Below are 46,738 nucleotides of genomic sequence, written 5' to 3'. Positions count from 1 at the left end.
GAGGTCGACTCCGTCGAGCTCGATCGTGCCGGCGCTCGGGTCGTAGAACCGCGCAAGAAGTTTGGCGAGGGTCGATTTTCCGGCCCCGGTCGAGCCGACGAGCGCGACGGTCTGCCCGGCCGGGATGTGCAGATCGAACTCGGGCAGCACGATCCGGTCGGCCTTGTAGGCGAAGCGGACGTCGTCGAAGTCGACGGCGCCGCGCGCCTCCCACAGGTCGATCGGCTGGGTCGGGTCGGCCACGCTCGGCTGCTCCTCGAGCACGCCCGAGATCTTCTCCAGCGCCGCGGCGGCTCCCTGGTAGGAGTTGTAGAACTGCGCCATCTCCTCCATCGGGTCGAAGAACCGGCGGGTGTAGAGCACGACGGCCAGCAGCGCACCGATCGCCAGGGATCCGTCGACCACGCGGAACGCCCCGACCAGAAGCACCGTGGCGACAGCGACGTTGCCGATCAGGACCAGCCCGGGATCGAAGACACCGAACAGCTGGATGACGCGCGCGTTGACGTCGCGGTAGTCCTCGACCACCCGGCCGAACTCCTTCTCGTTGCGTTTCTCCTTGCGGAACGCCTTCACCGCACGGATGCCGGTCATCGTCTCGACGAACTGCACGATGACCCGGGCGGATGCCACGCGCGACTGCCGGAACAGGGCCTGCGACCGCTTCTGGAACCAGCGGGTCAGGATGAACAGCGGAACGAGCGCGCCGAGCAGAACGAGGCCGCTGACCCCATCCATCAGGAACAACGCGATACCGGTGAACAGCATGTAGAGGAACCCGGAGACGAGCTGGTTGATGCCGGAGTCGAGCAGTTCCTTGATGGCGTCGAGGTCGCTGGTCTGCCGCGAGATGATCCGGCCTGAGGTGTAGCTCTCATGGAACTCGAGGCTCAGCTTCTGCGTGTGCAGGAACACCCGTTTGCGCAGATCGATGAGGATCGCCTGGCTGATCCGCGCGCTGAGCACCATGTACCAGGCGATCAGCAGGGCACCGGCGAGGCCGGTGATGAGGTACACGCCCACGATGAGGAAGGCGGGCATCCAGTCGTTCCGCTCGAGAACGGCGGGCAGGCCGCGGTCGATGCCGAACGCGATGAGCGCGGGCCCGGCCACCTGGGCGGCCGTCGACACGACCACGACGAGCATCGTGAGCACGACACGCAACCGGAGCGGCCGTAGGAGTGACCCGAGCAGGCGCAGCGAGCGTGCCCGGATCTGGGCGCTCTCCTGCTTGGTGAAGTCGTCGCGCTCCTCGCCCTCGACACCATGCACAGAGGTGTTCGTCATGCTCCCGCCTCCACGGTTTCCGCATCAAAGCTGGATTGACCCAGCGTTCTGTCGATCTTCTCGGCCGCTTCGCGCTTCTCTTCGTCCTCAAGGCTCGAGATCACGAACTTGTAGTGCTCGCTCGTTGCGAGGAGTTCGCTGTGCCGGCCAACGGCAGTCACTTTTCCGTCCTCGAGCAACGCCACCCGGTCGGCGAGCATCACCGTCGACGGCCGGTGCGCGACGATGAGCGCGGTCGTCGACGCCAGGATGCGACGCAGCGCGGCTTCGACAAGCGCTTCGGTGTCGACGTCGAGCGCCGACAGCGGGTCGTCGAGAACGAGCACGGCAGGCTTCGCGGCGACGGCACGAGCCAGTGCGAGGCGCTGGCGTTGTCCGCCGGACAAGCTGAGTCCTTCCTCTCCGACTCTGGTCTCGACTCCCTCCGGGAGGTCGCGCACGAAGTTCGCCTGCGCAATGTCGAGCGCCTCGTCGAGGACCGCGTCGGCTTCGGCGCTGTGCGGGTCGAGATCGCCCCGCCCCAGCAGGATGTTGTCGCGAACGGATGCCGAAAACAGTGTGGCGTCCTCGAACGCCATCGCGATGTGGGTGCGCAGATCCTCCCGGCTGAGGTTCCGGACGTCGACGCCGTCCAGTTTCACAGCGCCGCCGGTGACGTCGTACAGGCGTGTGGTGAGGGCCGTCAGGGTGGACTTGCCTGACCCGGTCAGGCCGACGAGCGCCATCGTCTCCCCCGGCTCCAGAGTCAGCGTCACACCATTGAGCAGGTCGGGGACGTCCTCGGGCGAGTCCTGGTACCTGAAGTGGGTTCCTTCGAAGCTCAAGCGGCCTCGAACGTGCTCGATGGTTGCTGGGTGCTCCGGGTCGGTGATCGTGTTGGGGGTGTCGAGCACCTCGAAGAAGCGGTCGGTTGCCGTCCGGGTGTCGAAGGTCATCGCGAGCAGGAAGCCGATCGACTCGATCGGGAACCTCAGCACCGTCGCCGTCGCGAAGAACGCGAACAGTTGCCCGACGGTGATGTCACCGGTCGAGGCGAGCCAGACTCCGGTGAGCAGGCACAGTGCGAAGGCCACATCCGGCAGGAGCAGCAGCCACAGCCAGATGCCGGCGATGGCTTTCGCCTTCTCGATCTCGGTACCGCGCAGGTTTTCCGCCTGGGACTCGAAGTTCCGCAGCGCGTGCTTGCCCCGGCCGAAGGCCTTCAGCACCCGGATGCCGTGCACCGACTCCTCGACGGCGGTCGCGAGATCGCCTGCCTGGTCCTGGCTGCGCCGGGCGATGATCGAGTACTTCTTCTCGAAGACAAAGCCGTAGATCCAGATCGGCACGGCAAGAACGAGGAAGATCGTGCCGAGCAGCCAGTGCCAGTAGAACAGCACGACGGCGCCGATCACAACGGTGATGGTGTTCACAACGAGCAGCACGAGCCCGAACGACAGCCATCGCCGGATCAGGTTGAGGTCGGTGACGGCGCGGGACAACAGCTGTCCGGACTGCCAGCGGTCGTGGAAGGAGACCGGCAGATCCTGCAACCGTGCGTAGAGCGCGTTGCGCATCCGGGCTTCGACATGGGTTCCCGGCTTCAGCACGAACCAGCGGCGAAGCGCGATCATCGCCGCCTCCAGCACGCCAAGCCCGAGCACGGCAAGAACAGCCCACCAGATCTGGGAGGTGTCTCCGGTGGAGAGCGGGCCGTCGACGAGGGCCGCGAGGACGAGAGGGATGCACAGAGCGACGAGCCCGGCACCGAGCGCTGCGCCCATCCCGAGGACGATGCGCGGCATGGCGTTGCGGGCGTACGGCAGGATCCGCGCGAGCGCTGCTGCCGTCGACAACCTGGATTTATGGGAGGGGTGACCGTCGTTGCGACGAGACATTCGAGGACTTCTCTTCTCTGCGCAGCCCACGGGAGCGCAGTACTATTCGCGAAAAAAGGGGTTGCGTCGGCTGGACGCCACAAAAGCGACAGGATCCCGCGGCGGAATCGAGTTCGAGCAGGCGCCGAAGCGCAGGCGACCGGGGTTACGACTCCGGGATGGCCGGTCGGCGACCGGCGGAGGCGTAGCGGACGGTGACGCGGTGAACCAGCGACCCGGATGTCGGCGCGTTGGTGATGTACGTCATGACAGTCCTCCTCAACCTGAATCGTCGTCGACTGCTCCTGTCATGCGACAGGGCCGGGCGGCGACAGCTTCTCAGCCTATGCCCAGCCCGGCGAGCCAGGCAAGAACTTTTTTCGCGTGATCGGTGTCAGCGGACCCGAACAGAGAGGCAGGTTACGCAGCCCTCGAGCTTCTCAAACTCGCTGATGTCGACGGAGACGACGGTGTAGCCGCGATCCTCGAGCAACGCAGCGGTCGCGGGCGCCGATGAAGACATCAGCACCGTGTTCTCCGAGAGGACGACGACAGCGACACCCTCGCGCTCCGGGACGGCGAGGAAGTGCGGGAAGAAGGCCGGATCGTCGACGAGGTCGGGGTGGCCGAGGATCGTACCGTCCGGCAGCGCCGTCATCGTGGTCTTGAGGTGCAGAGCACGCGTCACCGGCACGGCGACGACGTGATATCCGAGAGGCGCAGCGATGGCCCGCAACTGGCGGATGCCTTCGGCGTTGGTCCGGCTGGAGCGGCCGACATAAACCGTCGAGCCGACCTTGAGCACGTCGCCACCTTCGAGAGTGCCCGGGCTCATAATCCGTTCGATGTGCAGGCCGAGGTCGCGCGCGGTCTCCTCGGCACCGTCGGTCTCGGCGCGGCGGCTCTCGGTTCCTGCGCGGGTGACGACCGCGGTGTCGCCGAGCAGCACGAGGGTGTCCTCGACGAAAACCGAGTCGGCCATCGTGTCAGCGAAGCCGACTTCGCGGGTGGTCCAGCCGTTCTTCTCGAGCGCTGAGACGTATCCGTCCCACTGGGTGTCGGCGAGTTCGGTGTCGACCGTCGTGCGCTCCACGTGGGTGAGCTGTCCATCGGCGAGGTTGCCCGCAGGCATCCGCACCAGCGCGATGCGACGCTCGATCGGGTTTTGCGCGGTGCGGAAGGCGATCGCGCGGTTGTAGATTGCCCGGCCGATCGTCGCGGCGAGGATCGCGAGCACGATCACATAGACGCCGTTGAGGCTGAGGAACGTGCCCCAGAGGAACGATATGGTGGCGGCGTCGAGAGCGAAGCCGCCGAGCACCGTCGTGAGCCCGGAGCCGGCGAGGCACGCGATGATGCCTGTGACGACGCCGGCGATAATCGCTGTGTACCAGCGACGGAATGCTCCGACGAGGGCGAAAACGAACAGCAGGACGACGCTGAACAGCGTGGCGAAGAAGTAGAACTCGCTGACCTGCGACAACGTCGCGGCCTGGTACTGCTGCGAGACGAAGAAGAGGAACATGCTCGCCGCGTGAGTGACGACCGCGACGGTCAGGGCGGCCAGGAAAGAGGAAGCGAGCCTGCGGCCCCACGAAACAGTCATGGGCTCGAGCCTATCGGCCCGGGGAAGACGCACAATCCGCCTGCGCCTCCCGCGGGCATCCTGACGGCGGTTTCCCGGCCGGATGATAGGGAATTCAGTGGAAGAAGTGGCGTTCCCCGGTGAAGTACATCGTCACCCCTGCGGCCTGGGCAGCGGCGATGACCTCAGGGTCGCGCACCGATCCGCCGGGCTGCACGACGGCGCGAACGCCCGCGTCGAGCAGCACCTGCAGTCCGTCAGCGAAGGGGAAGAACGCGTCGGACGCCGCGACGGAACCGGCCGCGCGGTCGCCGGCGCGGGTGACGGCCAGGTGGCAGGAGTCGACCCGGTTCACCTGTCCCATTCCGACTCCGACGGATGCCCCGTGGCTGGCGAGCAGAATCGCGTTGGACTTCACCGACCGGCAGGCCTTCCACGCGAAAGCGAGGTCGGCGAGCGTTTCCGGGTCCGCCGGTTCGCCGGAGGCCAGCGTCCAGGTGGAGGTGACGGATTCGCGCGGGAACCGGTCGGCCTGCTGCACGAGAATACCGCCGGAGACCTGCTTCGCTTCAAGCGGTTCAGGGGTGAATCCCTCAGGCAGCTGCAGAATCCGCAGGTTCTTCTTGGTCCTCAGCACGTCAAGCGCATCGTCGTCGAAGCCCGGCGCGACGAGCACTTCGGTGAAAATCTCCTTGACGGTTTCCGCCATCTTCAGGGTGACCATGCGGTTGGCGGCGATGACTCCACCGAATGCTGAGACCGGGTCGCAGGCGTGCGCGCGGCTGTGTGCCGAGGCGATGGCATCCGGCGCCTTCGGGGCGGCAACGGCGATACCGCACGGGTTGGCGTGCTTGATGATCGCAACGGCCGGCTGGGTGAAGTCGTAGGCGGCGCGCACGGCGGCATCGGCGTCGACGAAGTTGTTGTAGCTCATCTCCTTGCCGTTCAGCTGCGTGGCCTGGGCGATGCCCTGTCCTCCTGAACGCAGGTACAAAGCGGCTTCCTGGTGCGAGTTCTCGCCGTACCGGAGCACGTGGGCGAGTTCGGCCTGAATCGTGAGCGATGCCCCGAAACCCTCGGCGGTGTCGGTGAACCAGCCGGCGACGGCGGTGTCGTATGCGGCCGTGTGCGAGAACGCGCGCGCGGCGAACTCACGACGCTGGGCGAGAGTGGTTCCGCCGGACTGAACCGCTTCGATGACCTCGCCGTAACTCTCCGGCGAGACCACGATGGCCACGTTGGGGTGGTTCTTCGCCGCCGCGCGAACCATGGCGGGCCCGCCGATGTCGATCTGCTCGACGACGTCGTCGTTCTCCGCACCGCTCGCGACTGTTTCGACGAACGGGTACAGGTTCACGACGACGAGCTGGAACGGCTCGACACCCAGGTCGTCGAGCTGCTGCTCGTGTGATGCCAACCGCAGATCAGCGAGAAGACCTGCGTGGACGGACGGGTGCAGCGTCTTGACACGGCCGTCGAGCGACTCCGGGAAGCCGGTGACGCTTGCCACATCAACGACATCGAAACCGGCGTCGCGGATGGTCTGGGCGGTCGAACCGGTGGAAACGATCTCGACGCCGGCACCGGCGAGGGCCCGAGCGAGGTCGATCAGCCCGGTCTTGTCGCTGACCGAGATGAGTGCGCGGGTGACGGGAACGATGTCGCGTTCCCGATAGAGGCTCTTGTCGTGGCTGGGGCCTGCCATGGTCTACTCCTTGATTGAGGCGGGGAGGCGTCTCATCGACAGCGCGCCGAGGTCGAGGCCGTTGGCGATGTCGAGGACCGTCTGCACGAGCAGCCGGCGTTCGACGGGTTTGATGCGTTCGTGCAATTCGTGCTCGGTGTCACCGGGCAGCACGGGAACGCGTTCCTGGACGATGATCGGTCCCTGGTCGACCCCGTTGTCGACGACGATGATCGACGCCCCGGTCTGCTCGACCCCGGCGCGGATGGCGTCGCGTACGCCGTGCGCGCCCGGGAATTCGGGCAGGTAGGCGGGGTGGGTGTTGATGATGTTCGGGGTGAGTGCCTCGACCACGATCGGCGGCAGCAGGCGCATCAGGCCGCTGAGCACGACGAGGTCGGGGTTCCAGACCCTGATCTGCTCGAGCAGGGAAACACCCCACGCTTCGCGGGAGTCGTACGAGCTGAACGGGACGGTGAAGGACGGGATGCCGAATTCCTCGGCGTGCGCGAGGCCGGGAGCGTCCCGGTCGGCTCCCACGGCGATGACGCGAGCCGGATACTCCGCGTCGGCGGAGGCTTCGAGGAGCGCACGGAGGTTGGACCCCGTGCCCGAGATCAGCACGACGATTGAGAGCACTCGGTAATTCTACCGGCACGCGAGGGTTCGCCCGATGTCCGAGCGGCTACCGGGCCCGGTCGGCGGCACGGAGCACTGGCGCGTGGGTTGTGGAATCCGCCCGACTGCTGCCGGATGCCATCCCGATCGCGGCGGCGATCCCCACCTCCACGGCAGCGAACACGCCGACCAGCCAGGGGTTCGGGCCGACGACGGCGAGCCGCCCTGGACCGATCGACCCTGCAGAAAACCAGGCCAGCAGGCCGAGGAGTAGGCCGGCGACCAGGCCGATCCCTGCTGCGGTGATGAGCAGTCGACGGACGAGCGACCGGCCGCTGAGCGCGGCGACAAGCCCCGGGCGGACGAGAACCGCGGCGAGATATCCGATCAGCACCGGCACCAGGAGTCCGAGGAAGCCGAAGGCGAAGTTTCCGCTGGGCACCGCGCCGAGGATCGGCAGGCCGGGAATCGGGCCCACCACGGTACCGACCGGCGAGATCGCGCTTCCGGCTCCGAGAGCGAAGCCGGGCCCGATGAGCCAGGAGGCGGCCCAGACGACAAGGTTCGGCACGAAGGCGATCTGCGCAACCGTGGTCGCTCCACCGCCGACGACGCCGAGCTGGGCTCCCTGATACAGGCTCGTGATGAGCCCGAAGTTGACCAGAACGAGGACCGTGAGCAGCACCGCGGACATCCCGAGGATGGCGGTCACCGCGGCGAGACCACCCCGGAGGGCTGCTGCAGCCACGGCTCGGTCGAACCGGTCGAAGCGCTCATCGAGCCTGTCCTGCATCCGGGTCAGGAGTCGGCCGACGACGCCTCCGTGCGAAGCCGGGATGCGGTGCCTGCCCCGAAGAACACCGATGGCCAGCCCGAGCGCGTAGACCAGGGCGGGCAGGATCAGCGCCTGCAACAGGGACGGCCGGAGAGCTTCGCCGAGGCTGCTGAGCGCGGCGAGCGCGTTGAGCACGAACACTGTGCCGAGCGCGGCGAGGACGGCGCTCTGCCAGTACCGTGTCGCCGATGCGCGGACGCCTGCCCGCGCGCCCATGATCACGGTGAACGCGGTGAGGGCCAGAGGCGCGATGGTGACGTGAAACGGCTCAGCTGCGGCCGCGAGGCCGGTCGCTGCAACAACTCCGGGGGGAAGGCTGGCTTCGATGTCCACACCGTTGCCGAGGAGCCAGATGTCGACGGCGCCCTGCCAGAAGAGCGTCCAGTCGACGGAGAATCCGGAATCGACCGCCCAGAGGATTGTGAGCGGAACGAGGGGGATCCCGATGCCGATGGCGACGGTGATGAGCGCCTCGAGCGCGGCGAGCATGGCGACTGTTGTGCGGTTCATTCGACTCGAAGCTTAGCCGGGCTGTGAAGCTGAGACCGGCTGGAAACTCCGAAGGGCGGCAGTTTCCTGCCGCCCTTCGAATTCGTGCTGAACCGGTTAGAGCCCGGCGATGATGTCGCGCATGAGGCGTGCGGCCTCCGACGGGGTCTTGCCGACCTTGACGCCTGCGGCCTCGAGGGCTTCCTGCTTCGCCTGGGCGGTTCCGGCGGAGCCGGAGACGATTGCGCCTGCGTGGCCCATCGTCTTACCTTCGGGAGCGGTGAAGCCGGCGACGTAGCCGACGACCGGCTTGGTGACGTGAGCCTTGATGTAGTCGGCGGCGCGCTCTTCGGCGTCACCACCGATTTCACCGATCATGACGATGGCCTTGGTCTCGGGATCCGCTTCGAACGCGGCGAGGGCGTCGATGTGGGTTGTGCCGATGATGGGGTCCCCACCGATGCCGATCGCCGTCGAGAAGCCGATCTCGCGCAGCTCATACATCATCTGGTAGGTGAGCGTTCCCGACTTGGAGACGAGACCGATCGGGCCCTTGCCGGTGATGTTCGCCGGGGTGATTCCGACGAGGGCTTCTCCTGGCGTGATGATGCCCGGGCAGTTCGGTCCGATGATCCGGGTCGTGTTGCCCTTCTTCTGCGCGTAAGCCCAGAACTCGGCCGAGTCTCCGACCGGGACGCCTTCGGTGATGATGACGAGCAGCGGGATCTCGGCGTCGATGGCCTCGATGACGGCGTCCTTGGTGAATGCCGGCGGCACAAATGCGATCGACACGTCAGCGCCGGTCTTCTCGATGGCCTCGGCGACGGTGCCGAAGACCGGCAGCTCGACGTCACCGTGCAGCACGGTGGAGCCGGCCTTGCGGGCGTTGACGCCGCCGACGACGTTGGTGCCGGCTTTGAGCATCAGGGCGGTGTGCTTGGTGCCTTCGCCGCCGGTGATGCCCTGGACGATGACCTTGGAATCCTTATTGAGGAAAATTGACATTTTTTCGTTCGTCCTTTTACTTCGAAGCCAGCTCGGCGGCCTTGTCGGCGCCTTCGTCCATGGTTGCGGCGAGGGTGACCAGCGGGTGGTTGGCCTCGTTGAGGATGCGTCGGCCCTCTTCGACGTTGTTGCCGTCGAGACGGACGACGAGGGGCTTGTTCGCGGCTGAACCGAGTTCGGCGAGTGCGCCGACGATGCCCTTGGCGACGGCGTCACAGGCGGTGATGCCGCCGAAGACGTTGACGAAGACGCTCTTGACCTGCGGGTCACCGAGGATGACGTCGAGACCGGCGGCCATGACCTCGGCGGATGCTCCGCCTCCGATGTCGAGGAAGTTGGCCGGCTTCACGCCGCCGTGGTTCTCACCGGCGTACGCGACGACGTCCAGTGTCGACATGACGAGGCCTGCACCGTTGCCGATGACACCCACTTCGCCGTCGAGCTTGACGTAGTTGAGGTCGCTGGCCTTGGCCTTCGCCTCCAGGGGGTCCGCGGCGTCCTTGTCTTCGAGCTTGGCGTGGCCGGCGTGGCGGAAGTCCGCGTTCTCGTCGAGCGTGACTTTGCCGTCGAGGGCGATGATGTCGCCTTCCTCGGTGAGGACGAGCGGGTTGACCTCGACGAGGGTGGCGTCCTCGCCCTTGTAGACGTTGTACAGCTTGACGAAGACGTCGGCCACCTTGTCGACGAGCTCGGCCGGGAAGTTCGCGGCAACGGCGATTTCGCGAGCCTTGGCGGCGTCGATTCCTTCCAGCGGGTTGACCTCGATGCGGGCGAGCGCTTCGGGCTTCTCAACGGCGAGAATCTCGATCTCCATTCCGCCCTCGACGCTGGTGAGCGAGAGGTAGGAGCGGTTGGCCCGGTCGAGCAGAACGGAGAAGTAGAACTCCTGGGCGATCCGGGCGCCACCGGCGACCATCACTCGCTTGACGATGTGGCCCTTGATGTCGAGGCCAAGGATCGCCTGCGCCGCCTCGAACGCCTCGTCAGGCGTTTTGGCGACCTTGACGCCGCCGGCCTTGCCGCGGCCTCCGACCTTCACCTGTGCCTTGACGACGACGACTCCACCGATTTTCTCAGCGGCGGCGCGCACCTCCTCGGGCGTTTCTGCGACGATACCCGGCAGCACCGGGACCTCGTATTTTTCGAACAGGTCTCGTGCCTGGTATTCGTAAAGATCCACGTGGGTTTCCGTTCCGCTGAGTGCATTGCTGGTGTTCGCGTTGGATGGCATTCCCGGTGAGAGGTATCTCGACGCCGAGAGAAAAGAGGGCCGCTCCCCACTCTACTTCGTCGAGGGAACGTGATCGGTACGTCAGGGCGGGGGCTCGACTACAGTGGCCGGGGTGAGCATTCTGCGCGATATCGGAGGCGACGCCGTCCTCGTCGCCGGGGGCGCCCGGGCGATCCTCCTGCAGATCGCGAACCCCTCCGTCGGCGCCGGAGTGGCTTCCCACAGCAACTTCACCTCCCGCCCGCTGGACCGGCTGCACGGGACGCTGGCGTTCTGCTACGCGCAGGTCTACGGCACCGAGTCGGATCGGCAAGCGGTGGACCGTCGGGTGAACGCTGCCCACGGCCCGGTGACGAAGGCTCCCGACGCCGACTCAGCCGGATACTCGGCCTTCGATCCGACGCTGCAGCTCTGGGTCGCAGCGACCCTGTATGACACGGCAGTCCAGGTGCACGAACTCGTCTTCGGCCCGCTCTCCGATGAAGCAGCGGACGAGGTGTACCGCGGGTACGCCGTCCTCGGCACCGCCCTGCAGATGCCGGCGGACCTGTGGCCGGAGGACCGGGCGGCGTTCCGCTCGTGGTTCGATGCCGAACTCGAGAAGCTCGAGGTCTCCCCCGAAGCACTCTCGGTCTCCCGGCAACTCCTCACCCTGGACCGTGCACCGTTCTGGTTGCGGGCCGGGTTGCCTGCCGTCCGGCTGGTGACGGCCGCACTGCTTCCGCCGCGACTGCGGGAGGCGTTCGGCTTCCGGTGGACCCTGAGGCAGCAACGTCGATTCGATCGGATGCTGCGCGTGGTCCGCGTCGTCTGGCCGGCGGTTCCCCGCGGCATCCGGCACCTGCCCGTCCGGTATTATCTCCGCCGCATCCGGGGCTGACTCGAGCCAGGAGATCTCCGGCGATGACTGAGATGGTCGGCGACGACCACGGCGGCCAGGACGAGGTTCGCCAGCCAGCTGAGCAGGAGCGGCGGGATGAACGAGAAAGCGAAGAACAACACCACCAGCGCACCGGCGCCGGCCAGATGCGACCGAAGCCAGGGCAGACCGACGGCATGCTTGAACAGCAGGTTGCCCATCAGATAGATCACGCTCGAACCGCAGATGAGCCCGGCGGTCCAGCGTTCGAGGGCGGGACCCTCATCGCCACCGAGCGGGTGGACAAGCACGATCTCGTCGGCGACGGCGGTGAGCAGGATCCCGATGACGAGCAGGATGGGAATGTAGGTGTACGCGATCTGGGCCACCAGCCCGGGCTGGGAGGAGCCGCTGATGAAATCGCTTCCGTGCTCCTGCCCGTGGTTGAAGTACAACAGCCACATGAGCAGAGTGCTCGTGAATGCGGCGAGGAAGGCGAGGAAGGCGAGCGGGCCAAGATTCCCCTCGGCGAAGGACCTGCCGGTGACGAGGATCGATTCGCCGAGCACGATGATCAGAAAGAGACTCACTCGTTCGGCCATGTGTTCACCTGAGACGTTCCACGTGTCCACCTCGGATCGGCCGAAGCCAGGGACCACGAACTTCAATCGGGGTCCTGCCATGTCGACGACGACGGCCGCCAGCCAGATCCACAGCCGGAGCTCCTCAGGCGCGAACGCCCCGCCCAGCCACAGCACTCCAGTGGCGAGGTTCCAGATCGCAATCCGAACGAAGTTGAGGTAGTTGTCGCGCCTCGAGCGTCGGAACGCGATTGCGGTGAAGACGCTGCGGCCCAGCTGGAGGGTGACCATGGTGCCGGCGAAGAGCAGCGCGCGATCGCCGAATGCCTCCGGAATAGCACTCGACATGAGGACACCGAGCAGCATGAGCACGAACAGCATGCCACGCACCCGGTGGTGATCCGGGTCGAGCCAGTTCGTCACCCAGGTCGTGTCGACCCAGACCCGCCACACGGCGCCGATCAGGATGAGGGTTTGCACGAGAGTGAGCAGGTCCTGATGCTCCATCAGCGAATGCGAGATCTGGGTGACCGCGAAGACGAAGACGAGATCGAAAAACAGTTCAACGAAGGTCACGCGGTGGGCCTGATCGTCGTCCGTTGCCCGCAGCAATCCGCCGGGTTGTCGTTCTCCCTCGCTCATCGCGCACCTCCGGGTTGCTGAGAGAAACTCATTCTCTCAGCATCGGTGCCCCGCGAGATCCGTCAGAGCGCGAGGGGCGGTTTTGCCAGCCCCTCAGTGAGCGCCTCGGCCGGGTCGCTGCCGATGGCGGCGATCCTGTTGTGCTCGTCGACGTGAACGATCCGCGGCACATGCTGCCGTGCTTCCTCGGTCGTCATCTGCCCGTAGGCGATGAGGATGACCGTGTCGCCGACGGCAACGAGATGGGCGGCAGCACCGTTGATGCCGATCACACCGCTGCCTCGCTCCCCCGCGATCGTGTACGTCTCCAGCCGGCTCCCGTTGGTCACATCGACGATCGAGACCAGTTCGCCTGGCAGAATGTCTGCCGCGTCGAGCAGGTCGGAGTCGACCGTGATGGAGCCGACATAGTGCAGGTCGGCGTGGGTGACGGTGGCGCGATGGATTTTCGCGGTGAACAGGGTGCGGAGCATCAGATTTTCTCGATCGGGGCGATTTTGATGAGCAGCTTCTTGAAGCCGGCGGAGTCGAACGCGACGTGCGCGATGCGTTTCGCGCCTTCGCCCGTGACACTCTGCACCCGCCCGTCGCCGAAATCGGTGTGGCGGATGCGGTCACCGGAGGCCAGCTCGAGGTCGCCGTTGTTGCGCACCTGGTTCGTGATCCGGTTCGGCCAGTCCCGCTTCTCGGTCAGGGGCTTGTTGGCGAGGGCGTTGTCCGACCCGCCTGACCACTTCGACCGGTTCGCGTTGAGCGCGCGCGGCTGGGTTCCGCCCCGCGAGTTCGCCATGCCCGGCGACTGGCGCCACTCGATCAGTTCCGCCGGGATCTCCTGCAGGTAGCGGCTCGGCATCGCGACCGCTGTCTCGCCGTACTGGGCACGGGTCATCGCAAGTGACAGGTACAGCCGCTTTCGTGCCCGGGTGATTCCCACGTAGAACAGCCGGCGTTCCTCGGCGGGCCCGCCGGGTTCGGACGCGCTCATCCGGTGCGGCAGGAGGTCTTCTTCGATGCCGGTGAGGAACACGGCGTCATACTCGAGGCCCTTGGCGGTGTGCAGGGTCATGAGCGAGACGGTTCCGCTCGAATCGTCGAGGTCATCCGCCGCGGCGACAAGCGACACCTCGGTGAGGAAGTCGACCAGTTCGCCGTCTGGGTTGTTGCGCTCGTACTCCTTCGCGACGGCCACGAGCTCTTCGATGTTCTCCGCGCGGGCTTCATCCTGCGGGTCATGACTGCGCCGCAGCGCTTCGATGAGCCCGCTCTTCGTCACGAGCATCGAGAGCACCTCGGCGACCTTCCCCTCGGCGACGAGCTTCTCACCCTCGTCGAGCAGCGCAGAGAGGGAGAGAATCGCGTTCGTCACCTTCGGGCCGAGACCGAGGCCCGTCGCTTCGCGCATCGCTTCGCGAAAGCTCAGTCCGTTGTCTTCGGCGAAGCTGAACAACGCCGTCTCGGTGGCCGGGCCGATGCCTCGCTTGGGAGTGTTGAGGATGCGGCGGAGCGCGAGCATGTCCGCCGGGTTCGCGACGGAAATGAGGTACGCCATCGCATCCTTGACCTCGGCGCGCTCGTAGAACTTGGTGCCGCCCATGATCCGGTACGGGAGCGCTGAGCGGATGAAGATCTCCTCAAGCGCTCGGGTCTGGGAGTTGGTGCGATAGAACACCGCGACGTCGCTGTACGCGGTCCCGGCGGTGTGGAGCTTCTCGATCTCGTCGGCAACGAATTGCGCCTCGTCGTGACCGGAGTAGCCGGTGTATCCGACGATCTTTTCTCCATCGCCGACGGCGGTCCAGAGCTTCTTGTCCTTACGGTCGAAGTTGTTGGCGATGACGGAGTTCGCGGCGGTGAGGATGTTCTGCGTCGACCGGTAGTTCTGCTCGAGCAGGATCACCTCCGCGCCCGGGAAGTCGTGCTCGAACTCGGTGATGTTCCGGATGTCAGCGCCGCGGAACGCGTAGATGGATTGGTCCGAGTCACCGACCACGGTGAGGGACGCCCCTGGTCCGGCGGCGACGAGGGCTCCGTCCTCAACGGCCGGCGGCCTGCTCAGTTCACGGATGAGCGCGTACTGGGCGTGGTTCGTGTCCTGGTACTCGTCGACGAGCACGTGCTTGAAGCGGGTGCGGTACGCGGCCGCGACGAGCGGGAAGGCCCGGAACAGGTACACCGTCTGGCCGATGAGGTCGTCGAAGTCGAACGCGTTGGCCGCGGTGAGCGCCCGGGTGTACGAGCGGAAGATCTGCAGGAACGCCGCCTCGTTGGGGTCGTCCAGGTTCGCGTTGCGGGCGTAGCTGTCGACGTCGGCGAGTTCGTTCTTGAGCTTCGAAATCTTCGCCGACACGTTCGACGGGGTGAACCCGAGCACGTCGGCGCCCTGTTCCTTGATGATCCGCTTGATGAGCACGCGGGAATCGGAGGAGTCGTAGATGGTGAAGTTCTTCGTGAACCCGAAGTTCTCGGCCTCCCGGCGGAGGATCCGCACACAGGCGGAGTGGAAGGTGGAAATCCACATCCCCTCGGCGGCCTGCCCGACGAGCGCCCGGACACGGTCCCGCATCTCGGCGGCGGCCTTGTTGGTGAACGTGATGGCGAGGATCTGGCTCGGCCAGGCCTCGCGGTTCTCGAGAAGGCTCGCGATCCGACGCGTCAGAACGCTGGTCTTGCCCGACCCGGCGCCGGCCACGATGAGCAGCGCCTGCCCTCGGTACTCCACTGCCTGCCGCTGTTGCGGGTTGAGGCCGTCAAGCAGGCGGCTCCCACCTGGCTGCTGGTCCCCGCTCGCGCCGGGGATGGCAGCCGTCGCCCAACTGCCGTCCATGATGACCGGGGTCGCTGAGGATGTGTCTGGGGTAGGGGTGCTCGCCATATCCCTTCCAGTTTAGGCCGGGCATCCGACATCCCTCACCCGAAGAGGGCTTCCCGTGCTGCGACGCCGAGATCGGGGTGGTCGCAGAAGACACCGTCCACACCGGTTCGGAGGATGGCGTCGAACTCCGATTCCCAGTGCCCGAAATCCTCAGGCTCCCCACCGGAGCGGAAAGCCCGCGCCAGAAACGCGTTTTCCGGCCGCAGGGTCCAGGTGAAGACGGAAAGCCCGCGCTGGTGTGCCCGCGCCACGAGATCGTTGGTCGAGCCGTCCGGATCGCCGGAGAAGAGCAGTGCCTTGTCGACACTGATGCCGTCGATCCGGAAACCATCGGAGTCGGCAAGCGCATCGAGACCGGCATCGGTGAGAGTGTCGGAGTACGGTGGCGCCTTCGAACCGAGCACAGCGATCTGGTCGAACGGTGCGCCCTTCTTTTCGAGAAGGTAGACATACGAGGCGCGCACCCCGCGAGCCGCCAGTTGTCGCAACACGGTGTGCTCGAACGCCTCGACGACAAGTCCCGAGCCGTCGGCGAATCGTGTGCCGGCCAATTCGGCTGCGAGCAGCTCGTCGAGGGGAAACCCCGCCTGTTCGAAATAGGTCGCGTGCTTGATCTCGACAACCAGGCCCGGTTCCCGGCCGCTGGTTCGGGCGGCCGACTCGAGGATGCCGAGCAGGTCCCGCAGTCGCAGGATGCCGGATGAACCGTCGAACGCCGCACTCGACGATCGCAACGCCGGGATCCGTTCCCTCGAGCGGAGCGTCCACAGCTCCGGCCAGGTGAAGTCCTCGGTGAACCAGCCGGTCAGTTCGTCCCCGTCCACGACCTTCGTGGTTCGGCGTGAGGCGAATTCGGGGCGGGAGGCCACGTCGGTCGTGCCGGAGATCTCGTTCTCGTGGCGCAGGACCAGCACTCCGTCTTTCGTCGCGACGATATCAGGCTCGACGGCATCCGCACCGAGGGCGAGGGCGAGCTCGTAGGAGGACCGGGTGTGCTCGGGCCGGTAGCCTGGTGCGCCCCGGTGGCCGATGATCAGCGGCCTGGCCTGACCCGAAAACGTCATGCGTTCGAGCCTAGTTGCCGCGAATCCGTATCACAGAACAGAGCCCGGAAATCCCCCGGAATCCTCGGTATTTCACAGCAAAGACCGCTAGATTGGAGGCAGGTTCCGCACCGCGGTCCGAACACATTCCAGCTGTCACGACTGAGAAGGAACAAACACAGACATGGCAACCAACAACCCGGCGTTCAAGAACCCGGCATTCACCCAGCCGAACGCGCAGGCGTTCGCGGTGCAGACGGCCAGCGCGACCGAGCTGCAGGACATGTACAACCGCCCAGCCGCCGGCCCCGTGCAGGCTGACCGGATGACGGTCGAGGACACCGTCATGAAGAGCGCGATCGCATTCGGTGTGCTCGTCGTCGGCGCTGTCGCCGGCTGGGCCCTCGGTGCGACGATGCCCGCCCTCGTCTTCGGCGCCGCCATCATCGGCTTCATCCTTGCGATGGTCAACATTTTCAAGAAGGAGCCGTCCGCTCCGCTGATTCTCGCCTACGCAGCAGCCCAGGGCGTCTTCGTCGGCGGCATCTCGTACATCTTCGAGGCGATGTGGCCCGGAATCGTCGTCCAGGCGGTTCTCGCGACCCTCACCGTCGTCGGCGTCACCCTCGCCCTGTTCGCGAGCGGCAAGATCCGCGCGTCGAAGAAGGCCACCAAGATCTTCCTCATCGCGATGGTCGGCTACCTCGTGTTCTCGCTCATCAACGTCGGCATGCAGATGTTCGGCCTGACGGACAACGCCTTCGGTCTCCGCAGCGCGGAGATCGCCGGCATTCCGCTCGGCCTGATCCTCGGTGTGCTCTGCGTCATCATGGGTGCGTACTCTCTCGTGCTCGACTTCGACTTCATCCAGCGGGGCGTGCAGAACCGCGCGCCGCGCAAGTTCGGCTGGTCGGGTGCATTCGGCATCATGGTCACGGTCATCTGGCTGTACCTCGAGATCCTGCGCATGCTCGCCATCACCCGCGAGTAACCTCCGCCCTTCATACCCCCGTCGCCCCGCTTGCCGGTGCGGCGGGGGTTTTTCTTCGCCCTCTTTCTGGAACACAGGATCACCATGAAGTCCCGAACCCACCCGCCCCGTATCGACGCCCTCCGCACCGTGCAGCGCGCCGACGGCGACGCGGCATCCGTCGACGCCGACACCGACCTCGAACTCGAGTCGTTCACGGACGCCGACCTCAGCGGCCGCGACCTCACGGGCCTCACCCTGCGGGAGTGCGCCTTCGACGGCGTCGACCTCGACGAGGCGAACCTGCGCGGAGCCCGGTTCCTCGAGACGACGCTCAGCGCCGTGCACGCTCCCGTGCTGCGGATGTCACGCTCGACCTGGCGCGATGTCGTCCTCGAGCGCTCCCGGCTCGGCTCTGCGGAGCTGTTCGACACGACCTGGAACGGCGTCCGGATCCGGCAGTGCAAGCTGGGCTACGTCAACCTGCGCGGGTCAAGTCTCACCGACGTGATCTTCGAGGATTGCACCATCGATGAGCTGGACCTCGGCGGGGTCACCGCCACCCGCGTCGCGTTCCCAGGCACCACCGTGAAGACCCTCGACGTCACCCGCGCCACCCTCAAGCACGTCGACCTGCGCGGCCTGGACTTCCGGGCAGTCCAGGGGCTGGAGGGGCTCGCCGGGGCCACCGTGACCGAGGTTCAGGTCGCCGAGCTCGCGCAGCTTTTCGCGGCTCAGCTCGGCATCCTCGTCGAGGGCTGAGGCGCTGCCTCCCGCGCTATGCGCCGCGCTGCCGCCGTCGATAGGCGGCCACGTTCGCGCGATTGCCGCAATTGCCGACGTCGCAGTACCGGCGTGAGCGGTTTCGCGACAGGTCGACGACCACGGCCTCGCAGTCTTCTGCGGCGCAGTCGTGCAGTCGCGACAGCTCCTTCGCACGAATCAGGTCGACCACGGCCATCGCCGCCTCCACCTGTGCCCGCTGGGCAACCGGGGCCGTCGCGGGCGTAGCGTGCAGGTGCCAGTCCCAGTTGTCGTGCTTGACCAGTTGGGGAAGAGCGTCGGCCTCACTCAGGAGGTCGTTGACCAGCCGGACCACGCCGTCCTCGTCGCGGGTCCACAACTCACGCAACCGGGGGCGCAGGGCGCGCATCTCGGCCAGCTCCGCGGCATCCCCCGTGCGCGAGCCCGTGAACTCGAACCTGTCCAGGAACGTGACGAGCTGCTCGGGTGTGGAGAGCTCGTCGGTGCCGCTGTTCGACGCACCGGGCAGCGTATTGATGAGCGCCGCCGTCGTCGCGAGCGACACCTCGGTGTCATGTGCAAAAAGCATGTTGACTCCTGACGCGATCGGGATTACTGTCATGAGCATAACCCCATTTGCTCCTTACAGGACCGTTTCGAGGCGGAGCACATCATGACCACACAAATCACGACGACGGATGCCGTCCGGCCAGCGTCTCGCGGGCAGGCCACCGGGATCGCGGTCGCCATGCTCTCCGCGCTGATGTTCGCCCTGAGCGGGCCGTTCGCGAAGTCGCTCATGGATTCGGGCTGGTCGCCTGGGGCAGCCGTCCTCGTGCGGGTCGGCGGAGCGGCGCTCATTCTTCTCGTGCCCACGCTCCTCGCGATGCGCGGCCGGTGGGGCACGCTGCGCCGAAGCAGCAAGGTCATCGCGCTCTACGGGGTCGTGGCGATCACAGGAGCCCAGGTCGGATTCTTCAACGCCGTGTCGTACATGTCTGTCGGCGTCGCTCTCCTCATCGAATACCTGGCCCCCGTGCTGCTCGTGCTCCTGGTCTGGGCCCGCACCCGGCGTCGCCCAGGCGTACTCACAATCATCGGTACTGTCGTCGCGATCCTCGGCATGGTGTGCGTGCTCGATCTCACCGGTGCGCAGACGGTGCATCCGCTCGGCGTCGCGTGGGCGCTCCTCGCAGCAGTGTCCCTCGCCACGTACTTCGTGCTGGGGGCCCGGGTCAGCGACGACCTCCCGCCGCTCGTCCTCGCGGGTGGCGGACTTGTCGTGGGAACCGTCACCGTCGCCCTCTGCGGCGCGATCGGCCTGCTTCCGATGACGTTCTCGACATCCGATGTGACGATGCTCGGCGCTCAGCTGTCCTGGCTGGTTCCGATGCTCGCCCTGGCGCTCTTCTCGACCGCGTTGGCGTACGTCACCGGCATCGTTGCGACGGCTCGACTGGGCACGCGACTCGCATCATTCGTCGGGCTCTCGGAAGTCGTGTTCGCTGTGCTTGCCTCGTGGCTGCTGCTGGCGGAGCTTCCGGGGCTCCTTCAACTGCTCGGAGGGGTCGGCATCCTCGCCGGAGTCATCCTGGTCCGTGCGGACAAGTACGCGCTCGATCTCGCCCCACCCCCGCGCAAGGAGTAGCGCGCGCCAGGGAGGCCGCGGCCGCGCGTCCCGCCTCTTCACGCGTTCCGGACCCACTCATCGGGCACACCGGGTGCACCCGTCCGCAACGCGTGAACCCGTGAGCAACGGACGAATCCACGCACGGGCCGCCCGGAGCAACACTCAACCGAAACAGGACCGGCTCAGCGAGCCGGTCCTGAAGTCGTCACTGTGTGAGCGGAGGAGGAAATGGTCGGCTTTTCGCCGCCACCCCTACTCCCACTCGATAGTCCCCGGTGGCTTCGACGTCACGTCGAGAACGACGCGGTTGACGCCTTCCACTTCGTTGGTGATCCGGTTCGAGATCTTCGCCAGCACGTCATACGGCAGCCGGGTCCAGTCAGCGGTCATCGCGTCCTCGGAGCTCACCGGTCTGAGGACGATCGGGTGCCCGTAGGTGCGTCCGTCTCCCTGGACACCGACCGAGCGGACATCGGCGAGCAGCACGACAGGGCACTGCCAGATCTCGTTGTCCAGACCGGCGGCCGACAGTTCGAAGCGGGCGATGGCATCCGCTTTGCGAAGCAGCTCGAGACGTTCGGCGGTGACCTCTCCGACGATACGGATACCGAGTCCCGGGCCGGGGAACGGCTGACGGCCCACGATGACCTCGGGCAAGCCGAGTTCGCGGCCGATGGCGCGCACTTCGTCCTTGAACAGGGTGCGGAGCGGTTCGACGAGCTCAAAGGTGAGGTCGTCGGGGAGCCCACCGACGTTGTGGTGGCTCTTGATGTTCGCGGTGCCCGAACCGCCGCCGGATTCGACGACGTCGGGGTACAGGGTGCCCTGCACGAGGAACGCGATCGGGTCGCCGTCGTCTTCGAGCGACTCGGCAATGAGGTCGGCCTGGGCCTTCTCGAAGGTACGGATGAACTCGCGCCCGATGATCTTACGCTTCGTCTCCGGGTCGCTGACTCCGGCGAGGGCGTTGAGGAACTGTTCCCGGGCGTCGATGGTGATCAGCCGCACGCCGGTGGCGGCGACGTAGTCCTCTTCGACCTGGCGGCGCTCGTCCTGGCGGAGGAGCCCGTGGTCGACGAAGACACAGACGAGCTGGTCGCCGACGGCTTCGTGCACGAGCGCAGCGGCGACGGCGGAGTCGACGCCACCGGAGAGACCGCAGATGACTTTGCCCGTGCCGATCTGGGCGCGGATGCGGTCGACCTGCTCCGCGATGACGTTGCCCGGATTCCAGTCGGACGGGATCCCGGCAGCCTTGTGAAGGAAGTTCTCCAGCACGTTCTGGCCGTACGAGGAGTGCTTCACCTCGGGGTGCCACTGCACGCCGTAGAGCCGGCGTTCGTCGTTCCCGAACGCGGCAACCGGGGTGGAGGCGGTCGAGGCCAGGACGGTGAACCCTTCGGGCGCCCGAGCGACCGAGTCGCCGTGGCTCATCCAGACCGTCTGGTCGGTGGGCTGCCCGCCGAGGAGGACACCGCCGTCCGTGGACAGGGCGGCATCCGTGGATCCGTACTCGCGGAGGCCGGTGTTCGCCACCTCGCCGCCGAGAGCCCGCGCCATGACCTGGAAGCCGTAACAGATGCCGAGCGTCGGAACATCGAGGTCGAAGATCGCGGAGTCGAGCGCTGGTGCCCCGTCTTCGTACACACTCGACGGCCCGCCGGAGAGCACGATGCCGACCGGGTTCTTTTCGGCCACTTCAGCGGCACTGATCGAATGCGGGACGATCTCGGAGTAGACCCCCGCCTCGCGCACGCGGCGTGCGATGAGCTGGGCGTATTGTGCGCCGAAGTCGACGACGAGGACGGGGCGCGCGCTGGTGGCCTGCTCGCTAATGGGATGCCTCCACTGATTCGGGGGTGAGGTCGGCGGATGCCGCGCGAGAGGCGAGATACGCCTTGACCTCACGGACGATGCGCACTTCGAGGAAGAAGGAAAGGAAGGGGATGACGCCGCCGAGGGCGATGAGCAGGAACTTCGGGAACGACCAGCGCATGAGACTCCAGATCCGGAAGTCGGCGAAGAGGTACACGACGTAGCCCCAGCCGTGGATCATGAGGATGCCCAGCGACAGGTTAATCGCCTGGAGGCTGTCACTCGGCACAAAGGCCAGGAACCCATAGGCGCCGCCGAGTTCGAGTTCGAGACCGAAGGCGTACTTGAAGAACATCTCAGCGCACAGAAGGAGGAGCAGCGTACCGGTGACGATGGAGGAGACCTTGTAGAAGGTCAGCGCGGCCGGGATCCGCGGCAGATCTCTCTCTCGAGGTTGGAGGGGCATGGGTCTATTCTACCCGCCCGGTTTCGGTGCCGAGCCCGGCCGCGAGCTCGCGCTCCTCGTGTTCCCGTTCCCAGGAGTCCTTCACCAGGCGGTACCAGAGGAAGATGGCGAAGCCCGCGAACACGACCCATTCGATCGCGTAGAAAACGTTGAGCCAGTTGACCGTGGTTCCCTGCTCGACCGCCGGCGCATCGATCGTGGTCAGCGGGTCCGGGGCATCCGCGGCGACGACGTAGCCGTTGTAGATGGGGCGTTCAGCCATGTCCGGCCAGATATTGATGAGGGCGGCAACGGACATCGTGCTCAGCTCGAACGGGTCCTCGCCGTCGTCCGGGACCTCCGGCCCCTGCGACGCGTTGAGGCGGCCGGTGATCGTGACGACGGATGCGTCGGGGTCGGCATTGAGTTCCGCCGCGACCCGGTCGGCGGTGTCGCGGTCCTCTGCCCAGCCGAGGGCGACGGCGACGGCGGGGTCCTCCGGATCGTTTCCGGTGGAGAGATGCCCTGCCACCCAGTAGCCGGTGGCACCGAGATTCACCCGCTCGGTGACGACGAGGAAGTCTCCGGCGACCCACGTGCCCTCGACCTCGACGAGCTGCCCGACGACGACGTCGCGGAGCGGCTCGCCTGGAGTCGCCACCGTCTCGAGCCCGACGACGGATTCGGTCGGCTTTTCGACGGTTTCGGACGACACCACAGCCCGCGCGAGCTGCCATTGCCCCAGCCAGGCGAACGCCCCTGAGACGAGGAGGGCGAGCAGGAGCATCGCGATCCAGCGGGGCTGGAGCATCGTACGAGCAAGCGTCGGCTGGGGGGTGTTGCCCGTGTCAGGGGTCGGGGTACTGCTAGTAATCGTCGTCTCGCTTCGTTATTCGCTCTGCCGCATGTTCGCTCTGGCTGCCCGCCTGTTCGACGATCCGGTCGACGACACGGGCGGTGTCCGTATTGCTCGCGTCGGAGGTGGCTGCTTCGACGAGGGCGATCTGCTCATCCAGTAGCGGGTTTCGCTGCCGCGGCTTGATCGGGACCTTCTTTGTGCGGAGCAACGCAGCGCCGATCCGTTCGGAATTCGATGCGAGCAGCGGCCCCATCACACTCATGAGGAGAACATACAGTCCGGCGAACGGCTGCAGGCGCTCGTCGAGCCCTGCCGTGAGGGCGAGGATCGCGAGGATCAGCGCGAATTCACCCCGGTTCATCAGGATCGCGGCGGCGTTGATACCCGCCTGTGTGCTGAAGCCGTAGAGCCGGGCCATGAACTGCCCGGCGACGACGTTGAGCACGAGCGTGAGGAGAACCGCGAAGACGACCGGCCAGATCACCAGGGGGAACTGGCTCGGATCAAGGGTCAGCCCGAAGTTGAGGAAGAAGAAGGCCCCGAAGACGTCGCGGAGCGGCACCGCGACGTGTTCGATCTTGGCGCTGTAGCGGGTGGCGCCGAGGACGAGCCCGATGAGGAAGGCACCGATGGCGTCGCTGACCCCGAGGACCTCGCCGAGGCCGCCGAACAGCACCGCGAGCCCGAAGAACAGGATCGTGAAGAGCTCGTCGTCCTTCGTGCGGAAAAGCCGGCTGACGTACGCCCCACCCCAGCGGGCCAGGCTGAACATCACGACGAGGAAGGTGAACGCGATGGCGAGCTTTCCGACGACCAGCCAGGGGTCCGATTCGCCGCTGAGCACCACTGACACGATGGCGAGGTAGATGGCGAGGAAGATGTCCTGCACGACGGTCACGCCGAGGATCATCGGCGTCTCCCGGTTGGCGAGCCGATTGAGCTCGATCAGGAGTTTCGTGACGATGGCGCTGGACGAGGTCCCGATGATGCCCGCGACGATGAGGGCCTCCCGGGTACCCCAGCCGAGAACGAATCCGAAGATCAGGCCGGCACCCATCAGCAGTACGAGGTAGGAACCTCCAGAGATGAGCAGCTTTCCCGCGTTGCCGAAGAACTCGTCCTGGTCGAACTCGAGGCCGAGGTTGAACAGCAGCAGGATCAGACCGAACACAGCGATCAGTTCGATGTACGTGCTCTCGAAGTTGAGTGGGAACCAGCCGTTGTTCGGGCTCGCCAGGAACCCGACGATCATGTAGATCGGGATCGCCGGAAGCCCGATTACTTTGCCGAGGCGGCCGAGGATGTAGGCGACGACGAGCAGGGTTCCGAGAACGATGAGGTCCGTTCCCAGCGACGAGCCTTCAGCTGCAGCGGCGGCGAACATCGTTCAGCTTCCCGGCGGAGCTTCAGTCGCACCTTGAAGGCGTGACTCCCCGGTGCGGAAGAAGGCGAATGCCTTGGCGACCTTTTCCGGGCTGCCGGCGACGACGAGAGTGTCGCCGGGGAAGACGCGGAAGTCCTTCGACGGTGCAGGGTTGGCTGACTCGCCACGAACAACGGCGACGACGGTGAGGCCGACGATACCGCGATCGGCTGGGTCGCCGAGCGGCTGGCCGGCGATGTGATCCTCATAGTCGACGCGGAACCAGTCAATGGAGAGTCCCGGGATCGCATCCAGCGCCGTCAGCGACTCGGTGATCTGGGTTCCGCCGAGGAGCTCGGCCAGCGTGTGCGCTTCGTCTTCGCTCAGCCGGAGGGACACCTTGCTGGCGTCGGAACCGTCTTCGTCGTCGGCGAAGGTGATCAGGTCGCTGTGACCGGAGCGGTGGGCGATGACTCCCACCTTGCCGCCATCGTCGGTCACGAACGTGTGCAGAACGCCGACTCCTGGGAGCTTGACCCGCCGAACATCGACCATCGCCGGACTCCTCAAAGCTTGGGTGCAGTTCTCCCAGTCTAACGGAGGCCGGTTCGTCTCCCAGCCGGTTTCGGCTGGGAGACGACGGTCATCTCACGGCCACGATGTCAGGGGCTTCGAGCCGGATCCGGTCGGCGGATTCGTCGTCGGGCTGCTCCTGGGAGGCACGCTCGGCCGCGACCCGTTTGAGGTAGGTGGCGACTTCCCTCTCGGTGCGCTCTTCGTCCCAGCCCAGGACGCCGGCCATGAGGCGCGCGGCGACCGGGGCGGCGGACACTCCGCGGTCCCACGCTTCGATCGAAATCCGGGTGCGCCGGGCGAGGACGTCCTCGAGGTGGAGCGCCCCTTCGTGGGATGCCGCGTACACCACCTCCGCACCGATGTAGTCGTCGGCTCCAGGAAGCGCGTCGTTCAACTCGGGACGTTCGCGGATGAGGTCGAGCAGCTCATCGGTCAGCACACCGTATCGGTTCAGGAGGTGTTCGATCCGGACCTTGTGCACACCGAAGGCGCGAGCGATCTTGCCCCGCTTGTTCCAGGCCGCCTGGTACCCCTCAGCGCCGAGCAGCGCGATGTTCTCGGTGATCGACTGCGGGACCTTGCCGTCGAGAGCGTCGGCGGCCGCGTCGATGGCGTCCTTCGCCATGACCCGGTACGTGGTCCATTTGCCACCGGCGATGACGACGAGTCCTGGAACGGAGTGAGCGACGAGGTGCTCGCGTGAGAGCTTGGAGGTCTGGTCGGATTCGCCGGCGAGCAGCGGGCGGAGCCCGGCGTAGACACCTTCGACGTCGTCGCGGGTGAGCGGCACCGCGAGCACCTTGTTGACGTGCTCGAGGAGGTAGTCGATGTCGGCGGCGGTCGCGGCTGGGTGCGCCTTGTCGAGGTTCCAGTCAGTGTCCGTTGTACCGATGATCCAGTGCCTGCCCCAGGGGATGACGAACAGCACGCTCTTCTCGGTGCGCAGGAGCAGGCCCATCGTGGACTGGAACCGGTCGCGTGGCACGAGCAGGTGGATGCCTTTCGACGCGCGCACCTTGAACTGGCCGCGTTCCCCGACCATCGACTGGGTGTCGTCGGTCCAGACGCCCGTGGCGTTGACGACCTGCCGTGCGCGAACCTCGAAGCGTTCGCCGGTTTCAAGGTCATGCGCCTTGACGCCAACGACCCGCTGGCCGACCTTGAGGAAGCCTTCCACCCGCACCCGGCTGGCGGCGTGGGCGCCGTATGAGGATGCGGTGCGCACGAGGGATGCCACGTACCGGGCGTCGTCGACCTGGGCGTCGTAGTAGGTGAGTCCGCCGACGAAAGCGTTGTTCCGCAGCGACGGGATCGACTTCTGAACCTGGCGTTTCGTGAGGTGCCTGTGGTGGGGCACTCCGGGTGGACGGCCGCCGGTGTAGCTGAACAGGTCGTACAGCAGCATGCCAGCGCCGATGTAGAGCCGTTCGAAGATCGGGCGGTTGAGCGGGTAGAGGAACTTCACCGGCTTCACCAGGTGGGGGGCGATGCGCTGCAGCAGAAGCCCCCGCTCGATGAGCGCTTCGCGGACGAGTCGGAAGTCGAGCTGCTCGAGGTAACGGATGCCACCGTGCACGAGTTTCGACGACCGGCTTGACGTGCCGCTGGACCAGTCCCGCGCCTCGAGGATGCCGGTGGACAGGCCGCGGGTGACGGCATCCAGTGCGCTGCCCGCTCCGACGATGCCTCCGCCGACCACGAGGATGTCGAGTTCTTTCGTCTTCAGTGCCTCGATCGCAGCGCTGCGTTCCTCAAGGCCGAGCTTGGTCGAGCGCGAAACGGTATTGGAATTAGCCATTCTTGCCTCCACCGGGATCGAACCTGCCGCGATTCCCGGATCCCGCTCAAGGTGGCACCGACAGGCTACGCCACTGCATGTCCTTCGACGCTAACGCACCCGGACACACGTCACAACTGCCTTGCGTCGCGGCTGTGCGGTCTGACATTCCCCCGCGAACTGTGATGGACTCTTCGGAGCACACCAATTCGCAAGAGGGATCGGGAGCCGTCATGGGAACCATCGCTGAGAACATCGTCGGCACGCTCAAGGCAAGTGGGGTGAGCCGGATCTACGGCCTCCCGGGCGACTCGCTGAACGGGCTCACCGATGCGATTCGGGCGAACGGAGACCTCGACTGGGTGCACGTGCGCCATGAAGAGGCGGCAGCCCTCGCGGCGTCGGCTGACGCCGCGCTGACCGGCGAACTCGCCGTGTGTGCCGCGAGTTGTGGGCCGGGCAATCTCCACCTCATCAACGGCCTGTTCGACGCCAACCGTTCCCGGGTGCCGGTCCTCGCGATCGCCTCGCACATCCCCAGCGCCGAAATCGGCAGCAACTACTTCCAGGAGACCCACCCGCAGGAGTTGTTCCGTGAGTGCAGTGTCTATTGCGAGATGGTCGGGTCCCGCGAGCAAATGCCCCGAGTGCTCGAGGTCGCCATGCGCACAGCCATCGAACGTCGTGGGGTTGCCGTGATCGTCATTCCAGGCGACATCCTCGAGTCGAAGGCCGTCGAGGCGCGAACGGTGCCGATCCGACCGACCTCGAGTTCGGTGCTCCCGTCAGCGGAGGGACTGGCCGAGGCCGCCCGCCTGCTCAACACCGCTGAGAAGATCACCATTCTGGCCGGCGCTGGAGTGGCCGGCGCCCATGCGGAAGTCCTGGCACTTGCCGATGCGCTCGGCGCTCCGATCGTCCATGCCCTGCGCGGCAAAGAGCACATCGAATACGACAACCCGTTCGATGTCGGCATGACCGGGCTCCTCGGGTTCGCATCGGGCTATCGGGCCATGGAATCCTGCGATGCACTTCTGATGCTCGGCACCGACTTCCCGTACCAGCAGTTCTTCCCGGAGGATGCTGTCAAGATCCAGGTCGACGTGCGCGGCGAGCAACTCGGCAGGCGTACGCCCCTTGATCTCGGGCTCGTGGGCACGGTGAAGGACACCGCGCAGGTGCTGCTGCCCCTGATCGATCGAAAGACCAACCGCGACCACCTCGAGCGCTCGATCAAGCACTATCGCACGAGCAGGTCAGGGTTCGATGAGCTTGCGACGAACGACCGCAACCGCGCGCCGATCCATCCGCAGTACCTGACCCGGCTGATTGATGAGCAGGCGGATGCCGACGCGGTCTTTCTCCCCGACGTCGGTTCGCCCGTCGTATGGGCCAGTCGCTACCTGTCGATGAACGGCCGACGGCGGCTGATCGGATCCTTCAGCCACGGCACCATGGCGAACGCCGTGTCGCAGGGAATCGGGGCACAGGCATCCCAGCCCGGCCGGCAGGTGATCGCGCTAGCCGGGGACGGCGGCCTGACGATGATGCTCGGCGAGTTGCTGAGCCTCACCCAGAACCGCCTTCCGGTGAAGGTCATCGTGTTCAACAACTCGTCGCTCGGCTTCGTCGAACTCGAGATGAAAGCCGCCGGGCTCGTGAACTTCGGCACAGAGCTGGTGAACCCGAACTTCGCCGACATGGCAACAGCGATGGGGATCTACGGTCGTCGCGTCGAACGGCCAGATGACCTGCCGTCCGCTCTCGCTGAGGCGTTCGCGCACGACGGTCCCGCGCTCGTGGACGTCGTCACGGCGCGACAGGAACTGTCGATCCCGCCGGCGATCAGCGCCGAGCAGGCGAAAGGCTTCACCCTGTACGCCATCCGCACCGTCCTGTCAGGGCGCGGGGAAGAACTGGTCGACCTCGCCACCACGAACGTCATTCGCCGGATCTTCGACTGAGACGGGCACACGGCGATTGTCCGCGGATGCCACGGTTCAGTGCGCCCATGGTCCTGAACCGGCGATCTCCGGTGCTTCAGCGCACATCGAAAGCCGGACCGGGCATCGGCACGCCCGTCTCAACCCCTGGCCGACGTCAGTGCGAGCGGTATGGAGCGAGGACGACCTCTACCCGCTGGAATTCCTTGATGTCGGAGTACCCCGTCGTCGCCATTGAACGCCGGAGCGCGCCGACGAGGTTCGCTTTGCCGTCGGCAACGGTAGCCGGGCCGTAGAGAACCTCCTCAAGCGATCCGATCTGGCCGACCTCGACCCGGCGTCCGCGCGGCAGCTGGGAGTGATACGCCTCCGTACCCCAGTGGTAGCCGCCGCCTGGGGCGTCCGTCGCACGGGCAAGCGTCGTGCCGAGCATGACGGCGTCGGCGCCGCAGGCGATGGCCTTGACGATGTCCCCGGCCGTGCCCAAACCGCCATCTGCGATGACGTGGACGTAACGCCCGCCTGACTCGTCCATGTAGTCACGGCGTGCACCGGCGATGTCGGCGACCGCGGTCGCCATCGGCGCGTGGATGCCGAGGGTTGCGCGGGTGGTCGACGCAGCTCCTCCGCCGAAACCGACGAGAACGCCCGCGGCGCCTGTGCGCATGAGGTGCAGGGCTGCGGTGTAGGTGGCCGCGCCGCCGACGATGACCGGGACGTCGAGTTCGTAGATGAACTCCTTGAGGTTCAACGGCTCCTGGTTCTTCGAGACGTGCTCGGCGGAGACGGTTGTGCCGCGGATGACGAACAGGTCGACCCCTGCCGCGACGACGGTTTCGTAGAGTTCCTGGGTGCGCTGCGGTGAGAGAGCGCCGGCGACGGTGACGCCGGCGGCACGGATCTCGGCGAGGCGCGCGGTGACCAGCTCCGGCTTGATCGGCTCGGAGTAGATTTCCTGCATCCGGGCCGTCGCCCTGTCGTCGGAGAGGCTGCGGATCTCGGCAAGCAAAGGTTCCGGGTTCTCGTAACGGGTCCAGATGCCTTCGAGGTCGAGAACGCCGACGCCGCCGAGCTTGCCCATCATGATCGCGGTCGTGGGCGAGACGACGGAGTCCATCGGAGCGGCGAGGAACGGGATGTCGAACTGGTAGGCGTCAATGCCCCAGCTGACCGAGACGTCTTCGGGGTCGCGGGTTCGACGGGACGGCACAATGGCGATGTCGTCGAATGCGTACGCGCGGCGTGCGCGCTTGGACGCACCGATCTCAGTTTCCATACTCACCCACCCAGCCTATCGTTCAGTCACCGACCACCTTTGCGACGCACGCCGGCGCACGCCGAGGCGACCCACCCCACCCCACCGAAAACACCCCGCGAGGCGGCAGCCTCGCGAAAGGCGGCAGCCAGTCCCAAGGCAATCTCGATAACGTGACGGCGATCCTCAACCATCTTCGCAACGCGACCCACCCCCAACGAAATCACCCGTTCCGGTCGAACTCACGCGATACAACGCATGAGCCCGTCCGGAACGGGTGATTTCGAGAGCGAGGCCTAGCGGCGGTAGTTCGGCGCCTCGACGACGATCTGCACGTCGTGCGGGTGCGACTCCTTGAGCCCGGCCGGGGTGATCCGGACGAACTTGCCCTTCTGCTTGAGCTCATCGATCGTGCGGGCTCCGACGTAGAACATTGACTGGCGGAGGCCGCCGATCAGCTGGTATGCGACGGCCGAGAGCGGCCCACGGTAGGGAACCTGACCCTCGATGCCTTCGGGGATGAGCTTGTCGTCGCTGGGGACGTCGTTCTGGAAGTACCGGTCCTTCGAGTACGAGGTCTTTTCGCCACGGGTCTGCAGCGCACCGAGCGAACCCATGCCACGGTAGGTCTTGAACTGCTTGCCGTTGACGAAGACGAGCTCCCCCGGGCTTTCGTCGCAACCGGCGAGGAGCGAGCCGAGCATGACGGTGTCCGCGCCGGCAACGAGCGCCTTCGCGATGTCTCCTGAGTACTGCAGTCCGCCGTCGGCGATCACCGGCACACCGTATTCCCGTGCGGCGAGGGATGCCTCGTACACGGCAGTGATCTGGGGCACCCCGACTCCGGCGACCACTCTGGTGGTGCAGATGGAGCCTGGGCCGACACCGACCTTGATGGCGTCGGCACCGGCTTCGGCGAGCGCCTTCGCGCCGGAACGGGTGGCGACGTTGCCGCCGATCACGTCGACGCCGGCGAATGCCTTGTCTCCCTTGATCTTGCGGAGGATGTCGAGCACGCCGGCTGAGTCTCCGTTCGCGGTGTCGACGACGAGTACGTCGACACCGGCGTCGACGAGAGCACCCGCGCGCTGCCAGGCATCGCCGAAGAACCCGATGGCGGCACCGACACGGAGCCGGCCTTCGTCATCCTTGGTGGAGTTCGGGTACTTCTCGCTCTTGTCGAAGTCCTTGACGGTGATGAGGCCCTTGAGTTTGCCTGCCGCGTCGACGAGGGGCAGTTTCTCGATCCGGTGCTGGGCGAGGATCGCGATCGCATCATCCGGGTCGATGCCGACAGGAGCGGTGATGAGCGGCATCCGCGTCATGACATCGCGGACGGCGGTCGTGGCTTTCTCGAACGGGGCAACGAAGCGCATGTCACGGTTGGTGATGATGCCGACGAGAACGCCGTCGCCGTCGATCACAGGGAGGCCGGAGACACGGAACTGCCCGCAGAGGGCGTCGACTTCAGCGACCGTGGCATCCGCAGTCGTGGTCACTGGGTTCGTGATCATGCCGGACTCACTGCGCTTGACGAGGTCGACCTGCTCGGCCTGGTCGCCGATGGACAGGTTCCGGTGCAGGACGCCGAGTCCACCCTGCCGTGCCATGGCGATGGCCATGCGCGATTCGGTGACCGTGTCCATGGCGCTGGACAGCAGCGGTGTCGCGACCGTGATCCGTTTGGTCAGTCGCGAGAAGGTCTCCGCCTCGCTCGGGATGACGTCCGTGTGGCCGGGCAACAGCAGAACGTCGTCATAGGTCAGTCCGACAAAGCCGAACGGGTCTGAGTTTTCCATTGCTTCCCTTCACGGTGGAGGACCGGCGTCATCGGGGGGTGACGGATGCCAGAAAACACTGCGCATGGGGACCGGTAGTTAATGCTAACCGCAGAAAGGTAACGATTATGCCCGGAACCTTGGCACTTTGAGTTGAGGAATACCCATGTTCGAAACATCTAGGTCATAATCGGGTCGTATCGTCAAACAGAGCCGTTCGGCGAAAAGTTGCGTAGAGACCTGGCGGTCCCTGCCCGAGGGACCTGGCGGTCCCGCACTGGAGGTGCAGTGAGTTCCCCTCATTCAGTCCAAGCCCCGCGCCGCGCGCAGACGATCCTGCTGTTCTTCGCCCTTCTGTTCGGTGCGCTGATACTGCAGTCGGCGTCAGCGGCACCCGCTCAGGCTGATGAGGTCGGCACCGAATACGACTTCTACTTCGCCGGCAACGTCAAATACGAGAGCGAACCGCTCGAAGACGTCGTCATCATCGTCGACGGCAACGGCTACAACGCCGAAGTGGAAACGGATGCCGAAGGGAAATGGAAGATCGGCGTCCCGGAGAAGGGCACATACACGGTGACCCTCAATGAGGAAACCCTCCCGGAGGGCGTCATCGTTGCCGAGGGCTCCGCCTCGGTCGAATCAGAGATCGCGCTGACCAACTCGAAGATCGTCAACTACTTCCTCGGTGAGGGTGTGCGGGTGACCACGAGTTTCTTCGACCAGTTCGTCGAGCGGACGGTCAACGGTCTGAACTTCGGGCTTCTTCTCGCCCTGGCCGCTGTCGGCGCCTCCCTCGTCTTCGGAACGACCGGGCTCTCCAACTTCGCCCACGGTGAAATGGTGACCTTCGGTGCTGTGATGGCGCTGCTGTTCACCAACCTGCAGATGCCCATTTGGGCAGCCTTACCGGCAGCGGTGGTGATGAGCGGGGTGTTCGGCTATGTCCTCGATACGGGGCTGTGGCGACCTCTCAGGCGCAGGGGAATCGGCATCGTCCAGGTGATGATCGTCTCCATCGGCCTCTCGCTCCTCATCCGGTACCTGTTCCTGTACTTCATCGGCGGAAACACGTACCAGTTGCCTGGCGCCGGTGAGGCGGGAATCCGGCTGTTCGGCTCGGTCACGCTTTCGATCACCGACATGGTCAGCATGGCTACGTCCGCCGTCGTTCTGGTCGGGGTCGCCTGGTGGCTCGTCAAAACCCGCACGGGAAAGGCGACTCGAGCGATCTCAGACAACGCATCGCTCGCCGCCGCCAGCGGAATCGACGTCGACAGGGTGGTCCGTATCGTCTGGATCCTGGCCGGCGCGCTTGCCGGTCTCGCCGGCATTCTCTGGGCGTACTTCCGCCCCGGGATCAAATGGGACATGGGAACCCAGATCCTGCTGCTCGTCTTCGGCGCCATCGTTCTCGGTGGGCTGGGGACGGCGTTCGGCGCCCTTCTGGGTTCGATCATCGTCGGTCTCCTCGTGGAACTCTCCACGTTGTGGATTCCGTCCGACATCAAATATGTGGGAGCGCTCGTTGTGCTCATCGCCGTCCTGCTTGTGAAACCACAGGGCCTGCTGGGCCGCAAAGAGAGAATCGGTTAGGAGGACGCCATGGACTGGGAATCAATTCTGTCGAATACCGCCTCCTGGCTGATCAGCCCGGAGACCATCGCCTACGCGCTGGCTGCCCTCGGGCTGGCCGTCCACTTCGGATACGGAGGACTGCTGAACTTCGGTATGGCCGGCTTCATGGCGCTCGGCGCCTATGGATATGCCATCTCGATCCTGACCTTCGGCCTGCCGTGGTGGGCCGGGATTCTCGTCGGCATGCTGGCATCCGTCGTCTTCGCCTTCATCCTCGGCATCCCGACGCTGAGGCTTCGAGCGGACTACCTCGCGATCGTCACCATTGCGGCCGCCGAGATCGTGCGACTGCTGTTCACGACGCAGGTCTTCGACTCGGTGACCAACTCGGCTGACGGCCTCGGCAACTACCACGAGGGTTTCCGTGCGGCGAACCCGTTCCCCGAGGGCAGCTACGGTTTCGGACCCTGGACATACAACGCCAACGGCTGGTGGGTCCGGATCTTCGGCATCGGCCTGCTCATCGTCGCCGCACTTCTGGTGTGGCTGCTCATGCGCAGCCCGTGGGGTCGAGTCCTCAAGGGCATCCGTGAAGACGAGGACGCCGTGCGCGCGCTCGGCAAGAACGTTTTCGCCTACAAGATGCAGGCGCTCATCGTCGGTGGCATCTTCGGCGCCCTGGGTGGCGTGGTGTTCGCGCTGCCGTCCGCCGTCGTGCCGAGCGTGTACGTGACCAGCCTGACGTTCTTCATCTGGACGATCCTCCTTCTCGGCGGAGCGGCAACGGTCTTCGGTCCGCTGCTCGGCGCTGTCATCTTCTGGGTGATCATGGGCTTCCTGTCGAACGTCCTGCCCGCGATGGCGTCGAGCGGACTGCTGCCGTTCATGTCCACCACCCAGGCCGCAACTCTCCGCTTCATCCTCGTAGGACTCGCCCTCATGCTGATCGTCATCTTCAGACCGCAGGGCATCCTCGGCAACAAGAAGGAGCTGACCTTTGTCAAGCAGTAGCGGAGCACACTCCCCCGTCAAGACCACCGGGCTGCACATCGGTGAGGCTGTTCCCGGTGTCGCCAAGGTCGACCCCATCATCATCGCCGACAACGTGACTCGAACCTTCGGTGGTCTCAAGGCCGTCGACGTGGATCATGTGGAGGTTCCCCGCGGAGCGATCACGGCTCTCATCGGGCCCAACGGCGCGGGCAAGACGACCCTGTTCAACCTGCTGACCGGTTTCGACAAACCGGACACAGGGACCTGGACCTTCGACGGCACGCGTCTCAACGGCGTCCCTGCCTTCAAAGTGGCTCGAATGGGCCAGGTCAGGACCTTCCAGCTGACGAAAGCGCTCGGCCTGCTCACCGTGCTCGAGAACATGAAGCTGGGGGCACAGAAGCAGACGGGCGAGAACATGTTCTCGAGCCTCATCAAGCCGCTCTGGAGAAAGCAGGAGGCGGAGATCGAGGAGCGGGCCATCGAGATCCTCGCCCGGTTCAAACTCGACACCAAGAAGGACGACTTCGCTGCGAGTCTCTCCGGCGGTCAGCGCAAGCTTCTCGAGATGGCGCGGGCGCTCATGAGTTCGCCGAGACTTGTCATGCTCGACGAGCCGATGGCGGGCGTGAACCCGGCGCTGACCCAGTCGCTCCTCGACCACATCCTCAACCTCAAAAAGGAGGGGATGAGCGTGCTCTTCGTGGAGCACGACATGCACATGGTTCGGCATATCGCCGACTGGGTCATCGTGATGGCCGAAGGTCGGATCGTCGCCGAGGGCGACCCGGAAAGTGTCATGCAGGACGCCGCCGTGATCGACGCTTATCTCGGCAGCCATCAGGACGTCGACCTCGGAGTCGTCACCGGTCGTGTCTCCGGAGTGAAGACGGCAGGAGTCGCAGACCTTCTCGCGGAGATCGACGCGGAAGTCGGCTTGACCGATTCGTCCGCGTACGTCGCAGACACGAAGACGGACGACTCAGCGAAAGAGGGAGACACCAAGTGACCAGCGCTACGCTCGCGCCCGAGACCGTTGTCGAGGTCAAGAACCTGACTGCCGGTTATCTCCCCGGCGTCAACATCCTCAATTCGGCCAACCTGGTCGCTGCCAAAGGCGAACTGATCGGGATCATCGGCCCGAACGGTGCCGGCAAGTCGACCCTGCTGAAAGCGATCTTCGGCCAGGTTCGGGTGAGGGGCGGCGAGATCCGGCTCAACGGAGAGGACATCACCGGGTTGAAGGCGGACAAGCTCGTCGCGCGCGGCGTCGGCTTCGTGCCGCAGACGAACAACGTCTTCCCGAGCCTGACGATAGAAGAAAACCTGCAAATGGGGCTCTTCCAGAATCCGAAAATCTACTCGGAACGCCTGGAATTCGTCACCGGGATCTTCGCCGAGCTGGGCAAGCGCCTCAAGCAGCGTGCGGGATCGCTGTCCGGCGGAGAACGCCAGATGGTGGCCATGTCTCGAGCACTCATGATGGACCCGCACGTTCTGCTCCTCGACGAGCCGAGCGCCGGTCTCTCCCCCGTGCGTCAGGATGACGCGTTCATCCGGGTGTCCGACATCAACAAAGCGGGCGTGACGACGATCATGGTCGAGCAGAACGCACGCCGCTGCCTGCAGATCTGCGACCGCGGGTATGTTCTGGACCAGGGAACGGATGCCTACACCGGCACCGGTCGCGAGTTGCTCAACGATGAGAAGGTGATCGGGCTGTACCTGGGCACTCTGGGACAGGACGAAGACGAGTAAACCGGAACTCCGGCAAAAGCCCCGCAGACGGCGTCTGCGGGGCTTTCTCGTGCATTCAAACCGGCTGCCAGTGATCGAACGACGAAACGGAGGCCGCGGGCTCCCCCGCGGCCACCGTTCCGATCAGCTGAGCGTTCTAGTTGATGCGCTCGTACTTGTTTTCTGCGTTGTACTGGTGGATACCAATGGTCGCCTCGGTCGGGTCACCGTTCTCATCGAAGGTGATGGGCCCGGAGTAGCCGTCGTAGTCCACAGCTTCGCCATCGTTGATGAGTGCGGCGCAGTCCGCGAAGGTGGTGCACTTCTCACCGGTGTCTTCCCCACCGCCAGAGACGCTCTGCAGCTCCGCTGCGATGTCTGCGCCTTCGGTCGACCCGGCCTGGAGAGCTGCCAGAGCGAGAAGGACGACAGCGTCGTAGGACTCAGCTGCGTAGCTGTAGTCCTTCAGCTCCTCATTGCCTTCTGCCTGCCAGAACTCCTGCAGTCGATCGGTGAAGTCACCGAGCTCCTCCGTGTCCAGTCCAGGAAGGGTGCCCTTGGCACCGGTCAGGGTACCGGGGGCGAAGTCCGCTGAGTAGTCGGACAGGTTGCCGTCGACGAAGTACATCTTCTCGGCGGGGTAGCCCGAGAGGGCGGGAACGATCGTCTTGGTCTCCTCGAACGCGATCAGGGCGATCGCGTCAGGGTTGGCGGCCTTCAGCGAGCTGACCTGCGCGTCGAACGTCGTGTCACCGGCGTTGTACGACACTTCCTCGACGACTTCGCCGCCGGCCGCCTCGAAGTTTTCCTTGACGAAGCCGGCCAGGCCGGTTCCGTAGGAGTCGTTGAGGTAGAGGATGCCGAGGGTTTCGTTGCCGTCTTCAGCGATCAGGTTTCCGAGGACCTCGCCCTGCAGGACGTCGCTGGGTGCTGTTCGCCAGAACAGCCCGTTGTCGTCCCAGGTGGTGAAGTCCGCCGAGGTGTTCGCCGGCGAGAACTGGATGACACCAGCGCCGGTGACCTCGTCGATGACGAGCTTGGTGACACCGCTGGATGCGGCGCCGATGATGGCTGAAACATCTTCGCCGAGCAGGTTCGGGACCGTTGTCGCGAATGCCTTGTTGTCGGGGTCGCCGGAGTCGCCGTAGGTGACATCAACGGTGATGCCCAATTCTGCGTCGTTGATCTCCTTGACGGCCAGACCGACACCCGCTTCTTCTGGTGGGCCGAGGAAGGCCAGCTGTCCGGTCTGCGGCAGGAGCGTCCCCACCTTCAGTGTGAGGTCCTCGCCTGCCGGCCTTTCATTGTTGCCACCTTCACCTCCGCCGGGGCTCGAGCATCCGGTGAGAACCAGTGCACTGGCCCCCAGGAAGGCAAGCCCACTCAACGTGGCTGTGCGGGTGCGTGAGCGGGAGGCCGTAGCCCGGGTGAAAACGCCCATGTTGCTCCTTGCTGTCGTGTCCGATCGACAGCGCTGAGGTGCTGTCGTTGTGCCAACCTATTCGAGCAATCGTCAGGGAACAATACATCTGGGTTACATACGTGTAACGAGAGGTGCAATCGTTACCATTCGTGATCTTTTCCCGCGGTCAGGGCGAAGATCCGGCCGCTTTGTTGCGCTGGACGGCGGATCGCCGCGCACTCGCGGCCATGTCGACGGTGAGGATGACGAGCGCGATCCAGACCAGGCCGAACCCCACCCACCGTTCGATCGGCATTTCCTCATGGAGAACGAGCACCCCGACCAGGAACTGGATCACCGGGGCGAAGAACTGGATGAATCCCATCCACACGAGCGGCAATCGGCGGGACGCGGCGGCGAAGAAGAGGAGTGGAACGGCGGTGATCACGCCGGTGCCGGCGAGGAGAGCCGTGTGCATCGGGCTCACCGTCCCGATCGTCAGCCCGGTTGTGGCGCCGACGACGAGAAGCTGGACAACGGCGACGGGAAGCAGCCAGGTGGTCTCGAGAGTCAGCCCGGCGACGGCGTCCACCCGCGGTCCCACCCGTTTCTTGATGTACCCGTACAGCCCGAACGAGAAGGCGAGGATCAGCGCGATCCACGGAACACCACTGCCGCCGACCGCGAGGACGAGAACGGCGACGATGCTGATCCCGACAGAGATCCATTGGATGAGCCGCAATCGTTCCCGGAGGAAGAAGACGCCGAGGAACACGGTGACGATCGGGTTGATGAAGTAGCCGAGTGCCGCCTCAACCACCTGGCCGCTGAGGACGCCGTAGACGTAGGTCTGCCAGTTGACGAAAATGAGGGCACCGGCGAGCGCCATCGTGAACGTGATGCCGGGCGTGATGAGGAGCCTGACGAACGGCTTCCACGCCCTGGTCACGGTGAGCAGCAGCGCGCAGAAGATCAGGGAGAAGATCACCCGGGCGGCGACGAGTTCGAACGGCCCGGTTGGGGCCACCAGAAGGAAGTAGAGAGGGAGCATCCCCCAGAGAACATAGGCGGTCACCGCCGAGACGAGGCCCGAGCGGTTCAGCCGGTCGTGCGGCTGACCGGTTCTGCCGGCGACCGTTCTGTCGGAGGCGACGTCGATGTCGGCGGGATCGGACGCTGGGGGCATCCCTCGATGCTACTCGCGGCTGGACCCGAGTCCCGCCGCTTAACGGACGAATCCCGGAGGGCTTTCGCCATCCGGGATTCGTTCGAGTGCAGTGCGTGTTAGCGAACCACCACGGCAAGCACGTCGCGGGCCGAGAGAACCAGGTAGTCCTGGCCGTCGAACTTCACTTCGGTTCCGCCGTACTTGGAGTAGATGACCTTGTCGCCGACGGCAACGTCGAGCGGAACGCGGTTGCCGTTGTCGTCGATGCGGCCGGGGCCCACTGCTTCGACGATGCCCTCCTGGGGCTTCTCCTTGGCGGTGTCAGGGATGACAAGACCGGAAGCGGTTGTCTGCTCGGCATCGACCTGCTTGATGACGATGCGATCTTCGAGCGGCTTGATGGAGACCGACACGGTTGACCTCTTTCTGAAACTAAAGCTATGAGTTAGCACCCTCACATCGAGAGTGCTAACGCCAGTCTAGGGATCCATTGGCACTCTCGCAACGTGAGTGCCAATGGGGCGACGGAATCGGCGTCATCCGGTTGGTAGGTTTGCGGGATGGAAAGAGCCGAACTTGTCGAGTTGCTGACGCCTGAGGGTCTGACCCTGCTCGATGAAGTGGCAGGAGCGGATGCCGGCGGCGACGTCGTCGCCACGGTCTCGCGGTTGCGGGCAGCCGGACACTCCCCCTCTCTGGTCGCCACCGTGCTGACCCAGGCCAGGCTGCGCGTCAAGGCGCAGGCGAAGTTCGGGACTTTCGCTTCGCGGATGCTCTTCACCGAAGCCGGGCTCGAGCAGGCAACACGCCTCCGGGTGGCTGCGATGCACGCCGGGCGGTTCGGTGCCGCCGGATTGACGCGCGTCGCCGATCTGGGCTGCGGTATCGGCGGAGACGCCATGGCATTCGCGGCCCTCGACCTCGAGGTGACGGCTGTCGACGCCGACGAGGTGACGGCGACCGTCGCCAGTTACAACCTCGCGCCGTTCGAGTCGGCCCGGGTGGAACATGCGTCTGCCGAGGACGTCGACCTCAGCCGGTTCGACGCACTGTACTTCGACCCGGCGAGACGCACCGCAGGGCACTCGAACACCGCCAGACTCACCCAGCCTTCCGACTACACCCCGTCACTCGACTTCGTTTTCGCGTCGGCAGCATCCCGGCCCACCGGGGTGAAGCTCGGGCCCGGATTCGACCGGTCACTGATCCCTGACGACGCCGAGGCGCAGTGGGTCAGCGTCGACTCCCACGTGGTGGAACTCGGTCTGTGGTTCGGCACTCTCGGCCGCGAGGGCATCCGCCGTTCCGCCCTCGTCCTGGACAGCGACGGAAGCCACGAGCTCAACGCCGGCGCGGACAGCGAGGATGTCGACGTGGCGCCGCTCGGCGAGTATCTCTGGGAGCCCGATGGAGCTGTCATCCGCGCCCGTCTCATCGGCGACGTCGCGCGGGCGCTCGGCGCTGGCATGCTGAGCGACGGGATCGCCTACCTGACCGGGAACGAGGCAGCGACGAGCCCGTTCGCGAGCGGGTTCCGTGTTCTCGAACGCTTTCCGCTCGACGAACGCACCCTCAAACGGGAGTTGCGAGCGCGCGGGATCGGCACGCTCGAGGTCAAGAAGCGCGGCGCAGACATCGACCCCGCCGCCTTCCGCACTCGGATGAACCTCAAGGGTCCGAACAGCGCGACCCTCGTTCTCACCCGCGTGGCCGGGAGGCATGCCGCGCTGCTCTGCGAGCGCCTCTGACCGGCATCCACTCTCTTGGCATGTCCCGGCGCCCGGTCGCAACCCCTCGACATCGCGCCGCCTGCCGTGGTGTCCTGAAGGCTCCAGTACACCGAGAAGAGAGAAGGATGCCCCATGGCAACTGTCAAATCGGATATCGACGTCTCCGTCCCCATTTCCACGGCGTACAACCAGTGGACCCAGTTCGAGTCGTTCCCCCAGTTCCTCAGCGGAGTGGACAACGTCGTTCAGAAGACGGACACCCTGACGCACTGGAAGGTCTCGGTTGCCGGGGTCACCCGCGAGTTCGACGCCGAGATCACCGAGCAGCACCCCGATGAGCGGATCGCGTGGAAGAGCACCGGCGGCGAAGACCACGCCGGCGTCGTCACCTTCCACCGCCTGAGCGATGCCGAGACCCGCATTTCGTTGCAGCTCGACTGGACTCCGCAGGGCATCGTCGAGAAGGCGGGCGCACTGCTGCAAGTCGACGACATCCAGATCGGCCGCGACCTCAAGAAGTTCAAGGAACTGATCGAGTCGAACGGTTTCGAGACCGGCGCATGGCGCGGCTCGGTCGACCGTGAACCGGACGCAACCGGGCGCTAGAGCTCTGCGGCGCCTCAGGCCGGGTCGCCCGCTTCGGCGGGAACATCCCATCCGGTCTGAGGCGTTGCGCACGTCCCGCGGAAGACGTACTGCGACGGCAGCTTCCGCTCGTGGCTCGACCAGTCGATGGCCGGGCGGCGTTGCTCAGGGGGCAGGTAGCCCAGACGGTACAGGGCCATGAGCTCGAGGTCGTCCGGCACCTGCAGGAGAGATTCAATCTTCGCCCAGTTGCCTGGGACCTCCATCGGGAACGACACGAACTGGATACCCATACCCAGTTCGACGGTGGCGAGCCAGACGTTTTCCACGGCCGCGCCCATGCTGAACACCGAGTAGAACGATGACAGTTCCCCCGGCCGGTACTCGGCCCGGTCGAGCATCACTCCGAGGAGCATCGGGGAGCCCGCGACGAGCTTGCGGTTCTCCTCACCGAGTTTCTGCGGCACGCGCATCGTGTTCATGAGCTTCTGTCCGCGCTTGGTGAAGACCTGACCGGTGAACGGCCGGAGGGCCGCCGGAAGCTTGTCGAACAGCATCCCGTCTCTCCGTGTTGCCATCTCTTCGGCGCTGAACCGGAAGTAGGGCTTGTAACGTTCGAAGAACGTGCCGTTGGACATCGCCTCGGTCATACTTTCACCACTGATCGTGGCAATCTGCTCGATCGTCGGCCGGTCTTCAACGATCACGAACCGCCAGGGCTGGCTGTTGAGCTGTGAAGGAGCCCGGCCGGCAAGTTCCATCAGGAGTCGTTGGTGCTCTTCGCGGACCGGGTCTGGCAGGAACGGGCCGTTCGTGGTTTTCCGCCGGCGGACGACGTCGAGAAATTCCATGCGTTACCTCCAGGCTTTGACGAGACTCGCCACGAAGAACGGTGCTGCGGCGAGCGCCGTAACGATGTGCCGCCGTGAGTGCGAACTGATCGCGGGGATCAGCACGAGCGGTACAGCGGCGGGGAGCAGCAGCAGGCCTGCGCGGTTCCGGCTCCAGAAGAGGGAACTCACCGCGATCCCCGCGAGACTCGCGGTCGAGATGTACAGCGCGTGGTGGACCCAGTGCGCACGCCCGGTGCGCAGGGTGCCTGTCGCGACCGCCGCACCGAGGGCGCAGTTCGCCAGGTAGCTGGTCGTGGCTGCGGTGAAGAGCACGGCGGGGTTCACGGCGGATCCTTGTCGCTATGACGTCGTCAGCGCGAGCCAGGTGAGGATGCTGTAGGTCAGCCATCCGAGGGAGAGCACCACGCCGACGAAGCCGGTGACGATCGCACCCAGGGCGATACCGCGGGCGTGCGGCTCCCGGGACCGGGCGAGGAATCCGAGCACGATGGCGGCGAGGGAGAGCAGCAGCGTCCAGCCGAAGAAGATGCCGCCGATCACTCCGATCGCACCGAGTATCAGACCGGTGTTGGCGAGCTTGGCGGCCGGCTTCGCCGGTTTGGTGGGCATCACAGCGACCGGGTACGGCTGAGCCGGGGGGTATCCGGGGGCCGCGTAGCCGGGAGCGGGATAGCCGGGGCTCTGGTAACCGGGTGCGGCGTAGCCGGTTGGGCCGTATTGCTGCGTCTGCGGAGCTTGCTGCCCGTTTTGCCCGAACTGCCCGTAACCGCCCGTCGGGAGGACCGGCGGCTGGGGATACTGGCCGTATCCCGCCGTCGCGGGGCCGCCGGTCGTACCGAAGCCCGGCGAACTGGGAGGAGCGAACCCGGACGGCCCCGCCGGCGGGATGCTCGGGTTAACCGCTGGGGCGCCTGGTTGCGGCGCGTGCCTGCCCGCCGCTGGTTGCCCGAAGGGATTCGGCGGCGGGGCGGAGGCTTCGCGATATGCGGCTGCAGGGGCCGCAACGGCCGGTGCCTCAGGGGCCGGTTGCGGCTCGGCGGCCGGTGTCTGCTGGGGAGGAAGCGGGGGTCGCGCGGGAAGGTCCTCGGGAGGCTGGGGGTCTGACAAAGTTCTCTCCTGTCGCCGAAGCACGAGGTCGGTGGGTGCCCGCGAGGCGAGCACCGGCATCCAGAATGACACCCTACCGCGATGCGTCGCGGAGCTGCTCAAGCGCCGCCGGTGCACCCGATCGTCGTAAAGGCGGCATGGGGCACACCATGGCAACCGAATCGCCACGGATGCTGTTCAGCACGTTCGGCAGCGTGGCGTGACACGCGTCATCGATTGGGCCGAGCCGCCGCAGGCGCTGAGCGCCGGACGTTCAGGAGACCTGGATCTGCGTGACCGGGAGAGTCGAATCGGCCGAGAAATCCAGGGTCGACGGGGCATGGCCCGCCATGATCAGCTGCGCACCGAGCTCGGCGATCATCGCGCCGTTGTCTGTGCACAGGGACAGCGGCGGGATGCGCAGGGCGACGCCAGCGGCTGCCGCACGTTCGGTCGCGAGTTCCCTGACCCTCGCGTTCGCGACGACCCCGCCGCCGAGAAGCAGCCGCGGAACCTGGTGATCGGCACAGGCAGCGATCGCCTTGGTGAGGAGCACATCCGCGACCGCTTCACGGAAGCTGGCCGCGACATCCGCGATGGGAACCTCGTTGCCGAGGTCCTGCTGCTTCTCCACCCAGCGGGCGACCGACGTCTTCAGCCCGGAGAACGAGAAATCGTAGCGGTGCTTCGCCATGTCCTTGGGCAGGGTCAGTCCGCGCGGGAACCGGATGGCTGTCGGGTCGCCGAGCGCGGCGAGCCGGTCGATCTCCGGGCCGCCGGGGTACGGCAGGCCCAGGAGCCGTGCGACCTTGTCGAAGGCTTCCCCGGCGGCGTCGTCGATCGTCTCACCGAGCAGTTCGACGTCGCCGACGAGGTCGCGGACGAGGAGCAGGGAGGTGTGCCCGCCCGACACCAGGAGAGCAATCGTGGGGTAGTCGAATGGGGTGCCGGATTCGTCGAGGATGTCGGCGCCGACGTGACCGACGAGGTGATTCACCGCGTAGATCGGCTTGTCGAGCGCCACAGCGAGGGCCTTCGCTGCACCGACACCGACCATGAGTGCGCCGGAGAGTCCCGGTCCGGATGTCACGGCGATCGCATCGAGGTCGTCGAGCGTGATTCCCGCTTCAGCGACGGCTGCGGTCAGGGCGGGCACCAGCTCTTCGAGGTGGGCGCGCGCGGCGACCTCCGGCACCACGCCGCCATAACGGGCGTGCTCCTCCATCGATGAGGCGATGGTGTTGCTCAGCAGTTTGCGGCCACGCACGATCCCGATGCCGGTTTCGTCGCACGATGTTTCGATGCCGAGGACGAGCGGTGCGTCCCGGTTCAGGCTCCGAGCCCTCACGACGCGCCGACCGCAGTGCTCGGGCGGGCAAGTTCGAGTTTCATGACGATGGCGTCGACGTCGTCCGGCTGGTAGTAGCCGGGGCGCACCCCGATACCGGCGAAGCCGAGAGACTCGTACAGCGCTTGCGCTGAGGCGTTGTCCGCGCGCACTTCCAGGAACACGTCCCGGACACCGACCGCGCGCGCCTCCTTGAGCAGGGTATGCATGAGCGCCCGGCCGAGCCCCATCCTGCGGACGTCGGGGGTAACGGCGATGGTCTGAACGTCAGCCTCGGTTGCGCCCGCCGGGACCATCAGCCCGGCGTAACCCTGGACGATATCCGGGGCGCCGAGCGCCGTGGCGACGACGTACACCGTGTTCTTGGATTCGAGTTCGGCTCGCATCATCTCGTCGGACCAGGCATCCGTGACGAAGACGGACCGCTCGATGTCCATGATGTGGTGGATGTCGGCGACGGAAGCCCTGCGCAGCTTCCAGGTCATGCGGTCACCCGCTTGCGGGACGACATCGTGACGTCGGGAGATCGCAGATACAGCGGTTCGTCTGCCGCGAAGTCCGCCCCGGCTGCCCAGGTGAGTTCGGCGAGCATGCCGAGAGAGCCGGCCGACACGGTGTCGGCATCGAGCCGGGTACCGCTGACCGCTGGGAGGTCCTGCGGTACGGCGAGACCGGGGCCGGCGGAGCGGGCCGGCAGACCGCTCCCGGTGACTCCGGTGTACGACGACCAGTACAGCTCGCGGCGGCGAGCGTCGGTCGCGACGAGGAGGTCGCCGCTGTTTCCGGCGGAGTACCAGGCGAAGGCCACGGCGTCATGGCTGACGAGGGGAACGATGCGCTTGCCTGCGCCGAAGGCGAACGCGCGGGCAGCGGCGATGCCGATCCGCAGTCCGGTGAACGGCCCAGGACCCATGCCGCAAGCAACCGCCGAAAGGTCGGCCGCTGAGACTCCGGCCTCGCTGAGCGTGTCGCGGATCAGCGCGCCGACGACCTCCGCGTGCCGCATGGTGTCGTCGACGGCGAGTTCGGCGAGGATCCCGCCGTCGCGGTCGACCACAGCGACGGAGGTCCCGGTGGAGGAATCGATGGCGAGAAGCACCCGTCCAGCCTACGCGGTCGGGGTCGGTCAGGAGAGGTCCTCGTCGTGGCGGGTGATCCGGATCGACCGTCTCATATGGGTGCTTCATGGAACCTCGCTGTTGCTGTCGAAGGCACCGACGACGCAAATGCAGCTACCTTCGGGACACTCGAACCAAAGGCCGCAGGGTCCCCACTGTTGCACAGGCTTACAGACCTTGTCCTCTAGAACCGATAGCGGGCTCGGATGGCCCTGAATTGCCTAGTGCGAGTCAGACCGCGTGCTGTGACACCGCGCCCGAAAGGGGACGTGCTCGCGAGAACCCCCCGTCACTAGGCTCGAGCATATGAGCCTGCCCACCGCCTACCTCACGTCCTTCAAGAACACCGGTGACATCCTCGCCGCGATGCAGGGTGCGCAAGCTCCCGACCGATTCACGGCCAAGTTCTTGGAGGGGCTCGGGTTCGCGAGCAGCAACGACCGCGCAATGACGAATGTCCTCAAGGCAGTTGGCTTTGTGGACGACAACGGGGTCCCACAGAAGCGCTACCACGAATATCTCGACCAGACGCAGTCGGAGGCCGTGCTGGCTATCGGCATTCGCGAGGCATACGCCGACCTGTTTCGCATCAACAAGAACGCTCACACCATGTCGACCAACGAAGTGAAAAACAAGATGAAAACGTTGTCGGAGGGACAGTTCACCGATCGCGTCCTCCAACAGATGGCAGGGACGTTCAGCACTCTCGTCAAGTACGCCGACCTTTCCGCCGACGCGTTGGACGTGCAGGAACGCCGAGAAGAGGTCTTGAACGAACTGGGTACCGAAGCAATCGAGAAGGAGCAAACAGCAGAGCCGCGCAGGCCCAAGGCGAGAGGCTCAGCGTCAGGGCTCGGGGACCTCGTGTACAACATCAACATTCATCTACCCGAGTCGCGCGACGCTGCCGTCTACAACGCGCTCTTCAGATCATTGAAGGAGCATCTCGGCTAGTGGACGACAGGCTCTACAACTTCGTATATCGCGCACTTCTCACCGAAGAAGCCCTCGATACTGCTGGTCGCCCACGCAGACTCGCGGCGTCCGCAACAGAGATGGACATCAGCGCCGCTTTGAGCCTGGAGCTTTTCGACCCAGACATGCTGGCAGAAGCTCGCCTCATGTCGGTTGTGTACGCCTCCATTGCCGCATTCGAGCATTCGGTTCGCAAGTTCGTCTCCCGCGTCCTGATCGATGAGTTCGCTGAAGAGTGGTGGGAGAGAGGCGTGTCAACCAAAATCCGTAAGTTCGCGGAGGATCGTCGCGACGACGAAGAGAAGACGAAGTGGCATGGCGTCCGTGGCGCTGATCTACTCAGCTACACAGAGATAAAGCACCTCCCCCAAATCATCGGACAGAACTTCCAGCTGTTCGAGCCGTACATCCGGAGTCAGGAG

General features: G+C 65.6%; 43 protein-coding genes. 13 read left to right on the top strand and 30 right to left on the bottom strand.

Going from position 1 to position 46,738, the window contains the following annotated elements:
- The 8 genes from ACLQ62_RS08565 to sucC form a co-directional block, all read right to left on the bottom strand.
- A partial coding sequence (locus ACLQ62_RS08565) for an ABC transporter ATP-binding protein (RefSeq protein ID WP_411721220.1) occupies window positions 1-1,287 on the bottom strand: 1,287 nt, incomplete at its 3' end.
- Complete coding sequence (locus tag ACLQ62_RS08560; RefSeq protein WP_411721219.1) at window positions 1,284-3,164, bottom strand: ABC transporter ATP-binding protein; 1,881 nt, start codon at window positions 3,162-3,164, stop codon at window positions 1,284-1,286. The genes ACLQ62_RS08565 and ACLQ62_RS08560, both read right to left, overlap by 4 nt.
- A gap of 373 nt (window positions 3,165-3,537) precedes the next feature.
- Entirely contained in the window at window positions 3,538-4,749 is a 1,212-nt protein-coding gene (gene ddaH / locus ACLQ62_RS08555) for a dimethylargininase (protein WP_411721218.1), read from the bottom strand.
- Between the two features lie 94 nt (window positions 4,750-4,843).
- The gene (purH, locus tag ACLQ62_RS08550; protein WP_411721217.1) at window positions 4,844-6,433 is read right to left on the bottom strand and encodes a bifunctional phosphoribosylaminoimidazolecarboxamide formyltransferase/IMP cyclohydrolase; all 1,590 of its coding nucleotides are present in this window, start codon (window positions 6,431-6,433) and stop codon (window positions 4,844-4,846) included.
- Between the two features lie 3 nt (window positions 6,434-6,436).
- The gene (purN, locus tag ACLQ62_RS08545) at window positions 6,437-7,051 is read right to left on the bottom strand and encodes a phosphoribosylglycinamide formyltransferase (RefSeq protein WP_411721216.1); all 615 of its coding nucleotides are present in this window, start codon (window positions 7,049-7,051) and stop codon (window positions 6,437-6,439) included.
- Window positions 7,052-7,097: 46 nt separating this feature from the next.
- Window positions 7,098-8,375 (bottom strand): DUF6350 family protein, encoded by a 1,278-nt coding sequence (locus ACLQ62_RS08540; RefSeq protein ID WP_411721215.1) that lies wholly within the window; start codon window positions 8,373-8,375, stop codon window positions 7,098-7,100.
- A 96-nt stretch (window positions 8,376-8,471) separates the two neighbouring features.
- Complete coding sequence (sucD, locus tag ACLQ62_RS08535; protein WP_411721214.1) at window positions 8,472-9,359, bottom strand: succinate--CoA ligase subunit alpha; 888 nt, start codon at window positions 9,357-9,359, stop codon at window positions 8,472-8,474.
- Window positions 9,360-9,375: 16 nt separating this feature from the next.
- Complete coding sequence (sucC, locus tag ACLQ62_RS08530) at window positions 9,376-10,539, bottom strand: ADP-forming succinate--CoA ligase subunit beta (protein ID WP_411721223.1); 1,164 nt, start codon at window positions 10,537-10,539, stop codon at window positions 9,376-9,378.
- Between the two features lie 163 nt (window positions 10,540-10,702).
- On the opposite strand from sucC, the gene ACLQ62_RS08525 reads away from it, so the two are divergent.
- Complete coding sequence (locus ACLQ62_RS08525; RefSeq protein WP_411721213.1) at window positions 10,703-11,470, top strand: oxygenase MpaB family protein; 768 nt, start codon at window positions 10,703-10,705, stop codon at window positions 11,468-11,470.
- Here the strand turns inward: ACLQ62_RS08525 and ACLQ62_RS08520 are convergent.
- The 4 genes from ACLQ62_RS08520 to ACLQ62_RS08505 all read right to left on the bottom strand — a co-directional run bounded on the left by ACLQ62_RS08520 (window position 11,446) and on the right by ACLQ62_RS08505 (window position 16,608).
- On the bottom strand, window positions 11,446-12,672 hold the full coding sequence (locus tag ACLQ62_RS08520) for a low temperature requirement protein A (RefSeq protein WP_411721212.1): 1,227 nt from the start codon (window positions 12,670-12,672) through the stop codon (window positions 11,446-11,448). The genes ACLQ62_RS08525 and ACLQ62_RS08520 overlap by 25 nt on opposite strands.
- A gap of 62 nt (window positions 12,673-12,734) precedes the next feature.
- Window positions 12,735-13,145: an aspartate 1-decarboxylase gene (gene panD / locus ACLQ62_RS08515; protein WP_411721211.1), complete on the bottom strand. Its 411-nt coding sequence runs from the start codon at window positions 13,143-13,145 to the stop codon at window positions 12,735-12,737.
- Entirely contained in the window at window positions 13,145-15,544 is a 2,400-nt protein-coding gene (locus ACLQ62_RS08510; RefSeq protein ID WP_411721210.1) for an ATP-dependent helicase, read from the bottom strand. The genes panD and ACLQ62_RS08510 overlap by 1 nt, the downstream gene beginning before the upstream one ends.
- A gap of 35 nt (window positions 15,545-15,579) precedes the next feature.
- Window positions 15,580-16,608 (bottom strand): glycerophosphodiester phosphodiesterase family protein, encoded by a 1,029-nt coding sequence (locus ACLQ62_RS08505; protein WP_411721209.1) that lies wholly within the window; start codon window positions 16,606-16,608, stop codon window positions 15,580-15,582.
- A gap of 163 nt (window positions 16,609-16,771) precedes the next feature.
- Between ACLQ62_RS08505 and ACLQ62_RS08500 the strand changes: the two genes are divergently transcribed.
- Together ACLQ62_RS08500 and ACLQ62_RS08495 are read left to right on the top strand one after the other, a co-directional pair.
- A complete protein-coding gene (locus tag ACLQ62_RS08500) occupies window positions 16,772-17,578 on the top strand; it encodes a Bax inhibitor-1/YccA family membrane protein (protein WP_411721208.1) in 807 nt (268 codons plus the stop codon).
- Between the two features lie 84 nt (window positions 17,579-17,662).
- The gene (locus ACLQ62_RS08495) at window positions 17,663-18,319 is read left to right on the top strand and encodes a pentapeptide repeat-containing protein (protein WP_411721207.1); all 657 of its coding nucleotides are present in this window, start codon (window positions 17,663-17,665) and stop codon (window positions 18,317-18,319) included.
- Between the two features lie 16 nt (window positions 18,320-18,335).
- Here ACLQ62_RS08495 and ACLQ62_RS08490 read toward each other — a convergent pair whose 3' ends face one another.
- On the bottom strand, window positions 18,336-18,890 hold the full coding sequence (locus tag ACLQ62_RS08490) for a CGNR zinc finger domain-containing protein (RefSeq protein ID WP_411721206.1): 555 nt from the start codon (window positions 18,888-18,890) through the stop codon (window positions 18,336-18,338).
- Between the two features lie 84 nt (window positions 18,891-18,974).
- Between ACLQ62_RS08490 and ACLQ62_RS08485 the strand changes: the two genes are divergently transcribed.
- On the top strand, window positions 18,975-19,949 hold the full coding sequence (locus ACLQ62_RS08485) for an EamA family transporter (protein WP_411721205.1): 975 nt from the start codon (window positions 18,975-18,977) through the stop codon (window positions 19,947-19,949).
- 234 nt (window positions 19,950-20,183) lie between these two features.
- Here ACLQ62_RS08485 and guaA read toward each other — a convergent pair whose 3' ends face one another.
- The 6 genes from guaA to ACLQ62_RS08455 all read right to left on the bottom strand — a co-directional run bounded on the left by guaA (window position 20,184) and on the right by ACLQ62_RS08455 (window position 26,787).
- Complete coding sequence (guaA, locus tag ACLQ62_RS08480; protein ID WP_411721222.1) at window positions 20,184-21,767, bottom strand: glutamine-hydrolyzing GMP synthase; 1,584 nt, start codon at window positions 21,765-21,767, stop codon at window positions 20,184-20,186.
- Window positions 21,763-22,212, bottom strand: coding sequence for a DUF3817 domain-containing protein (locus ACLQ62_RS08475; RefSeq protein ID WP_411721204.1), 450 nt, complete (start codon window positions 22,210-22,212; stop codon window positions 21,763-21,765). Before ACLQ62_RS08475 ends, guaA begins: the two co-directional genes overlap by 5 nt.
- A 4-nt stretch (window positions 22,213-22,216) precedes the next feature.
- Window positions 22,217-23,002 carry an SURF1 family protein gene (locus ACLQ62_RS08470; protein WP_411721203.1) on the bottom strand — a complete coding sequence of 262 codons (786 nt, stop codon included), beginning with the start codon at window positions 23,000-23,002 and terminating at the stop codon, window positions 22,217-22,219.
- A gap of 55 nt (window positions 23,003-23,057) precedes the next feature.
- Window positions 23,058-24,434 (bottom strand): cation:proton antiporter, encoded by a 1,377-nt coding sequence (locus tag ACLQ62_RS08465; protein ID WP_411721202.1) that lies wholly within the window; start codon window positions 24,432-24,434, stop codon window positions 23,058-23,060.
- A gap of 3 nt (window positions 24,435-24,437) precedes the next feature.
- The gene (locus ACLQ62_RS08460) at window positions 24,438-24,968 is read right to left on the bottom strand and encodes a cation:proton antiporter regulatory subunit (RefSeq protein WP_411721201.1); all 531 of its coding nucleotides are present in this window, start codon (window positions 24,966-24,968) and stop codon (window positions 24,438-24,440) included.
- Between the two features lie 88 nt (window positions 24,969-25,056).
- Window positions 25,057-26,787 carry a glycerol-3-phosphate dehydrogenase/oxidase gene (locus tag ACLQ62_RS08455; protein WP_411721200.1) on the bottom strand — a complete coding sequence of 577 codons (1,731 nt, stop codon included), beginning with the start codon at window positions 26,785-26,787 and terminating at the stop codon, window positions 25,057-25,059.
- Window positions 26,788-26,999: 212 nt separating this feature from the next.
- Between ACLQ62_RS08455 and poxB the strand changes: the two genes are divergently transcribed.
- A complete protein-coding gene (poxB, locus tag ACLQ62_RS08450; protein ID WP_411721199.1) occupies window positions 27,000-28,730 on the top strand; it encodes a ubiquinone-dependent pyruvate dehydrogenase in 1,731 nt (576 codons plus the stop codon).
- 136 nt (window positions 28,731-28,866) lie between these two features.
- Here the strand turns inward: poxB and ACLQ62_RS08445 are convergent, their stop codons facing one another.
- Together ACLQ62_RS08445 and guaB are read right to left on the bottom strand one after the other, a co-directional pair.
- Window positions 28,867-29,985 (bottom strand): GuaB3 family IMP dehydrogenase-related protein, encoded by a 1,119-nt coding sequence (locus tag ACLQ62_RS08445; protein WP_411721221.1) that lies wholly within the window; start codon window positions 29,983-29,985, stop codon window positions 28,867-28,869.
- 275 nt (window positions 29,986-30,260) lie between these two features.
- Window positions 30,261-31,763 (bottom strand): IMP dehydrogenase, encoded by a 1,503-nt coding sequence (gene guaB / locus ACLQ62_RS08440; RefSeq protein WP_411721198.1) that lies wholly within the window; start codon window positions 31,761-31,763, stop codon window positions 30,261-30,263.
- 267 nt (window positions 31,764-32,030) lie between these two features.
- Between guaB and ACLQ62_RS08435 the strand changes: the two genes are divergently transcribed.
- From ACLQ62_RS08435 to ACLQ62_RS08420, 4 genes are read left to right on the top strand one after another with little or no spacing between them, the layout of a single operon-like run.
- Window positions 32,031-33,338, top strand: a complete 1,308-nt coding sequence (locus ACLQ62_RS08435) for a branched-chain amino acid ABC transporter permease (RefSeq protein WP_411721197.1) — start codon at window positions 32,031-32,033, stop codon at window positions 33,336-33,338.
- A gap of 9 nt (window positions 33,339-33,347) precedes the next feature.
- Window positions 33,348-34,331, top strand: a complete 984-nt coding sequence (locus tag ACLQ62_RS08430) for a branched-chain amino acid ABC transporter permease (protein ID WP_411721196.1) — start codon at window positions 33,348-33,350, stop codon at window positions 34,329-34,331.
- The gene (locus tag ACLQ62_RS08425) at window positions 34,318-35,322 is read left to right on the top strand and encodes an ABC transporter ATP-binding protein (protein ID WP_411721195.1); all 1,005 of its coding nucleotides are present in this window, start codon (window positions 34,318-34,320) and stop codon (window positions 35,320-35,322) included. Before ACLQ62_RS08430 ends, ACLQ62_RS08425 begins: the two co-directional genes overlap by 14 nt.
- Window positions 35,319-36,071: an ABC transporter ATP-binding protein gene (locus ACLQ62_RS08420; RefSeq protein ID WP_411721194.1), complete on the top strand. Its 753-nt coding sequence runs from the start codon at window positions 35,319-35,321 to the stop codon at window positions 36,069-36,071. The genes ACLQ62_RS08425 and ACLQ62_RS08420 overlap by 4 nt, the downstream gene beginning before the upstream one ends.
- 136 nt (window positions 36,072-36,207) lie before the next feature.
- On the opposite strand, the gene ACLQ62_RS08415 is transcribed toward ACLQ62_RS08420, so the two are convergent.
- From ACLQ62_RS08415 to groES, 3 genes are all read right to left on the bottom strand, one after another.
- Window positions 36,208-37,491, bottom strand: a complete 1,284-nt coding sequence (locus ACLQ62_RS08415; protein ID WP_411721193.1) for an ABC transporter substrate-binding protein — start codon at window positions 37,489-37,491, stop codon at window positions 36,208-36,210.
- 148 nt (window positions 37,492-37,639) lie between these two features.
- Window positions 37,640-38,638 (bottom strand): EamA family transporter RarD, encoded by a 999-nt coding sequence (gene rarD, locus ACLQ62_RS08410; protein WP_411721192.1) that lies wholly within the window; start codon window positions 38,636-38,638, stop codon window positions 37,640-37,642.
- A gap of 98 nt (window positions 38,639-38,736) precedes the next feature.
- Window positions 38,737-39,033: a co-chaperone GroES gene (groES, locus tag ACLQ62_RS08405; RefSeq protein ID WP_354499110.1), complete on the bottom strand. Its 297-nt coding sequence runs from the start codon at window positions 39,031-39,033 to the stop codon at window positions 38,737-38,739.
- A 147-nt stretch (window positions 39,034-39,180) separates the two neighbouring features.
- Here groES and ACLQ62_RS08400 point away from each other — a divergent pair, with 147 nt between their 5' ends.
- Window positions 39,181-40,368, top strand: coding sequence for a THUMP-like domain-containing protein (locus ACLQ62_RS08400; RefSeq protein ID WP_411721191.1), 1,188 nt, complete (start codon window positions 39,181-39,183; stop codon window positions 40,366-40,368).
- A 114-nt stretch (window positions 40,369-40,482) separates the two neighbouring features.
- Window positions 40,483-40,956, top strand: a complete 474-nt coding sequence (locus ACLQ62_RS08395) for an SRPBCC family protein (protein WP_411721190.1) — start codon at window positions 40,483-40,485, stop codon at window positions 40,954-40,956.
- Between the two features lie 14 nt (window positions 40,957-40,970).
- Here the strand turns inward: ACLQ62_RS08395 and ACLQ62_RS08390 are convergent, their stop codons facing one another.
- From ACLQ62_RS08390 to tsaB, 6 genes are all read right to left on the bottom strand, one after another.
- The gene (locus ACLQ62_RS08390; protein ID WP_411721189.1) at window positions 40,971-41,786 is read right to left on the bottom strand and encodes a nitroreductase family protein; all 816 of its coding nucleotides are present in this window, start codon (window positions 41,784-41,786) and stop codon (window positions 40,971-40,973) included.
- 3 nt (window positions 41,787-41,789) lie between these two features.
- Window positions 41,790-42,113: a hypothetical protein gene (locus ACLQ62_RS08385; RefSeq protein ID WP_411721188.1), complete on the bottom strand. Its 324-nt coding sequence runs from the start codon at window positions 42,111-42,113 to the stop codon at window positions 41,790-41,792.
- Between the two features lie 15 nt (window positions 42,114-42,128).
- Window positions 42,129-42,896 (bottom strand): hypothetical protein, encoded by a 768-nt coding sequence (locus ACLQ62_RS08380; RefSeq protein ID WP_411721187.1) that lies wholly within the window; start codon window positions 42,894-42,896, stop codon window positions 42,129-42,131.
- Between the two features lie 253 nt (window positions 42,897-43,149).
- Window positions 43,150-44,223 carry a tRNA (adenosine(37)-N6)-threonylcarbamoyltransferase complex transferase subunit TsaD gene (gene tsaD, locus ACLQ62_RS08375; protein ID WP_411721186.1) on the bottom strand — a complete coding sequence of 358 codons (1,074 nt, stop codon included), beginning with the start codon at window positions 44,221-44,223 and terminating at the stop codon, window positions 43,150-43,152.
- Window positions 44,220-44,708: a ribosomal protein S18-alanine N-acetyltransferase gene (gene rimI / locus ACLQ62_RS08370; RefSeq protein ID WP_411721185.1), complete on the bottom strand. Its 489-nt coding sequence runs from the start codon at window positions 44,706-44,708 to the stop codon at window positions 44,220-44,222. Before rimI ends, tsaD begins: the two co-directional genes overlap by 4 nt.
- Window positions 44,705-45,322, bottom strand: a complete 618-nt coding sequence (gene tsaB / locus ACLQ62_RS08365; protein ID WP_411721184.1) for a tRNA (adenosine(37)-N6)-threonylcarbamoyltransferase complex dimerization subunit type 1 TsaB — start codon at window positions 45,320-45,322, stop codon at window positions 44,705-44,707. Before tsaB ends, rimI begins: the two co-directional genes overlap by 4 nt.
- 325 nt (window positions 45,323-45,647) lie before the next feature.
- Between tsaB and ACLQ62_RS08360 the strand changes: the two genes are divergently transcribed.
- Together ACLQ62_RS08360 and ACLQ62_RS08355 are read left to right on the top strand one after the other, a co-directional pair.
- The gene (locus ACLQ62_RS08360) at window positions 45,648-46,295 is read left to right on the top strand and encodes a DUF5343 domain-containing protein (RefSeq protein ID WP_411721183.1); all 648 of its coding nucleotides are present in this window, start codon (window positions 45,648-45,650) and stop codon (window positions 46,293-46,295) included.
- Window positions 46,295-46,738: hypothetical protein (locus ACLQ62_RS08355; protein ID WP_411721182.1), on the top strand; the 444-nt coding region annotated here is incomplete at its 3' end. The genes ACLQ62_RS08360 and ACLQ62_RS08355, both read left to right, overlap by 1 nt.

The sequence above is a fragment of the Mycetocola sp. genome (assembly GCF_046716805.1).
GTDB lineage: Bacteria > Actinomycetota > Actinomycetes > Actinomycetales > Microbacteriaceae > Mycetocola_A.
This window is presented reverse-complemented; position numbering and strand designations above follow the sequence as displayed.

What these genes read in the sequence shown, in the direction of transcription:
- ACLQ62_RS08560 (WP_411721219.1), bottom strand. Translation starts at nt 3,164, where the DNA reads ATGTCTCGTCGCAACGACGGTCACCCCTCCCATAAATCCAGGTTGTCG.
- ddaH (WP_411721218.1), bottom strand. Translation starts at nt 4,749, where the DNA reads ATGACTGTTTCGTGGGGCCGCAGGCTCGCTTCCTCTTTCCTGGCCGCC.
- purH (WP_411721217.1), bottom strand. Translation starts at nt 6,433, where the DNA reads ATGGCAGGCCCCAGCCACGACAAGAGCCTCTATCGGGAACGCGACATC.
- ACLQ62_RS08540 (WP_411721215.1), bottom strand. Translation starts at nt 8,375, where the DNA reads ATGAACCGCACAACAGTCGCCATGCTCGCCGCGCTCGAGGCGCTCATC.
- sucD (WP_411721214.1), bottom strand. Translation starts at nt 9,359, where the DNA reads ATGTCAATTTTCCTCAATAAGGATTCCAAGGTCATCGTCCAGGGCATC.
- ACLQ62_RS08520 (WP_411721212.1), bottom strand. Translation starts at nt 12,672, where the DNA reads ATGAGCGAGGGAGAACGACAACCCGGCGGATTGCTGCGGGCAACGGAC.
- panD (WP_411721211.1), bottom strand. Translation starts at nt 13,145, where the DNA reads ATGCTCCGCACCCTGTTCACCGCGAAAATCCATCGCGCCACCGTCACC.
- ACLQ62_RS08510 (WP_411721210.1), bottom strand. Translation starts at nt 15,544, where the DNA reads ATGGCGAGCACCCCTACCCCAGACACATCCTCAGCGACCCCGGTCATC.
- ACLQ62_RS08505 (WP_411721209.1), bottom strand. Translation starts at nt 16,608, where the DNA reads ATGACGTTTTCGGGTCAGGCCAGGCCGCTGATCATCGGCCACCGGGGC.
- ACLQ62_RS08500 (WP_411721208.1), top strand. Translation starts at nt 16,772, where the DNA reads ATGGCAACCAACAACCCGGCGTTCAAGAACCCGGCATTCACCCAGCCG.
- ACLQ62_RS08495 (WP_411721207.1), top strand. Translation starts at nt 17,663, where the DNA reads ATGAAGTCCCGAACCCACCCGCCCCGTATCGACGCCCTCCGCACCGTG.
- ACLQ62_RS08490 (WP_411721206.1), bottom strand. Translation starts at nt 18,890, where the DNA reads ATGCTTTTTGCACATGACACCGAGGTGTCGCTCGCGACGACGGCGGCG.
- ACLQ62_RS08485 (WP_411721205.1), top strand. Translation starts at nt 18,975, where the DNA reads ATGACCACACAAATCACGACGACGGATGCCGTCCGGCCAGCGTCTCGC.
- ACLQ62_RS08475 (WP_411721204.1), bottom strand. Translation starts at nt 22,212, where the DNA reads ATGCCCCTCCAACCTCGAGAGAGAGATCTGCCGCGGATCCCGGCCGCG.
- ACLQ62_RS08470 (WP_411721203.1), bottom strand. Translation starts at nt 23,002, where the DNA reads ATGCTCCAGCCCCGCTGGATCGCGATGCTCCTGCTCGCCCTCCTCGTC.
- ACLQ62_RS08465 (WP_411721202.1), bottom strand. Translation starts at nt 24,434, where the DNA reads ATGTTCGCCGCCGCTGCAGCTGAAGGCTCGTCGCTGGGAACGGACCTC.
- ACLQ62_RS08460 (WP_411721201.1), bottom strand. Translation starts at nt 24,968, where the DNA reads ATGGTCGATGTTCGGCGGGTCAAGCTCCCAGGAGTCGGCGTTCTGCAC.
- ACLQ62_RS08455 (WP_411721200.1), bottom strand. Translation starts at nt 26,787, where the DNA reads ATGGCTAATTCCAATACCGTTTCGCGCTCGACCAAGCTCGGCCTTGAG.
- poxB (WP_411721199.1), top strand. Translation starts at nt 27,000, where the DNA reads ATGGGAACCATCGCTGAGAACATCGTCGGCACGCTCAAGGCAAGTGGG.
- ACLQ62_RS08445 (WP_411721221.1), bottom strand. Translation starts at nt 29,985, where the DNA reads ATGGAAACTGAGATCGGTGCGTCCAAGCGCGCACGCCGCGCGTACGCA.
- guaB (WP_411721198.1), bottom strand. Translation starts at nt 31,763, where the DNA reads ATGGAAAACTCAGACCCGTTCGGCTTTGTCGGACTGACCTATGACGAC.
- ACLQ62_RS08430 (WP_411721196.1), top strand. Translation starts at nt 33,348, where the DNA reads ATGGACTGGGAATCAATTCTGTCGAATACCGCCTCCTGGCTGATCAGC.
- ACLQ62_RS08415 (WP_411721193.1), bottom strand. Translation starts at nt 37,491, where the DNA reads ATGGGCGTTTTCACCCGGGCTACGGCCTCCCGCTCACGCACCCGCACA.
- rarD (WP_411721192.1), bottom strand. Translation starts at nt 38,638, where the DNA reads ATGCCCCCAGCGTCCGATCCCGCCGACATCGACGTCGCCTCCGACAGA.
- ACLQ62_RS08400 (WP_411721191.1), top strand. Translation starts at nt 39,181, where the DNA reads ATGGAAAGAGCCGAACTTGTCGAGTTGCTGACGCCTGAGGGTCTGACC.
- ACLQ62_RS08395 (WP_411721190.1), top strand. Translation starts at nt 40,483, where the DNA reads ATGGCAACTGTCAAATCGGATATCGACGTCTCCGTCCCCATTTCCACG.
- ACLQ62_RS08390 (WP_411721189.1), bottom strand. Translation starts at nt 41,786, where the DNA reads ATGGAATTTCTCGACGTCGTCCGCCGGCGGAAAACCACGAACGGCCCG.
- rimI (WP_411721185.1), bottom strand. Translation starts at nt 44,708, where the DNA reads ATGACCTGGAAGCTGCGCAGGGCTTCCGTCGCCGACATCCACCACATC.
- ACLQ62_RS08360 (WP_411721183.1), top strand. Translation starts at nt 45,648, where the DNA reads ATGAGCCTGCCCACCGCCTACCTCACGTCCTTCAAGAACACCGGTGAC.